Here is a 57,671-nt window from a genome sequence, read left to right as displayed (position 1 = left end):
GACAATGATGTAACAACGATTAATATAATCTGTGGAAATTTAGATGAAGTTAAGAAGGCTTTAGCAAAAGTTGAGAATAACCCGATGTTTCATTTATCAATTGGAGTACATCCCACAAGTGTTCAGGATGTTTCAACGGATGAAATGGAAGAAATGATGACATACCTAAATCATCCCCAAGTTATTGCGGTTGGTGAAGTTGGAATAGATTATTATTGGGATGATAGTACGAAAGAACTTCAACATCAACGATTAATTGAACAAATAAGAATAGCGAATGAAGCAGATTTACCAATCATTGTACATCTTAGAAACAACCCAGATAACAGTGAAGCTGTTGATGATCTTATTCGCATTCTACAGAAACACGAAGTGAATAAACGTGGTGTGATTCATTGTTATACCGATACGGTTGAGAATGCTAAGGTATTTCTAGATATGGGGTACTACTTAGGATTTGGTGGTATCATGACATTTAAGAATGGTGGAAACGTAAGAGATGCTCTTGCTGTAACACCTATTGATAGAATCTTGTCGGAAACTGATTCTCCTTATTTAGCACCAGTTCCCAAACGAGGAAAAACGAATCAACCAGCATATGTAATGTATGTTGGTAAGGCTCTTAATGATGTATTTGGTAAGAATATGATAGATCAACTTCAAGATAATTACTCAAGGTTGTTTAATAAAGTACAAAAATAAGCCCTCAGGGGCTTTTACTTTAAGAATGGTATGTTTATCTTGTGAATTGTACACAAAGTTCACAGATACACTGTATAATAAATGGTAATAAGATAGGAAAGAGGATTGAGAACATGGAAAATCGCTTCATTGAAGATCTTGGTGTTTTCGCTTTCGAGTACGAGGGCTATCTTAGTATTGTAAGGCTTGATAAAAAAATACGCCTTTATACAATAGAATTTAACGTTAGTGATGAAGAAAATGGTTTGTTCTTAGATTATATCGATGATTTAAGAGAAACATATCCTACTTTGGGAGCACAACGAAGATTTAAGAAACACAAATTAATTATTCCAATAAACATAAAAGATATGGATTTAAACGTTGAACTAATTCGTATTATTACGCTCTTATCAGAAGAGTTGGCTGCTCGCTCATACACTCAACGATGTGATCGTTCCGGAAGGACGGATGAATTGGGTGTGTATCGTATAGGTAATCAAGTGGAAATATTAAATAGAGAGATATACTTTGGAATACTAGAAAATAAAATTGAAGAAATTCATCCACGAGGGTCACTTGTTCAAGGTTATTTGGGAGCATTAATAGGAATGGTAATAGGAGTTGCCTTATGGGTTCTTATATCACAGCTCCGGATCCTTGCAGGTATTGTTGGTTACGCGATTGCTTACTTTGGTATTAAAGGCTTTGAAAGAGCCTACCAAACACCAAATCGCAATCAGATAATATCGATTGGATTGATATCAATACCAGTAATTGTATTATCGGAATATCTCGCAAATGCAGTGAAAATATTTATGACCAACCCAAATGTTGTATCGTTTGGTACATTTTTGACTCAGTATTACCCAGAATTAATTCGAAATTTTGGATTGCTTCAACCCATGGCAATTAATGCCTTGATTGGAATAGTCCTCAGTGTCTTGTACATGGTACCGTCACTGAAACAAATGATACGCAATAATTCCAAAGAAAGAATAGCCTATCCAGTGATAGATGCTCAAGAAGTAAAACAAGGTTAAAACGACGACTCGATATTTTATGAAAATTTTGAGATAATACGGAAGTAAGGAGAATGATGATGGAAAGTATTAAAGAACTACGAAGTACTTATTCATATATGAATGATATAGAAACACTCTATGGTAAAGAGAATGAAATATTCTTTACTGTAGCACCTTTAGAGAGAAAAAATATGATTTGCATTAGTCTTTCAGTGAGCGATGCAAGAGACCATATAGATGAATTACAAGCACTAAGAACAACATATGATGCTATACCAATGGGTGGTGTTTATATGGAGGGCTTAGTATTAAATGTAGAATTAAATTTAATCAATCTTGATACAAAAGAACAGTTCAATGAAATTGTGGATGCAGTAACCCTACAGCTCGCTGCTGGTAATGTTCATAATATCAGTAGTATTGATGGAACTTCTGAAGATGTTGGAATCTTCAGAGTGGGTACAAAAGTTCAAATTCTTGATGGGGCAACGTTTGAAGATCAAAAAGAAGCTCAATCAGGGTATAAAAAACGTAAAGATAACCTCACAGTGGCATGGCTAGCTGCTATTGGAGGTATGCTTGCTGGTGTTGGTGTTTGGGTTCTAATTAACCAAATCGGTTTTATAGCGGGTCTTGCAGGTTATTTAATTATCCATTGGGGTATTAAGTTATTCCGTCAATTTGGAGGAACATTAAGCCGACGTGATGTATACATCATGTTTGGTTTAAGTGTTGTGATGATTATCTTTGCAGAGTTGTTATCAACAACGTTCTCCTATTGGAGAGCCTTTAATAATGTGATCTCAATATCTTTCTTTGAAGTGTTTAAAGAGGTATTGAAAGTCATTCCAAAAGAACCAGGAATACTAAAGAATTTCTTAATGAACGTTGCAATCGGATTGGGCTTATCTGTATGGTCAAGCTGGGGCTTGATTCAATCAGCTCTAAACTTTACTTCAGCAGGTGGAGAAAAACGAGTGCGTCGTCGTAATAACAGATTAATGTAGGTGTAGAATGAAAACAAAAGAATTAACAGTACAAGCGTTTATTGCCGGTGTGTATGTGGCATTATCGCTTTTCTTAATGCCATACACATTTGGTCCCATTCAAGTAAGGGTAGCAGAAATGACACTCCTTCTTTTATTCTTTAATAAGCGTTATAGTTTTGGAATAACATTGGGATGCTTAATTACGAATCTATTCAGTCCCTTAGGACTGGTTGATGTAGTATTTGGAACATTTGCGACAGCGGTAAGCTGTTATGCAATGGTTAAGACAAAGAATACATATCTAAAACTAATGTGGCCAGCCGTATTTAATGGCATTATTATTGGATTAGAATTAACGGTATTATTCAAAGAATTCCCATTCATTTTTAACATGTTTTTTGTAGCTGTGGGTGAGGTTATTGCAGTATTTCTTCCAGGAATTGTGATGAAAAAGAAAGTTCTAGAAAACCCTGCTTTGCATGATTTCTTCTCGTAATCACACAAACTCACATAATTGCATATTGACATTAAAACACCACTAAACAGTGGTGTTTTTTGTGTTTCTTTAATCAATTATTTCAAAAAAAACGCACATAATTTGACCGAAAATTGCTGTTGTGCTATATTTTCGAGGTCTTTTTTGAAAGGAGACAAATTTTTATGAAGAAATACAAATTGGCAATTGTTTTACTAGCCATGGTATCAATCATTAGCGGTTGCTCTATAAATGCAGAAGCAGCGCAAGAAATTACTTATCCGACATTAAATGATATTACAAGTAGTGACGAGGAACCTTATCGGTTTGAGATTGAGACCGTAGTAGAGGAACTCGATGAGCCAGAAGTCATCGAAAGATCTGGCAGTGAAGTTGTAAGTGGTGGTGCATCATGGTTATATGCAAAAACACAAGACGGAGCTCGTGGAACTAAGGAAACGAAATACAAAAAGACATTTAACATCTTAGGCGAACTCTTATCACGTGTAGAAATTCCAAATTCGGAAGCTGTAACAGATACAAAACCGACACTTTATGAAAGTGGACAACGCGCACAAAGAGGTGCATACTTTACATCTGAAAAAATTACTCGCTATGGTGCAAACTGTAACGGATGTGGTGTTGGAGCAGATGGAAGAGGATCAACCTCAGCAGGCATTTTAGTTGGCGACAATGAAGTTCGTCAAAGAGATGGTTCATGGAAGACAGGAGTAACATATGAAGGTTACTACATTCTAGCAACATCTTCTTCAATTCCTTTATGTTCAGTAGTAGAAATATCCAACCACAAAATTAGTGGAGCTGGAGTTCAACCTGGTGTTCCGTTTAAAGCGATTGTATTAGATCGTGGTGGAGCAATTCAAGGTTCTAAACTTGACTTATTCGTAGGTCATGAAAACAATCCGCAAATGTCTATTGGAAGCATGAGAGGCGTTAAAGTCGAAATTCTTAGCTTAAACAGTAGAACACGTACTAATGGTACATGGGGATGTGGCATATAAAATCAAACATCAACAGTAATTGTTGATGTTTTTCTATGTCTAAATAGATGATGTATGTCCCTAAGATGCTAAAGATATTGTAGAATAGAAGATAGAATGAATGGAGAAACACTCTATGTCAAAAGTTAAATTGTTTATTGCATGTTCCTTGGATGGGTATATTGCTACAGAAGACGGATCTGTGTCATGGTTAAATGACTTGCCTCAGTTTGAAGAAGATGCAAGCTACGATGAGTTCTATCAATCCGTTGGAGTGCTTGTTATGGGGAGTAAAACCTATCTACAGATAGTAGATGAGCTTTCAGAGACTTGGCCTTATCCTGGCGTAAAAACCTATGTGCTCAGTTCTAAAATAAGTAGAGATGATGATTTGATTACCTCTGTTAATATGCCAGTGGAGACACTCGTTCGAAAACTTAAAGAAGAAAGTACTGAAGACATATGGATCGTAGGGGGAAGTCATATAATTAGCCCTCTTATCAATCATAATCTTATTGATGAGTATATGATTGGGATTGTTCCGATAATATTGGGAAACGGAATCCCTTTATTTCAATCAATTGAGAACCCCAAGCATTAAGACTCATAAATACGTTTCGAAAGAATGATATCGTCTATGTTCATTACGCTCCTAAGGATCGTATTTGAACGTTTTTGTATGAGGAGGTGAGTATCATAGACAACTATGATGAATTCGCATATATGGTGCTTGCAATTGTCTCAGAGATACCAAGGGGAAAAATTCTTACATATGGAACGCTTGCGAAAAAAGCGGGTTATCCTAAGAACTCTCGCTTGGTAGGCAAGGTTTTGTCGAGTGCTTCACTTTATGGAAACTACCCTTGCCACAGGGTTGTGAATGTAACAGGAAGATTAGTACCTTCTTGGCCTGAACAAAGGAAACTATTAGAAGATGAAGGTATTACATTTAAACAATCCGGCCATGTAGATGTGAAGAAACACTTGTGGGATTAGTGTCTCGAATTACGGAATGTGTTGTGAGTGTTTTAATCAGATAAAGAAGCATGGTATAATATTTTTATGAAAAAGCCAATTATTAAAGAAGTTATTGTCGTTGAAGGAAAACATGATGCTGAAAAGCTAGCGAAGTGTGTAGAAGCAGATGTAATAGTAAGCAATGGAACACACGTATCAAAAGAATTCTTAGCTTTGTGTAAAGATCTTAACGAACGCCGTGGAATTATCGTCTTTACAGATCCTGATGGACCTGGAGAGCAGATTCGTCGTAAAATCATTGAAGAAGTAGGAACAACTAAACATGCTTCTTTACACATTCTTCAAACCAAGAAGAAGCAAAAAGTAGGCATTGAACATGCAGACTGTGAAGACATACTAGAAGCCTTAAAGCATAGTGCGACTTATGATATCGTTCGCACTAGTATTGAATGGTCAGATTTTATTGCTCTAGGTTTAAGTGGAAAAAGTGATAGTCAAGAACGCCGTGATGTATTATCAGAAGCATTTCACTATCCGAAATCAAATGCAAAGACAAGTTTTAAATATTTAAATATGATTGGAATAAGCTATGAAGAATGCTTGGAAATCTTGAAAGAGAGCTCATTATGAAAACAATTGCTAATTACTCAGTAAGTATGGAAATTCTTAAACGATACGAACGTCGTGCAAAGAAACACTACGGTCAAAACTTTATTATTGATCCATCAGTCGTTCGTAATATCGCAAATCACAGTGGTGAAGGTGATTTTGTATTAGAAATTGGTCCTGGACTGGGAGCATTAACACAACAACTGGCTCACAACTATAAACACGTTGTGGCTTACGAAATCGATGAGCATATGGTTGAAATACTAAGTGAAACATTAGAAGACTATGATAATATTGAAATCATTCATGAGGACTTCCTCAAAGCTGATTTATCGAAATATCCACAACCTTTAACTGTTTGTGCTAACTTACCGTATTACATTACAACGCCTATCTTATTCAAATTAATGGAATATGATATTGCGAAAATGACAGTAATGGTTCAAAAAGAAATTTCAGACCGTCTCACTGCAAAACCAAACACCAAAGATTACGCTGCTTTAAGTATTCAAATGCAATATTACTTTGATATTAAGACTGTGTTGAAAGTCTCAAAAGAGAGTTTTCATCCACGTCCTAATGTAGAGTCTAGTGTCATTCAATTTATTCCAAAAAATCAGAGTTTACCTTTTAATGAAAAAGACTTTTTTGTATTTGTAAAGAAATGCTTCCAGTTCCGACGCAAGACACTGGTAAATAATCTCAAAACTTTAGAACTTGATTGTAATTACCAAGAAGTCTTAGAGAGTCTTGATATTAATACAAATGTAAGAGCAGAGAGCCTTACATTTAATGATTACGTGAGACTCTATGGAGTCCTATATGCAAACTAAAGCATATGCAAAACTTACCTTGTGTTTGCATGTGAAAGATAGAGTCAATGGATCTTTACATTTTCGTAATGTAACGGTACCCATTGACCTTTTTGATATGGTCTATCTTGAGAAAAGCGAAACAATGCATATTGAGACAGATAAGAAGTATCTTCCCAATGACAAAAGAAATACAGTCTACAAGGCATTAATCTTACTTAAAGAAACATACGCTATTAAAGATAACTTTAAAGTAAGAATCGTTAAGAATATACCTACTCAATCTGGATTGGGAGGCGGGAGTGCTGATGCAGCAGCGGTCATACGAATGATTAATGAAATGTATGCATTAGACCTTAGTCGAGAAGAACTCATCAACATAGCACGAAAGATTGATGAGGATACACCGTTCTGCCTCTTTAATGAAGCAAGCATTGTTGAAGGTATTGGAGATATCTTAACTCCAATAGATATTATAGAACCACTTTATTATATATGTGTTAAACCAAGCTTTGGTGTAAGTACAAAAGGATTCATGAAGAAGTTTGATCATTTCCAAACAGAAGACAAAGTTGTAGCGTGTATCGAAGCATTAGAAGAAAAAAATTATAAAAAATTAAGCGACAACATGCATAATGACTTCCAAAAAAGTGTTGTTCGTCACAATAGTAGAATGAGAAAAATAATGCGTACTCTACGCGAACAAGGTATGGATGGAGTTAGTATGAGCGGTACAGGAACGAGTGTCTTTGGGTTATCACAAGATATCGATGAGGTTCGTGAAGCATACAAACGAATTGCAACAAAATTTTCATTTGTGAAATATGGCGAGATTAAGCCGAAATTATAATGTGAGTTGTGGTAGAATAATAACGACGGAGGTTATTTTATGAAGAATGCAATTATCCTTGCTTCAGGTAAGGGAACACGCATGCAGTCTGAGACCAATAAAGTACTTCATGAGATTCTAAAGAAACCGATGATAGAAATGTTAGTCGATAATTTAGATGCAAATCATGTGGACTCTATTATCACAGTTGTAGGGCACCAAAGAGAACAGATTATGGATTATCTTGGAGATCGTGTTACATATGCGATAGTCAATGATAAGCAGACTGCGATTACGTCTCTAATGAATATTGATTTGGGCACTGAGGACAGCTCAACATTAATTCTATTTGGAGATATCGCATTACTACAAGCAGATACTATAGAATCAATTTATAGTAAACATGAAGGTTATGATCTAACTCTTGTAACTTCAATCGTTGATAACGCAGCAGATTATCGCCGTGTCGTTCGCGATAATCAAGGAGCTATCGATCGAGTTGTAGATCACCGTAGTGCAGACATGAATACAGTCGAATCTCGAGAAATTAGCTTGGGTGTATTCTGTGTAAAAACATCACTATTACATAAATATCTACCAGAATTAGTTGATGAACACTATGAAAACGAAATGAATGTTGTAAGACTAGTTGAAATTATGAAACAAAACGGTCATAGTATACAAGGATTGCGTAATTCAGAAATCAGCCAATTCTTAGGAATCAATGATCGAGTTCAGCTCTATGAAGCAAGTCAATGGCTTCAAGAGAAGATAAATAGAAAATGGATGGAGAATGGTGTTACTATCATTAATCCAGACAATACGTTTATCGGACCGGATGTTATTATAGGTAAAGATGTAACAATCTACCCTAATAACCATATCTATGGAAAGACCGTAATTGGTAAAGGTAGTGAAATTCTTCCAGACTCATGGCTAGAAAATGCGGTGATTGGCGACAATACCCACATTGATAGCTCACGTATTACCGATAGTAGTGTTGGTAACAATGCTTCAGTAGGACCACATTCTCATTTACGATTAAATTGTAAAGTTGGAGATAACACTCGTATTGGTAATTTTGTAGAGTTTAAAACAGTAGAATTTGGTGATTTATCACGAAGTGCGCATTTAACATATCTTGGCAACGCAGTTGTTGGCAAAGATGTGAATATTGGTTGTGGTGTTGTAACGGCTAACTATGATGGCGTTAACAAACACAAGACAGTAATTGGAGATGGCGTGTTTATTGGTAGTCATACAGCTCTTATTGCTCCTGTAAGCATTGGTAACAATGCTCTAACAGCTGCAGGGTCTGTTGTGACAGAAGATGTTGAAGACGGTGCAATGGCGATTGCTCGTTCAAGACAAACTAATAAAGAAGGATATGGATTCAAATTTAAGGATAAAGAAGGAAAAAAACAATGAATAAAGGGAACACAGTAATCTTTGCGTTATCATCAAATGTTGAATTGGCACAAGAGATCTGTCAACATTTGGACACAGACTTAGGTAAGATTGATGTTCGTCACTTTGCGGATGGCGAAATTCTTATCGAACCTTTAGAATCAGTACGTGGTAAGCACGTTTATATTATTCAATCGACATGTCGTCCTGTAAGTGAGACATACATGGAAGTATTAATTGCTATTGATGCATGTCATCGTGCATCAGCTTCAGAGATTACATTGATTATGCCGTACTACGGTTATGCTCGACAAGACCGTAAAGCACGTGCACGTCAACCTATTTCATCGAAGTTAATGGCAAACTTATTAACTACTGCTGGAGCAGATCGTGTTGTTACTATTGATCTTCATGCACCTCAGATTCAAGGTTTCTTTGATATTCCTACAGACGACCTTACAGCTGTAGCGATGATTGGTCAATATTACCGTAATAAAAACTTTACTGATGAAATTGTTGTTGTATCACCAGACCATGGTGGAGCTACTCGTGCTCGTAAACTATCAGATACAATTCCAAATTCAACAATCGCAATCATTGATAAACGTCGTACAAAACCAAATGTAGCAGAAGCTATGAACTTAATTGGGGATGTTGATGGTAAAGTAGCAATTATTATTGATGATATGATTGATACTGCAGGTTCATTAATGGGTGGCGTTGATATGTTATATGAGAAAGGTGCTAAAGCAGTTTATGCAGCATGTACTCATGGAATCTTATCAGGACCAGCATTAGATCGTATTAATGAATCACACATTGAAGAAGTATTGATTACAAATACAATTCCTCTTGTTCCAGAAGCACGAGAAATTAAGAAACTTAAACAAATTTCTGTTGGCTATATGTTAGCGAAATGTATTGAAGCGATTCAAGATCACACACCTGTTAGCTCACTCTTTGAACTATTCAATGACTAAGACTTACAGATCTGTGAATGTTGTGATTGTCTTTCATCCTGATGGGGAAAAGGTACTAATGTGTCATCGTACGAAAAACCCTTATCTTGGCTTGTATAATTTTGTTGGTGGTAAGAAGGAAGCCAATGAAAGTGATGACGAAGCAGCATATCGTGAATTATTTGAAGAAACAGGGATATCATCCCAAGACATTGAATTAACCCATCTTTTTACAACGGATTATCATCTTGATGAAATTTCACTCTTTGTATATTTTGGTTCTTTGGAATCAGAAGTTGAGCTTAGAAGTGAGAAACATCCATTGCATTGGATACCAATCAAAGGAACTGACTTTGCAGATGAATCAAAATTTGCAGGTCAAGGAAATATTAAACATATGATTGAGATTATTCAGGAATCGAAGCAAAGAGAAGGATTATAATAAAAGAACACACCTTGCGAAAGGTGTGTTTTGTCGTTTATATCTGAATATACTCATTAGATTTGAACGAGTAAATGTAGGCGTTAATCTGATGATTAGGAAATTCTTGTTTAAGAATATCAGCATAATGAGAGATTTGACTCTTGTAAGTGTTAATAAGCTCCTCGTGACTGAGGTTATCACTCTTAAAGTCTACAAGAACGAGTTGAGTCTTATTATATGCAAAGAAGTCAATAATACCTTCTCCGTTACTATCGATAAATGGCATCTCATGCTCAATAGTATCAAACGTATAAAGTTCTTGAGTGAATGGATGAGTATTGTAACGGCGTAATGGATCTTGATAACGAGCTTCAAAAGCATCTAAATCATCGGAGGTCCATTTTCTGTTTGGTAGTGATTCAATTGCGTTGTGAAGTGTCGTACCAAAGCTTAAACCTTCTTGAGAATAACGGTTGAAATCTAAATCTCTATTTTGAACACTTGGGATAGCATGAATTTCTTCATCGAAGAGTTGTGTGAAACGTTGTTCTTCAACATGTTCTAGAGTTTCAAGAGCCTCAGTCTCGATATCATTTGCATCAATTCGTTTAAGAATTGTTGATGTAGGACTCGCTGCATACAATAATTCGGCTTTACGTTTATGATTGAACAGTGTTGAGAAAGATAATTCTTCAACTTGAAACTCCCTAACGCTATCCACAATAACGAGATGTTTCTGTGGACGAGTCAAGGCAACATAAAGTAAACGCAGATTCTCTTCCATTTCTTCGTGGTTTTGTTTCGTCTCCATAATATGACGAAGGATGTTCTTGGAAGCAATACGTTTTGGTAAGTCTATTTTATTAAGTGCAAGACCCATTGAGTCATCAACTAAGAGTGTTGCATCATGATCAAATACTTTATGTGCTCCCATTCCCCAAAGAAAGACAATAGGGAACTGTAAACCTTTAGACTGGTGAATGGTCATTGCTGTCACAACATCTGCATCCTGACTTAGTGGAGAGGCTTCAGAGCTAATGTCATTCTCAAAGGTGCGAATGAAGCGTATGAATCCTAGTAAACTTGGAATGGAATTCTGTTGGTACTGTGTAGCTTTTTCAAGTAAGAAGTCTAAATTGGTTTTCTCTTGAAGAGAAATGCGTTGGTAGGTGTCATTGATAAGATAGATTTCTTGCAAGATAGAAACGATATCGATACGTTGCCATGAATAAATAGCGTTTCTCAAGATTGTATAGGTGTTAGGATCAAGGTCTTCTAATGCACGGCGTAAAGAACCAGATTCATGTAAGTATAAATTTCCTAACATATCAGGAGTGTAGTTAAAGAATGTTGAACCTAAGACTTTAATGTAGTAATAATCATGAGGATTAATTACTAGATTAAGTAAATTCAGTATATCCTGAATAATTGGAGATTGATAGAAGCCACTGCGGTCATCAATGTAGTGAGGGATGTTCGCTAACTCTAGAGCTTCTTTCAAAGGAGCTTTAGCTGTATGAGATCGAACAAGCACAACCATGTCTTTAAACTTGTATCCCATTTTATGATATCGAATCATTTCCTGGGAAATATACTGAGCTTGTTGTTGGGCAGAGGTTTCTTTGAACTTATCACTACCACGTTCAATGATATGAAACTCAACAGGATAAGAATCTTCTGCTTGGCTTGATAGACCAACATTCACATTGTCACTTTCACTATAACTAATACCATAGCTTAAGTTCATAAGATTATTGAAAACGATGTTATTGTAGTCGACGATATCTTTCTTCGAACGGTAGTTATATGAGAGAGATAAGTTAGTAATGGATTCATCACGCATTAAGGATTGCATTATCTTAGGTTTAGCGCCTCGGAAACGATAAATGGATTGCTTAATGTCACCAACACGGAAGATGTTCTTACCATTTGAAATTAACCGAATTATTTCGTCTTGAGTCTCATTCGTATCTTGGAATTCATCAACCATTATTTCTTGATAGATATTTCGAACTTGCGCTGCAATGATGCCATTATTAAAACTTAATATCTCAAGAGCTAATGATTCAAAGTCACTGAAATCAAAAGCATTCTTTTCAACTTTTAATTGATTGTAGCTTTCGAGATACATGTCAGTGATTTCTAAGAGTTTATGAATATCGCTTGCTTGATTGTTTAAATCTTCAAATGCTTCTTCAAAAGGAATATAACTACCAAAGAGATTGTTAATCTCTTTTTGAAGATTACCACGTGTTTTGGAGTAGTTATCATCTTTTGAGTCTGGTACGATTTTAAAATCAAACAAACTAGGCAACATACTATAGAAACTATCGTCATGATCTAAGCATTGCTTCTGTATGGAGTTAATACTCTCGATAAGGTCAAGGAAAGCAAGTGTCTGAGTGAAGAATTTCTCTTGCTTCTTGTCGTTAGCGTCATGAATTGCATCGCTAATCGAAATAAGATTCATCATTTCTTTCTTTATGGACTCAAGATTATTGATGTACATTGTAAAGAATAAATCTTGAATGTCTTGAGGAAAATCTTGGAGTGATTGTGCTCGATAGAGATTAAGAACTTCATTCTTAGCTGATTCAGGATCTTTCTTGCTTAAAATCCAAGTAGCGATATTCTGAATCGCTTTTTTTAGTCCATCAAAGTCTATGGGGTTATTGGAGAACGTATCGAGCAAGTGTTGCATTGTATCAGGTTCTTGAACGAGCCAATATCTAAACGTAGTGTCCATGGCTTCGTTTTGAAGAAGCTGTACTTGAGAATCATCTAAAATCGAGTTTGCTCGATCAGGATCAATACCAAGTACATAACCATAGTTCTTAATGATGGTGAGACAGAATGAGTGAATTGTAGAAATTTGTGCAGTTTCAACTAAAGAAATTTGTTGTGCAATGAATGCATCTTCTTTTTCATTGTAAGCATTATTTAATGCTGCAAGAAGTCGTGTTTTCATTTCACTTGCTGCTGCTTCAGTAAAGGTCATTGCGCAAATTGCATCAAGGCGAACATTATCTTCAATAATACGTTTCATAAGACGTGCAATCAGTACTGTTGTCTTACCTGCCCCTGCTGAAGCAGAAACTACAATATTATTACCCAAGCCATTGATTGCTTTGAGTTGTTCATGATTGAATTGTGTCATGTATCGCTACGATCCTTTCTATAGTTTGCTTCTTCGAGAGTCATCTTGATTAGGTTTTTATCTAAGACACCGTTAAGGATATTTTCTTGTATGTCGTTATAGATTATTCTAAGGACTTCCTCAACTTTTTCGATGTCATACATTGCATAGCTTGTCATACCTGCTTTAGTTTCACGTAAGCCACCAAAGTAATCAGTAGAGTTGAACGTTGTCTCAGGAGCTTCGAAAAACCATCCTGAGAACTTTTGATCATTTAACCATAACGTATCAGAGTTGTCATCACTCATCTGTAAGCCTTTTGAAAAGGAATAAGAATAAAGACTGGTGTTTATGTTTCTAAATCTAAATCCATAGTAAAACACACCCAGTACGTCTCGTTCATATTGACGTCTTGCAATTAAAGCATAGCTTAAAAGCTGTAATTGACTACCTGCTGTAACTGATGCAGGTGACAAGGATTGTTTTGAGGACTTGTAATCAATGACGATTAGTTGATTATTATTGGCATCGATACGATCGATAATACCTCGTAAACGAATGTTCTTAAACATATCTGAAACATCAAACCATGATTCTCTTTTCAAGGGGACAAGGTCAGTATCAGCAACTGCATCTTTCAGGTGTTTAACTACATAACGCATCATAATATCATTTCGAGCTTTAATCATTTGGATACGAGGAGAGGATTCAGGGAAGACCTTCATTAAGTCATTCCATGAGGTATCATCCAGTCCAAATAATGAATGTTCGACAATACTATGGTTCAATGTACCAATAATACGAGGGTCGAAAGAGAGCCTTTCGGGTTTACGTGTTTGAAGAGCACGTTCAATAAAGAACTCGTAGGGATCATCGAGGTATTTTTGGAAAGCTGAAATTGATCCAACAATCTTACCTTCTTTTAAATAGAGTTCATTTGCAAGTATTCTTGAAAGGGATGGAGAGTTCTTTTTGGTATTAATTATTTGGTCTACTTTCCAAGCTTCTAATGGAACATTGTGTGCAGCACAGAAGGACTCTATTGGGTAAGAAACTTCAATTCCTTTTCCTTCGTATGTTGATGAGGAATAACTAAGCGTAAGCTTTTTGCTCATTTTAAAGAATCGCTTTTGATCTTGTAATTGATACTCTGTTCTTTCCTCCAAGCTCGGATAGCCTTGAATACTGCTTAAATACTGTTCATCGATAATACCTGTTCGCTTTGAAATACTTGGATATGCTGATGCCCCAAGATTCAGTACATAGAGATTCTCACAGGTAAAATGTGGTAATTCATTAATATCGACTACTCTTATATTTTCAGAGTTCTTTTCGCTTAGAGATAGTGAATCGAGATGATTCATGAAAAAATTATAGGTCTCTTCTGAATAGAGAGGATGGTTTGTCTCGATAAAGTTAAGCAACGGTTTAAGATTGATAAACGAGTTGTTTTGAATTATGTTATAAGAGAAGTGTAGTGCTCCCTTAAAGTCACACGCAAAAAGCTCTCTCAGGGCAGCCTGCAGTTTAACACTATCTTCTTGGATTCGTTGTTGAAGATACATCATATCTTTGTCGCTCGTGGTTTCATCAACATAATCAAAGGATTCCAAGACATCTTGGATTGTGAGTTCAAAATGACTTATGTAATATACAAGATCATCAGAAGTTTTTAGATTAAGAGGATTGGCTTCGAGAAACTCAATTAAAGCCTTAAGTGATTGTGTATGATTTAAGTTCATTGTTGCAATGAATTGCTTCTTAGCGTAATCAAAAGAACGATTTGATAAACTTAAATTCAATCCATAACGCTTAAAACTAGATTCCACAAGGGGAATATGATTGTTCAAGTTAGGTATTGCAATTACGACATCTTTTAAATCTAAAGTAAGAATTTCTTGGATTACTGCTTCAATTTCATGGCGAATATTAAGGGCGACTTTAAATGAAAGTGACTCTGGATTCTGTGTTGGTGATGCTTCAAACTGAGATCCATGTGATTTTAAGTAGTAAGTCTCAGCGTGTGAGAGGCCTTGAGGATAAACAGTGTATTGTACATTATCTACCATAGAAAAATCATGGTATAAGGGCTGGATACTCCTCAAAGCTTGGTAAATATCCTTGTGTAAATCAGTCTCTTTTGGTAAATCTGATAATCTAATGCCATAACATTGAAGTTCTTTAAGAAGTGACAACAATGATTGAATAGTTTTTGGAAAGAGTATGATGTTTTGAATTGTCTTAAAAGTTTGTGTCTTTAATGTTTCGTAACAAGCAATCTCTATAGCCTTCTTATCAAGATTCTTTTCGTTAACAGCAAAATCAAAAGGACGTACATTGACGCCAAATAAGAAATCTTTGGATTGTAGTAAATAATTTTCGTATTCTTTTATTGCATGATTGGCTAAAATTAGTGTATGTCTCATAGATTCCTCCATATCTCTTATTATAGACTATCTATCGATTGAAAAGTGTGAGACTTTGAATAAATCTGAAACTGTGGCACACTATAAGAAGTGTAAGAGTGGAGGGCATTATGGAATTAGTATCATGGAATGTTAACGGCTTAAGAGCTGTAATGAATAAAGGCTTTGATGATATCGTAAAAGAGTTAAATGCAGACGTAATCTGTCTTCAAGAAATTAAGATGCAAGAAGGACAACTGGATTATGTGCCAGAAGGATATCATGGGTATTTTAATTATGCAGTGAAAAAAGGATATTCAGGAACGGCTATCTTTACGAAGCAAGAACCTTTGAGTGTTCATTATGGTATCGGAATGGAAGAGCATGACCAAGAAGGTCGTGTAATTACTTGTGAGTATGATGATTTTTATCTTGTATGTGTTTATACTCCGAATGCACAACAAGAATTGAAACGTCTTGATTATAGAATGTTATGGGAAGATGCATTTAGAGATTTCCTAGTAACTTTAGATTTAGAGAAACCTGTAGTAGTCTGTGGAGATATGAACGTAGCACATAAAGAGATTGACCTTAAGAATCCAAAGACTAATAGATTCAACCCAGGTTTTAGTGATGAGGAACGTCAACAGTTTACAAACTTACTTGATGCAGGATTTATTGATTCCTTTAGATATATTCATGGTGACGTAGAAGAACGTTACTCATGGTGGAGTTACCGTGCAGCCGCAAGAACGAGAAATGTGGGCTGGCGTATCGATTACTTTGTGGTATCAGATAAATTAAAAGATAAAATCCAAGGTGCAGATATCTATGACAGCATCTTAGGTAGTGATCACTGCCCTGTCTATTTGCAATTAAACGTATAATAACTAGCAACACTGTCGTATTTGACAGTGTTTTTGCTGTCCTGAAGCGCATACATCGATTGAATGAAAAAAAACTAAGTCAATTAGAATGATAATACTAGTTTTATACCTAAAGTGTATGCTATACTTTAACCCGTGTGTACTAGAAAAGAAGCAGGAAAAAGAATGACATTTAAAGAATTAGGACTTTCTTCGGAAATTGTTAAGGCTGTCAATGAAAAAGGATACGAGAATCCAACAGACATCCAAGAACAAGCAATCCCAAGAATTTTAGAGGGCCATGACGTGTTGGCTCAATCACAAACAGGTACGGGAAAAACAGCTGCATTTGGTTTACCACTTATTAGCTTAATTGATCGTGTTGATAGAAAATATACACAAGGCTTAGTGCTTTGTCCTACACGTGAATTATGTATTCAAGTGGCTGATGAAATGCGTAGTTTTGCAAAGTATAAGGATGATTTAAGAATCATAAGTGTTTATGGTGGCGAGTCAATCGAAAGACAAATTCGTGATATCAAACGTGGAGCAGACATCGTTGTCGCAACTCCAGGACGTTTAATGGACCACATTCGTCGTAAAACACTTCGTTTCAATCACTGTAATCATATTGTATTGGATGAAGCAGACGAAATGTTAAACATGGGATTTGTCGATGATATTCGTGAGATATTTACATATCTTCCAGAACAACGTCAAATGGTTTTCTTTTCTGCTACAATGCCTAAGGAAATTGTGAAACTTAGTGATGACTTCTTAAACGAACCAGAACATATTCGTTTATCAAATAATAATTTAACAGTTTCACGTATTAAACAAGTTTACTATACTGTTGATCACGCTAAGAAAATAAACTTAGTAACCCAACTACTACAAATTCATGATGCTAAAGGTACAATGATCTTCTGTAATACTAAGAAAATGGTTGATGAATTAGCAACAGAATTAAATAAAGCAGGATTCCCTGCATTAGGTCTTCATGGTGACATGAAACAAGAAATGCGTTCTATGGTTATGGGTCGATTCAAACGTGGCCTTGTACAAGTTCTTATCGCTACTGACGTTGCTGCTCGTGGTATTGACGTTGATAGTATGGACGTAGTTATTAACTATGATGTTCCTCAAGAACTTGAATACTATATTCACCGTATTGGACGTACAGGACGTGCTGGTAAAGAAGGATTGGCTATTACATTAGTTAACCGTCGCCAACGTTATGCTATTAAGCAAATCGAACGTCTTGCAAACTCAACCATTGAAGAGTTACCGTTACCAACTAAAGAACAACTAAACGAAGTTCTTATCAAAATGTTGGCAGATGATATCCGTAAATGGTCAAATGTAGAACCAGGTAAATTATTTAATATAGCATACGAAGGTTTAAGAAACGAAGAATTCACTCAAGAAGACTTCATTTTAGCATTCATTAATAAGGCTATTGCAGAAAATAATCTCGAAGCAATGGAAACAGATGCACCAGAACGTAAAACAAAGAATCCAAACGTATTTGCACGTTTATCAATTTCTTTAGGTTCACGTCAAGGTATTAAAGCAGCACATATTGTAAGTGCAGTTGCAAAAGCATCAGGAATTCGTGGAAAAGAAATTGGAAAAATTGAAGTTGGCGATATTATGACTTTAGTTGATGTTCCTCAAGAACATGCACAAACAGCACTTAAAGCAGTAGGCAAGACTACAATTAAGGGACAAGCTGTAAATGTAGAGATTGTGGAAGAGAATATTGTTCAACAACCACGTAAACGTTCTGACCGAAACAAAGACTCGCGAAACGACCGTCCACGTCGTGATCGTGATAACCGTCGTGGTGGCGAACGAGGTGATCGTTCCCGTCGTGATCGTAGAGGAAGTGAACGCGTAAGTCGTGATCAAGAAGCTCGTAGAAGCTCAAGAAAAAGACAAGCAAAATAGAGTTAAGTTAATATAAGCATAACACTCGTAAAAAAAGTTCGGAATTTCACAAACAACTGTGAGATTCCGTTTTTGTTTGTGAAAAATGCACAAGCACTTCTTTAATAGTTGTGAAATAGATTGACCTGGTATCACAAAACGAAGTAAAATGAAAGAGCATAATGAGGAGGAAAAGTTATGAAGAAAATTCTAGCAGTACTTTTAGTTGGTCTTCTTGTTTTAACAGGCTGTGGCTCAAAAGACAAAGATAAAGAACCAGCAGCAACAACAGGTCAAGATGTGAAGATCGGATCTGCAGTAATCTCTACTGGAAAAACAGCAGAAGCAGGAGAAAAGGATGGTTCATTTGAAACAAACATCTACTATGCTACTGTAGTTATGAAGGATGACAAATTTGTAAATGTACAAATTGATGTTAACCAAAACAAACAAACATTCAAGGCTGATGGAACAATCAATGCAGCTGATATTAAAGGCTCAAAGAAAGTTCTTGGCAAAGATTACGGAATGGTTAAAAATAGCCAAATCAAAAAAGAATGGTTTGAACAAATTGCAGCTTTAGAAGAATGGATGGTAGGCAAAACATTAGCAGAAGTTAAAGGAATCAAAACAGAAGCTAAAGATGATGCTCACCCAGCAGTTCCAACAGAAGCAAACTTAACTTCATCAGTAACAATCTCAGTTGAGAAATACATCGAAGTTGTAGAAAAAGCTGTAGGAAACTTAGTTGAAGTTAAAAATGTTGCTAAAGTAGGTAACTCATCAACAGCAGTTACTGGTAAAGAAGGATTAGAATTAACAACAAACGTTACAGCTGTAGCATTAGATACAGAAGGTAAAGTTGTTTATTCATTCACAGATGCAGCACAAAGCAAAGGTAAAATTGAAGCAGGTAAAGCTGAATTCACAACAAAACCACTTACAAAACTTGAATTAAAAGAAGAGTATGGAATGAAAGAATTCGGTAAAGCTACATTAGAATGGTACGAACAAGCTAAAGCATTTGACGAGTGGGCAATTGGTAAAAAACCAGCTGACTTAAAAGATGCAGACGTAGTTTCATCAGTAACAATTACTCCAACAGGATTAGTTAATGGTGTTAAAGCTGCTGCTGAACGTGCTGTAGGAATCTAATTTAACCTACATTCGACAAAAAATAGGACCTCAGTCCTATTTTTTTTGTGCTTTTAAAGCTCTTAAGTTATTGGAACGGCGATATTTCTTTAATGCTTCATCGTTACTTGCATATGTTTTTTCAGCAGAGTTCATATTTTGTGGAACATAATAGACATCGTTTCGAATCTCATCAGGCAAGTACTGAATTTTATGCCATAAGTCACTGCGACTGTAGTCATACATATCTTCATCATCTACCCCAACAGCATTAAGTCGTAAGTATTTTGGTACTTGGTGAGCTGTATTCTTAACAACTTGCAAAGCAGCATCAATGCCTGCTTCAGCACTTTTAGACTTTGGAGAGAGTGCACATTCAATCACAACCGCACTCAGCGGTATGCGTGCTTCTGGGAAGCCTATCTTACGAGCGCCTTCTATTGCACTGACAACACGAGCACATAGAGCTGGATTAGCAAGGCCAATGTCTTCATAAGCAATTGTAATCAGACGTCGTTCAATTGAATCAAAGTCACCGACTTGTACAAGTTTAGCAAGGTAGTATAATGCCGCATTCACATCACTTCCCCGAATCGATTTCTGGAAAGCACTTAATGCATCGTAGTAATTATCACCATCTTTATCCATTGTTATGTTCATAGATAAAGAAAGTCGGCTAAGATGGTTCATATTAAGTTGATTGTCTTGTGTTGATTTAGCGAGGATATCAAGGGCATTCAACGCATAACGAGCGTCTCCGTTAGCTGATAAGGCGAGAGAACGGATGACTTCATCCTCAACTGTCTTTGGCTTAATTGACTCGCTAGCACGGTGTAGAATGTCAATAAGGTCATCCTGAGTTAGCGGTAAGAACTCAAACAAATGAACTCGTGATCGAATTGCGGGATTAATTGAGAAGTAAGGGTTAGCAGTAGTTGCTCCTATCATTGTGATTAAACCACTTTCGATATGAGGTAGTAAGATATCTTGTTTATCTTTATTAAGACGGTGTACCTCATCAACGATTACGACAAGACCACGACTCATTTCAGCTTCAACAAAAAGTTGGTCAAGTTTTTTCTTATTATCAGTTACAGCATTAAATAGTCTATAAGGTCTTCCAAGAGCTTCAGCTATCGCGATAGCAGTCGTTGTTTTTCCAGTTCCAGGAGGACCGAAAAAAATCATTGAAGGAATGGTTTCATTAGCAATTAAGCTAGAAAGAACACTATCTTCTCCAAGAAGATGGTGTTGACCGACAATGTTCTTTAAATCATGAGGACGCACCTTGTGTGCTAGTGGTTTTTCCATAATATCACCTCTATTTATTGTACCATGAATCGTGTAGAATATATTACAGAGGTGAAGGAAATGCGTATCGTAATTCAGAAGGTATTAAATGCGAAAGTAGTTGTAGAAGAAAAGACAGTTGGTGCGATTAATAATGGTTATATGCTCCTTGTTGGTTTAGAAGAAGGAGACACACTAAAAGATTGTGAACGTGCAGCAAGTAAGATCGCTAATATTCGTTTGTTTGAGGATGAAGACGGTAAGATCAATCGTAGTATTCATGATGTTAATGGTGAGATACTTGCGATTTCACAGTTTACCCTAGCTGCAGACTCACGAAAAGGAAATAGGCCAAGCTTTAGTAAGGCCTTATCAGCTGATGTAGCACGAGACATGTTTTCATCGTTTGTAGGGATGATGCGTGATGAGGGACTTCATGTAGAGACGGGTGTGTTTCAAGCTCATATGAACGTTATATTAGACAATGATGGCCCTGTGACGATAATCCTTGATATCAAAGATGGTAAGGTAGTCTAAGCTGTGGTATTATTTTGAAAGGTGGAGGCGATAGTATGGGAACACTTTTAAATGGATTTGAATTAGCGAAGAAACGACGTACTGAACTTAAAGATAAAGTTGATGAGCAATTAAACAAAGGTAATAGAGCGCCTTCATTAACAGTTGTGTTGGTGGGCGACAATCCAGCATCACAGTCTTATGTAAAATCTAAGAAAAAACAAGCAGAGGAAGTAGGTTTTACATCAGAAATACTAATTCTTGATAAAGATGCTTCGGAACTAGAAGTGTTAGATACAGTTACACGTCTAAATAATGATAAAAACGTTGATGGAATCTTGGTACAGTTGCCACTTCCAAAACATATTAATGAAGATACTATTATTCTAGCAATCAGTCCTGAAAAGGATGTGGATGGTTTACATCCATTGAATGTGGGGCTTGTGACATTAAATAAAGGTGGGACAAAACCTTGTACGCCAAAAGGAATCATGACAATCCTTAATGAATATGATATTGAACTTGAAGGAAAGAATGCATTAGTCATTGGTAGAAGCCGTCTAGTTGGACAACCTATCGCTTCATTACTACTGCATAAAAACGCTACAGTAACAATTGCACACTCACGTACAAAGAATTTAGAGCAACTTATTGCAGAACATGATATTATTGTAGTTGCTGTTGGAATTCCAGACTTTGTGAAAGCTTCTTCAATTCTTCCACATCATGTATTAATTGATGTCGGGATTAATCGAGTTGATGGTAAAATTGTAGGAGATGCAGAACACGAAAGTTACGAAAAAGCAGCATATGCAACACCAGTTCCAAAAGGTGTTGGTCCTATGACTGTTGTATCCTTATTAGAGAATACCTTTGAAACGTACTTGAGGAGGATAGAACGTGAAGAAATTTGAGTATGATTTGGGTGACATCGTACAAATGAAAAAAGATCACCCATGTAAGAAGTCTAAGTATTTTAAGATTGTTCGTATGGGAGCAGATATTAAGATTAAATGTGAAGGCTGTGGTGCAGTAATTATGATGCCACGTCATGACTTTGAACGAAAACTTAAAAAGATTATTGAAAGAAATGAGGCATAAGAAATGGCATTAACAGCTGGAATCGTTGGCTTACCAAACGTTGGTAAATCAACATTATTTAACGCAATTACAAAATCGCAAGTAGAGGCAGCAAACTATCCTTTTGCGACAATTGAACCAAACGTGGGCGTAGTAAAGGTCAATGACCCAAGACTTGATGAGATTCGCTCAAAAATAGAATCTCAAAAGATTATCCCAACTACTTTTGAATTTACGGATATTGCAGGACTTGTAAAAGGAGCTTCTAAAGGTGAAGGTCTCGGTAACCAATTCCTAGCAAATATTAGAGAAGTGGATGCAATTGCGCACGTTGTGCGTTGTTTTGCGAATCCTGATATCGTGCATGAGCATGGTATTGTAGGGGATCCTATATCAGATATCGAAATTATTGAAATTGAATTGATGCTTGCGGATTTACAATCTGTCGAAAACCGTTTGAATCGTGTTGGTAGAAAAGCAAAATCAAATGATAAAGAAGCGCTTGGAGAACTTAATGTTTTAACGAAGTGTAAAGCTCTACTAGATAACAATAGACCTTTATCAGAGTTGAAACTAACAGATGAAGAGTACAAATTAATTCGTACATTCCACTTCTTAACAATCAAACCAGTTATCTACGTAGCAAACGTTGATGAAGACAGTCTTCTTGATGTTGAGAACAATGACATGTATCAAAAAGTTAAAGCGTATGCTGATGAACGCGGAAGCCGTGTTGTTACAGTATGTGCAAAAGTTGAAGAAGATTTATCAAGCTTAGAAGATGAAGAGCGTGATGCTTTCCTACAAGAGCTTGGCGTTGAAGAAAGTGGTTTGGATGTATTAGTTCGTAATGCTTATGATATTTTAAGCCTAAGAACATTCTTTACAGCAGGTCCTAAAGAAATTCATGCTTGGACATTTACAGAAGGAATGAAAGCACCACAATGTGCTGGAGTCATCCATACTGACTTTGAAAAAGGATTTATCCGTGCAGAAGTTTATAATGTTGATGATCTTATGGAATATGGATCAGAAAATGCAGTAAAGGATGCAGGTAAACTTCGTTCAGAAGGTAAAGAATACGTTATGAAAGATGGAGACATTGTCCACTTTAGATTTAACAATTAGTCATATTTTTCCTTAACAATTTACAATGTAAAATTGTAGTATTAATTACAAACACATCTCTACGGATGTGTTATAATGGGTATATATAAGGAGGCCTACTTATGAAACTTATATTAGCGATTGTATCAAATGATGACAGCTCATCCGTTTCATCAGCATTAAACAAAGAAAACTTCCAAGTGACACGTTTAGCTACAACAGGTGGATTTTTACGTGCAGGTAATACAACTCTTATTATTGGTTGTGAGGAAGAATTAGTTGAAAAATGCTTAGAAATCATTGGTCGTGAAGGTAAAAAACGTACAGAAGTTGTTCCTTCAACAGCATCCTATGATATCGGACGTTATGCGTCATTCCCAGTTGAAGTTCAAGTGGGTGGTGCTACAGTCTTTGTAATTGACGTTGAACAATTCCATAAACTGTAATAACAAAGAAGTAGAATCAATATCTATATTGAACTCATAGAAACCATTGCCAAAGATGACAATGGTTTTTCTTTCCTTTATACTATGAATGTATGAAAGGACTATAAAAAGAGGGTAAACGTTTATGAGACAAAACAAAACTAAAAATTTAACACTCAACGCATTCTTTATCGCATTAACGATTGTAATGCTCTTTACACCACTTGGAACCTTACGCTTACCTTTTGTGAGTGTGACGATTGCTCACATACCAATGTTAGTGGCTACATTAACTTTAGGACTTCGTTCAGGACTCGTTATTTCCTTAACGTTCGGGCTCGTGTCTCTATTCATAGCTTTAACAGCTCCGAATACGGTGCTCGATCCATTCTTCGTTAATCCATTAATATCGATATTACCTCGACTACTAATACCAATCACGACCTACTACGTCGCAAAATTTTTCGATAAAGACAGTAAAGTTCGTATTGTTGTTGCAAGTCTAGTTGGAAACTTAACGAATACATTTGGTGTATATTCAATGTTGTACTTAATTTATGCTCAAGATATATTGGAGAAGACAGGTGTTTCTGCACTTACCTATATTATTTCGGCAATGTCAGTGTCAACGGTCATTAAAAGTGTCATTGTGGTGTTGATTGTAACACCTACAGTCTATGCACTTCGAAAAGTAATTTCAGAATAAAAAAGAGCTGATTCCTAAATGTTTATCATTTAAGAATCAGCTCTTCTATTTGTTATAAATTCTTTCGTTGTGTTTTACCTCAGTGAGATAGAACACAGATGTTTCTTTCGATGTATCCAAAATTTGGTGACCGCCATCTTCAATAAGTTTCATATTAAACATGCGTTCATACTCTGGAATACTAATTTGTTTACGGTCATTCATCATCGCTTCGTGGCTTGTGACAAGAGCGTCTTTATAACCTTCGACAAGATTACCTGTAAAGAATTCTCCAACTGCTCCTGAACCATAACTGAAAAGACCCAGTTTACTTCCAGCTTCTAAGTTTCCTTTTTCTAATAAAGAAATTAGACTTAAATACAGTGAACCGGTATAAATGTTTCCTACACGTTTATTGTAGTAAGTACTGTCTTCAAAGTTTTTAAAGAGTAATGGATGTTGTTCTTCATTTGTAACACTCATGAGTGCTTTCTTACCCATTTTTGAGTAAGGAATATGGAAGTTAAGAGCCGCAAAGTCTTCAAGACTCGCATCATTAATTTCTAAATAACGTTTTAATGTTTCGTTAAAGAAGCGTTGATATTGTTCGTTTGAGTATTTTCCATCAACAAATGCTACATCACTGTATGAGGGTCTCCAGAAATCAAGAACATCATCTGTAAAGTAAACCTCATCATTATTAAGAGTCATAATCTTAGGGTCTTTTGATACTAAGATTGCGACAGCTCCTGCTCCTTGAGTTGGTTCGCCACCAGTATTTAATCCATAACGAGAAATATCACTTGCAATAACAAGTGCTTTACTGTCAGGGTGTAAGGCAATATGACCTTTAGCAAGTTGGATTCCTGCTGTTGCCGAATAACATGCTTGTTTCATTTCAATGGATCGTGCATAAGGATTAATGTCTAACATAGTGTGTACAGACGTTGCGATTGATTTAGAGAAATCAGTGCCACTCTCAGTAGCAACAATAACTAAATCGATATTTTTTTTGTCGTTTTCATCTAAAATAATAGCTGCTGCATTGGCCGCCATACTTGTGGTATCTTGTGTGATTGGAGGTATTGCCATTCTCTCCAGACCTAAACCAATGATATACTTGTTTGGTTCAGTATACCGTGCCTTTGCCAGTTCACTCATTTCAATATAATATTGTGGTGAGTAAAACCCAATTTTATCAATTCCGATATTCATATGAATCTCCTTATATTGGTACCAACATTATAAGGCTTCTCATGTGAAATGGAAAGTAATACAAATTGTTTTGTTTTTCTGAGCAAGTAAAGGTATAATATATGAGCTAAACATTGAAGGAGTGATCAATTTGCGTGAAGTAGTTATCGTGGGAGCAGCACGAACAGCCATCGGAAAGTATGGCGGGAGTTTTCTCCACACATCAGCAGTAACTTTAGGGGCTACTGTAATTCGTGAAGCATTAACACGTGCTCGCATTAAAGCTGAAGATGTTGATTACGTTATTATGGGTAATGTATTGCAAGCGGGATTGGGACAAAATGCCGCACGCCAAGCTTCTGTAGAAGCAGGTATTGGATACGAGACCCCAGCAATGACAATTAATGAAATGTGCGGATCAGGTATGAAATCAATTCACCTTGGAATGCAATCCATTCAGCTGGGTGAAAGTGATATCTGTGTAGTTGGTGGGTTTGAGAACTTATCTCAAGCACCTCATTTAATAAAGAATGCACGCTTTGGTGTCAAATCAGGAAACGTTGAAACTTTGGATTCAATGACTCATGATGGATTTATGGACGCCTTTACCAATGAACTAATGGGAGTTACTGCTGATCGAGTAGCAGAACAATTCAACATTAGTCGTGAAGATCAAGATGCTTTCGCACTTGAATCTCAACGACGTGCTTCAAAGGCTCAACAAGAAGGAATATTCGATGATGAAATTGTTGGAGTCGATGCAGGAAAACTTGGAATTGTAGATAAAGATGAATTTATTCGCCATAATTCTAGTATGGAAGCACTGCAAAAACTTAAACCAAGTTTCACAAAAAATGGAACAGTTACTGCAGGAAATGCTTCTGGAGTTAATGACGGAGCAGCAGCGCTTGTGATTATGTCACGTGAAAAGGCTGAAGAAATGAACCTAGAAATCTTAGGTACTATTACTGGCTTTGCTGAGATTGGTATGGATCCAGGAATCATGGGTTATGCACCCTATCTTGCTGTAAGTAAACTTGTTGATAAGACTGGTATTGATATTCAATCCGTTGATCGCTTTGAGTTAAATGAAGCATTTGCTTCGCAATCTCTTGCAGTTATTCGTGATTTGAAGATTAATCCAGAAATCGTAAATGTTAATGGTGGAGCTATTTCAATTGGGCATCCAATTGGAGCATCAGGAGCTCGTATTATGGTTACACTATTATATGAGATGAAACATTCTGATTCAAAACGCGGTATTGCTTCCTTATGTATAGGTGGCGGTATGGGCGTTGCGATGTTGGTAGATAGAAAATAAATGAGACAGGCAAGCATTGTGTGAAAAAGCACAATGCTTTTTTTATCCACTATTATTGCATGAAAATGAACTTGTATATTCTATGTATTAATATGTTTTGTGATATAATATGTTAGATGTTTGTATAAGAGAGGTATTAAACATGAAAAGAGTAAGAGTTAGATATGCACCAAGTCCTACAGGCTTCTTACATATTGGTAATGCTCGAACAGCATTGTTCGATTATTTAATTGCGAAACATTATGGAGGAGACTTCGTATTACGTATCGAAGATACAGATATTGAGCGTAATGTTGAGGGTGGTGAAGAATCACAAACTTACTTCCTACATTGGTTAGGAATTACACCTGATGAATCTCCTGCAAATCCAAATCCTAAATATGCTCCATACCGTCAAATGGAACGTTTGGATATCTATACAGAATATGCTAATAAACTGATTGAAGAAGGTCATGCATATCGTTGCTACTGTACTTCTGAAGAACTTGAAGAAGACTACCAACGTCAAAAAGCTGCAGGCTATGCTTCAACTCGTTATAATGAGAAATGCTATCACTTAGATGAAGCAATAAAGAAACAATACCAAGAAGAAGGTCGTCCGTTTTCAGTACGTCTACACGTGCCTGAAGGAAAGACTTATACATTTGATGATATGGTTCGTGGAGAAATCACATTTGAATCTAAAGATATCGGAGATTGGGTAATTGTTAAGTCGAATGGAATTCCAACGTATAACTTTGCGGTTGTTATTGACGATCATTTAATGGAAATTAGCCATGTTTTCCGAGGTGAGGAACATATTTCTAATACACCAAAACAAATGATGTTATTTGAAATGTTTGGCTGGGAAATTCCACGCTTTGGTCATATGACATTAATTGTTAATGAAACAGGTAAGAAATTATCCAAACGAGATAATTCAATCATGCAATATATCAGTCAGTATAAAGACCAAGGTTACTTGCCAGAAGCGATGTTTAACTTTATGGCATTACTTGGTTGGTCACCAAAAGGTGAAAAAGAACTCTTCACACATGATGAACTTATTGCTGAGTTTAGTGAAGAACGTTTATCAAAAGCACCATCAATGTTTGATGTTACGAAGTTAACGTGGATGAACCACCAATACCTAAAAGCACTTGATGATGCGAAATGGTTAGAATTCATTAAAGAATTTGTTGATGGAAAATTTGGTCTTAATGATCGTGAAGAAGCATGGGTAGATACACTCTTACTTCTTTATAAAGAACAATGTCAATATGGAATGGAAATCAATGAACTTATCTCACAATTCTTTGTGGATCCAGTTCTTGGCGACAATGAGAAAGATGTTCTTTCTTGGGAAACAACACAAGCGGTTGCATCATCATTCCTAAAACATTTACCACAAGATTGGACAGTTGAAAATCTTAAGGAAGCATTTAATACAGTTAAAACTGAAACTGGATTAAAAGGAAAACCATTATTCATGGGGCTTCGTGTAAGTGCAACTCACCAATCCCATGGACCAGACTTGATGAGTACTCTATACTTATCAGGACATGATGTAGTCAAAAAGCGTTTAGAGGATTATGTACTCTAAATTTAAACAATGTAATGAAACTAAAGTTATGCGTGATCCAGTTCACGGCTATATCCATGTAAACTACCAAATCATTTGGGATCTGATTAACGCACCAGAATTCCAAAGATTGCGTCGTATCCATCAATTAGGTGGAACCTATATGGTGTATCATACAGCTGAACATTCACGATTCTCGCATTCTTTAGGTGTGTATGAAATCGCACGAAAAATGATAGATACGATTAATGGGCTTAGCGAAATACTTGATGAGTATGAAAAAGTAGCTTTATTATGCGCTGCTTTACTTCATGATCTCGGTCATGGGCCGTTTTCTCATACGTTTGAACAGGTTACGGATATTAATCATGAACTGTTCACTGAGAGAATTATCTGTGAGGATTCAGAAATCAATCGTATTCTAAAATCATATGGCGAGAGTTTACCACGTACAATCAGTGATATTATTGCTCACAGACATCCACGTCATTTACTCACACAAATTATCTCCAGCCAACTGGATGCGGATCGTATGGATTATCTCTTACGAGATTCCTATTTTACTGGAGTTAGTTATGGAGAGTTTGATTTAGGTCGTATCTTAAGAACCTTAATTGTTAAAGATGATCGACTTGTTGTGAAAGAAAGTGGTATCCATGCTGTTGAAGATTACATCATGGCACGATATCAAATGTATTGGCAAGTATACCTTCATCCAACGTCTCGAAGCTTCGAATCAATTCTACAATCAATCTTTAAGAGAATGCGAGATTTGATTCATGAAGAAAGCGATGCAGTTGATGTGGTTAGTTACTTTAAACCGTTTGTTAGTGAAGGGGAAGTATCACTGCGTGATTTTCTCATGTTAGATGAATCAACATGCCTTCATGGGTTCGTGCTTCTAACAGAGAGCGAAGATGCGATATTAAAAGACCTTGCGTTACGTCTTTTAAATAGAGTTCTTTTCAAATATGAAGATTTGAAGAGCTCACGACAACTTGATGAAATTAAATTAGCGTTAGAAAATAATGGATACAATCCCGACTATTATTTAGTCGAAGATTTTATGACACAATCTCTCTATCAAGCCCCTTATCAAAAAGGTGGCGAAGATGGAATCTATGTACTGATTGACAATGAACTGGTAGAATTGTCAGAAGCGTCGCAGTTAGTATCGGGATTTGTCAAAGGGGAGGATAAAGAAGACCGTAAGGTGTTTTATCCAAAGGAGATTAATGTATGAAAAAAGAAGTATATGAAACAATTCGTAATAATGTAATGAATGTGTTGCCTAAAAATAGTGTGACATTCTTGTTTAGCGGAGCTTTAGTTCGTAAATCATCGGATACAACATACCCATTCTTTGCAAACCGTAATTTCTATTACGTAACAGGTATTGAAGAAGAGGAAGCTGTTGTAGTATTTGATACAACAAATGATAAAGTAACTCTATTCTTACGTGAAATTGATCCTAACATGGAAAAATGGGTGGGTCACTACATGACAAATGTTGAAGCTGAAGTGATTTCAGGAATAGAAGATGTTCGCTATTTTGGTGAATTCGATGCATTTGTGAATGAAGTGATGGCTCGTGATGTAGTGATTGGTGTAGATTTGGACCATAATACAGAATCAGAGCTTATTCATGGTTCAGGAATTGCCTTTGCAGATTTTGTTGGGGAAGACAAAATTGTGGATGTGTTTGAAATCTTAGTAAGACAACGTATGGTAAAATTGCCAGAAGAAGTTGAAGAAATTAAACATGCAATTGATGTAACTAATCGTGCAATCTTAGCATCACTTGAAGAAATGAAACCAGGAAATAACGAAAACGATGTTGCTGCTCGTTTCCAATATGAAGGAATGCGTGAAAATGGTGATTTAATGTTTGATACTATCTTAGCTGGTGGTGCAAACGCAACAGTTCTTCACTACATTTCAAACAACAACATCTTAAATGATGGTGAATTATTACTATTTGACTTAGGTATTCGTGTTAATGGATATGGTGCCGATATTTCTCGTACATTCCCAATTAACGGTAAGTTTACTGAACGACAAAAAGAAGTGTATCAAGTAGTCCTTGATACATTCCATGCAGTTAACGAAGCAATTCGTCCAGGAATCTCCATCGCAACTCTAAATGAATTAGCGAAAGAACATTTAGCAGAAGGTTGTATTCGCCTTGGATTGATTGAAGATCCAAGTGAAGTAAGCCGTTATTACTACCACGGAATTGGTCACTCATTAGGTCTTGATACTCATGATGTTTGGACTAATCGCGATGAGCCACTTGTAAAAGGGAACGTTATTACAAACGAACCAGGTCTTTACATTGCTGAAGAAGGCATCGGTGTTCGTATTGAAACAGATGTTCTTGTAACAGAAGAAAGCAACGAAGACTTAGGACCTCAAATTATTCGTGAAGTTGAAGATGTAGAAGCATACCTCGCTACATTGTGATAAAAGTATGAAAGTACATGTATTTACATGTACTTTTCTTTTTTTTTATTAAAATGTCTTGACATTATTCTGTTTTTGCATATAATGCAGTGGTAAAAGTAAGGGAGATATATTTAATTTGATAATTACTATAACTCAAAAGAACAGTGATGATACAACAACATTGACAGACTCTCACGGCAGCATCCTCAATGTTGATCCTAGTTATTTACGAATATTGTATACAGAACCCGAAGGTGCCTCTGTTGTACTTGATGTTTATGAAGATGAAGTATCGATGAAGCGACACGATACATGGCTAACCCAGTCAGTATTTCATAAATCTGAAAGAACTGAGTTAATTGTTTCCAATGAACATGGTATTGTTAAATTTGATGTAGACGTAGTTTCAATGAGGCGTGAAGAGAACTTGCTTTACATAAAGTACCATTTAAGCCAAAATAATCAACACGTTGATGAACTTGAGTTTGAATGTATATGGGAGCCGGAGGAATAGTACTATGGTATCAAAATCATTGAGTGACTTAGCTTATGACAAGTTAAAGAAAAAGAAAAAAGAAGTAGTATTTCAAAAACTTTGGAGTGAAGTAGCTGATGAAGTTAATCTTTCAGAAGAAATTGCACGACGCAAAGTAGCATCTTTCTATAATGCATTAATGATGGATTCCCGATTTATTTCGTTAGAGAATAATAAATGGGATCTACGTGAACGTCACACATTAGACAGTTTACAAATTGACCCTGATTTACTTGAGGGCTATGACGATTATTCAGAAGAAGATGAACAAGAAGATAACGAGGAATACGGATTAGATATTCCAAATGATGATGAATAATATTATAATGCCTTGCTGATGCAAGGCTTTTTTATTCTACTTTTAGACCCAGCGTAGCAAGAATTAAGGGAGACTGATCGTATCGAATCTTTAATCCTTTAATGAGTCGTGGTGTAAATCGAATTGAATCAAAGTCACAGCTTGTAAAATCAAGCTTATTTAAGTCTGTTTCAGAGAAATCAATGGAATCCATTATTATAGATTTGAAGCTAAGATTTTTATGATGAATGCTTTGAAAGGACGAATTCTTGAGATTGCTATCAGAGAATTCAACATCTGTTAACGAAGCGATAGAGAAGCTACTAGAGTCTAAGAGACAGTTTGAGTATGCACAGTCGCTAATTTGAGCTTTATAGAATGATGAACCCATGAACTTACAATTGTTGAAATTTACACGGTAAAAACGCGAATCATCGAATTCTAAGTTAGAAAAATCACAGTGTTCAAAGATACAGTCAGAAAAAGTACTGTTTCTCAAGTCAAGTAAATCAAAACTACATCTTTTGAACGAACATTCATTAAAACGATGGGAGTCAGTATCGCTAATAAACTTACATTGACGATATTCTGTACCTTCAATAAGACTGGAAGTAAAGACTTGTTTGTCCTCTAGTGTATCGATTAATAGTAACATTGGTTTCTTCATAAAAATCTCCTTTCTACTGTTATCTCACAGCTTATACTATAATGCAAGAGAATGATAAAGCGTGAATGTAAAGATGTTTTGACAGACAAAAGAAAGTTAAACAGTTATTATGTGTAAGTCTGGAGAGTGATTGAATGAAATTTAACGAGAGAATAAAAAACAGAAGGAAAGAACTTGGAATAACACAAGAAGATTTCGCAAAACAACTGTATGTCTCGCGACAAACATTATCAAGTTGGGAAAATGGTAGAACTCTTCCAGATATAGATAGCCTTGTTCTTTTAAGTGAAGCACTTGAAGTAAATATCGATGTTCTTATTAAGGGAGATGGAGGTCTAAAAGATAATATTGTGATTCGGAGCAATATAGAGAAGAAAATTGAAGAAATCCTTGAATACGTAGCATATGCTCTACTATTTGGTGCAATAGTCTTATTTAAATCAAATGTGTATGCTTATATATTGGCAATGTTATTGATTTTTTTCAGTGAGGATATAGCAAGAAAGATATGTGAATACTTTATTAAATAAGTATAAATAATTTGTAATATATAAGTTAAAATGCACAAACAATAGAGGGACTATTTTGTATTATAGAAGGATAATGTGAACTTTTTATGTTTAGACTATTTTTGGTTGAAGTCAAAGTTCAAGTTTGCTAGAATAAGAAAGGGCAGTAAGCTTCCAGCGATGGAAGCTTTATTTTTTTGGTCAAAGTAGAGAAGGAGATTAACCAATGGCAACAAAATATATATTCGTCACAGGCGGCGTTGTTTCTGGTATCGGTAAGGGAATTATCGCTGCATCAACAGGCCGTTTACTTAAAAACCGTGGATTAAAAGTCTTTATGCAGAAGTTTGATCCATATATCAACGTCGATCCTGGGACTATGTCACCATATCAACATGGTGAAGTTTTCGTAACAAAAGATGGGGCAGAAACAGATTTAGACTTAGGTCACTATGAGCGATTCATAGACGTCGAATTGTCTAAAAATGCTAACATCACGACTGGTCGTGTCTACCAAAGTGTTATTAATAAAGAGCGTCGTGGTGATTATAATGGAGCAACAGTTCAAGTTATCCCACATATTACGGATGAGATTAAGAACAAGATTTATGCTGCGGCAAATGAATCTGGAGCGGATGTAGTTATTACTGAAATTGGAGGAACGGTTGGAGATATCGAATCGTTACCATTTTTAGAGGCTGTGCGTCAGGTTCATGCAGAAAATCCTACAGAAGATGTTGTATTTATCCACACTACTTTAATACCAAAAGTACCTGCAAGTAATGAATATAAAACAAAACCGACACAACATAGCTTTAAAGAGCTTATGTCACATGGAATCAAAGCAAATATCATTGTTACACGTTGTGATGAACCCCTCACAAGTGACATGAAGAAAAAGATTGCACTATTCTGTGATGTTCGTGAGAATGCAATTATTGAATCAAGAAACGTAGAAAATCTCTATGAGCTACCATTATCATTCCAAAGACAACATTTGGATGATTATGTGCTTCATAAACTTGGCATTGATTTACCTGCGGCAGATATGACAGAGTGGGAAGATATGATTGCTCGTGCATCACATCTTGAAGATACTGTTGAGATTGCTTTAGTAGGAAAATATGTTGAGTTACATGATGCTTATTTATCAGTAGCAGAATCCCTTCAACATGCTGGTTATGAATTAAGCAGCAAGATAAATATTGCTTGGATTGATTCAACAACGATTACTGAAGAGAACATGTGCCAAAAATTAAGCAAATACGACGGAATATTAGTTCCAGGTGGATTTGGTGAACGTGGAGTTGAAGGTAAAATCAACGCTGCACGATTTGCACGTGAAAATAATGTACCATACTTTGGAATTTGCCTAGGTATGCAAATTGCTATGATTGAGTATGGAAGAAACGTATTGGGATATAAAGATGCACATACTACAGAAATCAATGCAAATAGTAGTGCACCAATCATTGATCTAATGGAAGATCAAATTCATAACACGAACTTAGGTGGAACTCTACGTTTAGGTGATTATCCATGTCAACTTGTTGATAATTCAAAATCAAAAGAGCTTTACAAGGATGATGTGATCTTTGAACGTCATCGTCATCGTTATGAATTCAACAATAAATACCGCGATGAATTTGAGAAAAGCGGAGTATTATTCAGTGGTTTAAGTCCAGATGGACAACTTGTTGAAATTGTGGAATTACCAGAGCATGACTACTTTGTAGCATGTCAATTCCACCCAGAATTTAAGTCAAGACCAAACCGTTCACATCCACTATTTTTTGGTTTTGTGAATGCGTCTTTGCAAAATCAGAAAAAAAGGGTAAAATAGAAGTAGTCATTTAGGAGGATATAAAATTATGGCATTAGTATCAGCAAAAGGTATTTTAGAAAACGCTCGTGATGGACATTATGCAGTTCCTGCAATTAACATCAATAACTTAGAGTGGACAAAGGCTGTTCTTTCAACAGCTCAAGAAATGAACTCACCAATTCTTGTTGCAGTATCAGAAGGTGCAGTTAAATATATGACAGGTTTCCATACTGTTACTGAAATGGTTAAAGCTATGATTGAAGACTTGAACATTACTGTTCCAGTTGCATTACACTTAGACCACGGTAGCTTCGAAGGAGCAAAAGCTGCTTTAGCTGCAGGATTTACATCAGTAATGTATGATGGATCACACTTACCAATCGACCAAAACTTAGCAGAAACACGCGAAATCGTTGCATTAGCTCATTCAATGGGTGCATCAGTTGAAGCAGAAGTTGGATCAATCGGTGGAGAAGAAGACGGAATCATCGGTTCTGGTGAATTAGCAGACCCAGCAGAATGTAAAATCATGGCTGACACAGGAATTGACTTCCTTGCGGCAGGTATTGGTAACATTCACGGAAAATACCCAGAAAACTGGGCAGGTCTAAGCTTTGAAACATTAGATGCAATTAAAAAAGCAACAGGTAACATTCCATTAGTATTACATGGTGGTTCAGGTATCCCTGTAGAACAAGTTAAAAAAGCTATCGACTTAGGTGTTTCAAAAATTAACGTAAACACTGAATTACAATTATCAAACGCAGCAGCAATCCGCGAATTCATTACTTCAGGTAAAGACTTAGAAGGTAAAAACTACGACCCACGTAAACTTTACGCTCCAGGTTACGAAGCAATGAAAGCTACAGTAAAAGGCAAAATCGAAGACTTCGGTTCAGCAAACAAAGCTTAATTAATTTATTAATAAAGTTCAAAAGCTCGGTCACACAGGTGATCGAGCTTTTTTAATTAGTCATTATGAAGTAGTTGAAGTGCTTCGATGAACTCTTTAGGTAAGCTAGGGTACGAAGAAACGATGATATTGCCTTCGTGATAGATATGACAGTCATTTCTATCAAATGAATTCTCATAGTTACAAGGTTGGGGATTGCTCGCCCAGGAAGCTAAAACATTGGAACCATAGTCAATAAGAGGTCTGAAGATTGAAGAGTGAACACGATAATAAGTGATACTCTTATCATTGTAGTAAAAAATGATTTGGTCAAGAATGAATGAAGAACTCTTGTCGACGAGCTGAACCTCTTGTGATTCAAACTGTGTCGTATCAAGTTCTAATCCTAGAGTAGAAATAGGAACAGTCTTCTCGTTAATATTTTGACTTCCCGGGTCATCAGTTGTAATTGCCATTGCAAATAGGAAGAGGCACATAAACGATAGAACTGTAAATAGCGTTATCTTAGAACTTTGAACAGTATCCATTTTATTTAAGAAACGGTAAGCGAGTATCAAGAAGGCAATGATACCAAAAATCACAAGAAGATTTGAAGGTTTAACTAAATTAACTGAATCAATCTCGAATAAAGTACCAATTAGTAGAATCCAAGTAACAATAGAAGTGACACTAATCCAATCAGTGTTGGGCGACTTGAATTTACTCTTTCTGTAAATATCATAACCTTTTCGATATTTCATTATACGATAGAAGTAAAAGATATCAGATAATAATTTAATTAATATTACGGTAATAATAAATGGGAAAAAGGGATTTAGAAGTACAGAAATAATTGATGTTCTAAGACTGTATAAGAGAAACATCGTATAAATTAAGTCAATAAATGGATTGCTGATAAAATTTCGGGAATATAGTTTTCTTAGCTCTAAGGACGTTTGTGGATCTGTTAATGATTCAGAAGTAGAGCTGTCACTCATGTAGATATCGAAGTATTGGTAGCTAAATACTTTTTCAATACTAAACTCCTGGTAGAGTTCAATTTTTTTTTGTACAAGACTGTCATCATTAAAAAGATGCTTACGTGTTTCGTACTCTACGTAATAGTGGCGATTTAGTTCAGGCATGTATTCAAACTTAATATAGAAGAGTGTACATTTCACTGGATGCCATCCTTGAGATGCCATTCTATTAAGATAATCTTCAAAAGGAACTTGTTCTATCGGTTTGAGAGATAAGATTTTATAGTGTGTCTTCATAATAATCCTCCTAGAATTGCTAAATTACTAGTAAACTTTAGTAAGGCTATAAAGATAATGAGTAACAAAAGTATGCTGTGTTAAATTATCAGAGTTGAACGAACAATTATGATTGCTAGGGCTAGAACCAATAAGAAGAATAGTCCTTTTAGCCGACTTTCTACATTCGACTTATTAATAAAATAGAACAGAATGTTATAGAAAATAGCCATTATTATGTAAATAAGAGAAAGCTTAAGTAAACTTGTTTCTTTGGTTCCGGTGAAGAGCGCAAAGAAGAGAAGGGTTTGATACACGAGAGTTCGAAGAACGGTCTCCAAATCAGTGTGGAGTGAATTCCATTTAATTTTCGAAAACACGGATATTCTAGGTTTGATGTAGAGTGTTAGTACTTTAATCAATGTGAATGCTAAAGAAACTGACGCAAGAATAAACAACTCTAAACCAAATCGTTGTGTTCTTAGATTCGTTAAGGTCAAGCCCTTTATGAAAACTAGGTATACGTACCACAATAGAAGTCCAAGAGCATTGGTGGTTTGTATTTTTCGTTGTTCATTGAAGAGTTCATTTTCAAGATGTGGATCAGTATAAAGTTTTGCACTAAGCAGCTTCTGGTAATCAAACTCTTCGTAGAGTTCACTTTGATCGAGAGTTAGATCGTCGTCATCAAAGATTAGATTTCGATGGTCATAGACTGCGAAGTATTTCAATTTAATTTGAGGCATGTAGTCAAATTTCAGATAAAAGTATGATGCACCTGAAAGATGCCATCCTTTTTCTGCCATATTATTCACCAAAAATTCTAGATTCTGACGATCAGTAGGGTCAAGACGAATAAACTTATACCTCGTTTTCATCATAAGCCTCCTTTTACGGTATTAGCGTTATCTAGCACACGTTGCAATCTTTCAAGTTCAGCTTCAAATGTTTTTATACCAACGCCGGTAATCCTGTAGGTTCTCTTTCGTCCCTCTACAGCAATTTCTTGGATTAGACTGTTTTCTTCGAAACGTCCGAGTATGGTATAAAGTGTACCGGGTCCAAGATTAACAGCACCTTCAGTAATGTCAGAAATAAATTCTACGATTTCTTTTCCAAAACTAGGCTGATTGTATAAGGCCATCAAAACATAGAACATCGGTTCTGTTAAGGGTAACAGTGAATCACTCATTCAATCGCCTCCAATATCGAGCATTGATATCATCTATTGATATTGTATCATATTTCTATGTATTGGCAAGATATTTTATCTTGAAATAGTTATGACGCTAGGTTAAACTTGATTAATATAAGAGGAGAAATATCAATGCTAAAAAATATAAAGACACGGGTGATAATAGAACTTGTAAATGAAGTTGTTTATCAAGAAGGACAAGTTGTAAGTAAGACACTTTCGCAAAATGATGCAATGTCTCTCACTCTGTTTGCATTTGATAAAGGTGAAGGTCTTTCAAAGCATACAGCTCTAGGAGATGCGATGGTAACGATTCTAGATGGATCCGCCAAAATAACAATAGGTAATGATGAGTTCTTTCCAAAAGCGGGCGAGACATTAGTTATGCCTGCAAACATTCCTCACTCACTTGATGCAATAGAACCTTTTAAAATGCAACTGTTAGTTGTATTTAAGTAATTACATAAACTAAATATTTCACAAAGAGAAGCATATTTCTTCTCTTTTTTTATGCATTATGAAAAATGACGGAATGAATAGTACATGGTGGACATAAAAATATTGATTCTCAAGTCTATAAGCATTAAGATAATAATTGGACTTGGAGGAGAGTATGCATTCTTTAGACGAAACATTATTGATAACTGCCGAACTTGGCGAGAAAAAAGTTAAGAAAACATTATTAGCGAAATGGATTTTAGGTTTTATTGGAGGAGCAATGATTGCGATTGGTTATATGGCTTTCGTAATTCTTTCTTCAAACATTCCAGGCGGAATGGGACAATTATTAGGAGCGAGTGTGTTTCCTATCGGATTGATAGTAATCTTATTTGCAGGTGGTGAACTCATCACAGGGAATATGATGGTAGTAGCAACATCATTCTTTAGTGGTAAAGTAACACTTAAAGAATTAGCGAATAACTGGTTAGTTATTACATTAGCTAATATAGTTGGAGCAATGTTTGTATCCTATGTATTTGGGATCTATTTAGGAATCTTAACACCTCATCAGGAGACTCTTGTTAAATTGGCACAGGGGAAAGTACATTACGATCCATTAAGAACGCTTGTATCAGGCATTGGCTGTAACTGGTTTGTTGGTTTAGCATGTTGGTTATCCTATGCAGGAAAAGATGGCTTCGGTAAATTCATAGGAGTATGGTTTCCAATCATGGTTTTTGTACTACTTGGATTTCAACACAGTGTTGCAAATACATTCTTGTTATCAGCAGGAAACTATTTTGGAGCAGTAAGTATTTCAGAGTTTGCACTGAATTTTATTTTCTCATATATAGGTAATATTATAGGAGGGGCAGTATTTGTAGGTTTATTCTACAAACTGTGTCAATCTCCAAAGCCTCATAATCAATAGATTGTGAGGCTTTTTTGAAACAATGTTAATAAGTATGATTACGAGACAAAATAAGATATAATAGTGTTGCAAAAGGAGTTGTATCAATGAAAGAAGTCATAAAAATCGAAGGTGGACATCGTTTAAATGGTAAAGTAACCATTGGTGGTGCTAAAAATGCTACTGTTGCACTCATTCCTGCAGCGATACTTGCAGATCAAAGTGTTGTAGATATTTTTGGTGTACCCGATATCTCAGATGTTGAATCACTAGTCGAATTATTAGAAGCATTAAACGTTAAAGTAACTAAAAATGGCGAAGATCACTTTGTGTTCGATACCACAAACATGGAAAACAGAGATTTAGATATTGATGCGGTTACGCGTCTTCGTGCATCCTATTATTTTATGGGTGCTTTATTAGGTAAATACGGATATGTAAAAATGGTTATGCCTGGTGGTTGTTATTTAGGACCACGTCCCTTTGATTTACACTTAAAAGGTTTTGAAGCATTGGGTGCAACATATGTGTATGACCAGGGGTATTACACAATTAAAGCAGATAAACTGGTTGGGGCTAAAATCTTCTTAGACTTTGCTTCCGTAGGAGCAACAATTAATATTATGTTGGCAGCTGTATTGGCAGAAGGAAGAACTGTTATTGAGAATGCTGCGAAAGAACCAGAAATTATTGATGTTGCGAACTTCCTAACAAAGATGGGTGCAAACATTCGTGGAGCAGGTACAAACGTTATTACAATTGAAGGTGTTGAACGTCTCGAGGGAAAACCTCATGATATCATTCCTGACCGTATTGAGGCAGGGACATATATTATAATGGCAGCTGCTATGGCCGATGATGTTACGATTGAAAATATTATTCCCCATCACTTAGAATCACTAACTTCAAAACTCATTGAGATGGGTGTTAATATGGAAATTGGTATTGATTCAATTCGAGTGTTACGTTCGGATGATTTAAAATCTGTCGATATAACAACGCAAGTCTATCCAGGCTTTGCTACTGATTTACAACAACCAATGACTACACTTCTTACAAAAGCAGAAGGATTCTCTAGTGTAAGAGAAACAATTTATACTGAACGATTCAAACACTGTATTGAATTACAACGTATGGGAGCTAAAATTAATGTTGCTACTGCTCAAGCAGTAATTCAAGGTAATGGTCCACTCTTTGGTAATAAAGTTGTTGCAACTGATTTACGTTGTGGTGCTGCATTGGTAGTTGCAGGTTTAATGGCTGATGGAGAAACAGAAATTCAAGATGTTTATCACATCGACCGCGGATACGATGATATTGACAATAAGCTCATAGCTTTAGGTGCTAAGATTCGTAGAGAATTTGTTGAATAGAAATACGACACAAGGATAAATCCTTGTGTTTTTTCTTGATGAGACAAAATTTATAGATAAGTATATGATACAATTTGGGAAAGACGCTTATGGAGAAATTCATTGGAGGCATAGTGATGAAAAAGAAACGAAGTCTTGTTAACGATATCCTAATACTAGCTGTAATAGCTGTAGTTCTCTTCGGCGTACTCCAAATCAAAAAAATAGTGGAACCTGTAGATTATTCAAAGACCTTAAAGATTGTAGACGAGAAGCCTAGCTTTATAGCATTTGATCGCTTTCAAATAGTTAAGAATCAAGCAACGGACTTAAACGGTCATGGTTATGTGTTGCCGTACCAGAGCCAAGATAATATATTATTTGGGATGGAAGAATCATTCGATACTTTTGATAATGATGGTGAAGAAGTTATTAGAGACTATAAGAAGTCGACGATAAGAATAAATATGGATACTCAAGAGACTGTTGAGCTCTTTAGTTTAGGACAAGACACTCTACAGAATTTCATTCATGAGATTGATGGTGAAATATATTATTCATTATCAGAATTTGAAACAGTAGCAATAGACCCCGACGAACCTCTATCAGAGCATTTCAATTATCGATTATTAGTAGAATCCAATCTCTATAAAATCAATAAATCAGGAATTTCAGAAAAAATCGATTTCAATATTCCTCAAGGGTATGACATTACACTAGAAAATGTAATATATGCTGGAAATACTGATTCATCATTATACCTATTAAATTATTCAAATTATAGACCAAACAGACAAGATCGCTTCTTTCAAATATTAGCTCTGAAAGAAAATGACTTACGTGTTGTCCATGAGACTAGGTGTACTATTACAGATGAGGAAGATAACTTCGTGAGTTTGAGCGAATGCGCTGGAGATTCTAGTATAGAGGTTAGCAATCTAATTTTCATGGATGACGAACACATCATGACGGAAATTACTCAAGCAGGATCAAAGGTCAACTTCTATAAAGAAGATGTATTGACGAATACTATTAATTTGGAAAGAAAGATAAGAGACTTACACTACGACAAAGAAACAGAGTCCTTTATATATAGTTCAAATGGAACGTTTCAACAAAAAGATAAGATATATCGTTATGATATTAAACAAAACAAAGAATTTGAGCTACAAGATATCCCGTACTCTGATGAAGTTCAAAGCAGATATATTGGTGGAAAAATCTATTATTATGAGATGAATGGTGACTACATAAGTATTTACGATATCAAGAAGAACACGTATTATACTAAAGCAATAGAGCTTGGCGATAACTATACACCTACAATATCTGTCCATGATAAAAACATATATGTCGCATACTTGAAAAATGACTTTGTTGAATACCGCGTCTACACTATTAATAATTAAAGATAAAGGATGAAATCATAGACTTCATCCTTTTCATATATTCAAAATATTATTTAAATACAATTAAACAATTACGTTAATAAACCATTATGATACAATTTAAGAAATAAAGGAGACAGGTATTATGAAAAGAGCATATCAAAGGTATGGTATCTACCTCCTTGAACTTGCGATAATAAGTGAAATTATTCTGCCTTTTGTACTAGCTTTTATGTATCCAGAGTTTGATCACATAACGATGTTGATTAGTGAATTTGGAAATGCAAATGAACAAACGAAACTTATCTTTAGAGCATGGATGTTTATTAATGGAGGACTTTTCATTGCTTCTTCTTATGCGGTATATAGACGATTCTATCTAAGTAATTCTTTCTATTCTTTAATATTAAGCCTTTCGATTGCAGTTTTTGGAGTGGGTGATTGTATTCTTACATCTCTTTTTGAAACTTCTGCAACAGGTAATGCACATACCCTAAGTGAGAAAATCCATGATATGGGATCTGCAGTAGGCTTTGCAGCTCTACTAATCGGAGTTGTAGTTCTAATCAAACTCTATCACATCGAGAAGCAAAAACTTTTAGTCTCAATAATCGGAGTATGTCTCTTTTTCTCGCTATTTTTTATGCTTTTGTACTCCATGAAACGAATACCGATACTAAAAGCTTATGATTTACCGTATCGAGGATTGTGGCAACGGCTCAACCTAATCTTTATGTATTTACCTTATTTGATTATGGTGTTTGAATCAAATCTTAATAGAATGAAAAGAGGAAATTGTAATGAATAAAATAAAGAAACTCATCAAACCGCTGTTTTTTATTACAATATTAGCAATCACTGTAAATAAACTTATTGGTGAACTAAGTACAATTGATTTCCAAAAAGTCTATAGTACAATGCAGAACCAGTCTTTTATTAGTATTATTGTGTTGGTACTTGTAGGTTTAGTTGGTGTTTCAATACTATCATTATATGACTTGGTTCTCGTTAAGTCCTTAAAACTTGATGTAAGTAAGAAGGCAATGATTAAGGTATCGTGGATAAGTAACTCACTAAACAACGTTATTGGCTTTGGTGGTGTAATAGGAGCAACAATTCGATATAACTACCTTGAAAAGTTCAGTGATGAGAAACAAAAGAGTAATCTGAAAAAGAGCATTTCCTTTATGCTATTTTCAATGTTGTCAGGAATTGCTGTTTTATCATTCTTAGTCATGATTAAAGTGTTTGATCCTTCTCAACTTATTGATAGTTATCCTCTTATTCAAATAGGGCTTGTGATTCTCAGCTTGGCATTACCAATATTCCTAATCTACACATGGGTCTATCCACCAATAAAAGAAGATAGATTCCTAGTGATAAAGTATACACTGGTATCAGTTCTTGATTATCTTTTTGTAAGTCTAATAATGTATCTTTCGTTACGTTTTGTGGGTGCAGAGTTCGACATGTGGAAAATGGTCAGTATTTTTGTAGTTTCTTCTATTGCTGGAATCATTAGTATGACCCCAGGTGGTTTGGGAGCGTTTGATGTTGTCTTCTTGTTAGGTGCTACAAGTCAGTTCAATTTATCAGAAGAAGTCGTTTTATTAGCAATAATATTCTATCGATTAAGCTATAATATTCTACCGTTCTTTATTGGTATTATTGTCTCTCTATCGGAATTACAGAATGTATTAAGTAGTAAACTGAGTGATCAAAAAATTGTCTTATTTACTAAAGAATTTGGTTCGATCATGATATCAATAACTCAAAAGAGAATCCAATCTTTAAGTAGGCTCCTCGCAATGGTGCTCTTTACTGTCATAACACTTCTCTTAATTCAAGACTCGTCGCTAGCCTTGCTCTATAATCTCGATAATCGCTATGACTTAATAATTATTACTGCTTCATCAATATATTTGATGATTACGATTCTTCTGATTCCTACGATTAGTCAAATATATAAGGGTTCCTTAGAAACGTATCATGTGTTGCGTGTACAGCTAGGTATTATGTTGATTGCGCAAGTCATTCTCTTTACTCAAGATGGATACTATTTTGACTTAATACTCTCCTCGATTATGTTCTTAGGATTGTATATTTATAGAAAAACTACAGTATCAAAAGTTAATACAGAATCAATCAAAGAGTATATTGTATGGCTACTTACGATTGTGCTGTTATTTATTCAAGCAGAGATCGTTTGGATGTTCCCAGAAGTCCTTACAAATGAAACTGCAGAATGTCTCTATTGGTTTGTGATGATATTCTCATTAGTTTGGACAATTGGTGTTGTGGTCTATCGTACCTATCTACGTAGAAAGTATACTTTTGATACAGTATTCAACGGTACATGGAACAATCATAAAGATGACTTGCAATCAATACTTTCAGAATATGAAGGTACCAACTTAGCTCACTTAGCATACCTATCGAAAAATAATATTGCAGTCCACTCAGAGTATGAAATGGGAGTAATCTATCAAGAAAATAGACATTTTGTATTTGTATTGGGAGATCCTTTTGGTAATCAAGAAAATTCCTTTGTGTTTCTACAAGCATTGGACGATACCTGCCGAAAGATAGGTAAGCGTATTGTTTTCTATCAAGTAGCACCAAAAAACATTCACATTTATAATGAGTTAAATTATCTGCTGTTTAATCTTGGAGAAGAGGGAAGTATTAATCTTGAAACGTTCAAGATTACAGGAAACTCTGGAAAACCATACCGTCAAATATTAAACAAACAGACAAGTGAAAACATTAGTTTTGGAATTGAAACTTGGACGGAGGATCTAGGGGAAGAGTTGAAACATGTTTCTGATGAATGGTTGAATGGAAATAAAGAAATGACTTTCTCAGTAGGAAGTCTTGATCAAACATACATTAAGGCAGCAGAAATTGCAACATTAAGAAATGATGAAAATAAATTACTGGCATTCACAACTATGATGCCTACCTATCAGGAAGGATCATTGTCCGTCGATTTAATTCGTTGGTTGCATGAAGAGCATATACCTTTTATGGATATTCTCTACTTAAATGTAATACAATGGGCTCAAGAGCAGGGATACCAGGAATTTAATATAGGAATGGCACCTTTATCAAGTTCCTATGAGAAAACAAATTCTCGACTTTATTCCCTAACAAGCAGTGTCTACCAACACTCTGTAAATTTCTACTCTTTTAAAGGAATTAGAAACTATAAGAATAAATTCAAACCTCATTGGGAACCTCGTTATTTAGTCTATCCTAAAACAGTATCGCTACTACGTGTATTGCTAGAGAGCTACCGTATTATTCATCCGAATGATACAAAAGATAGTTAAGTAATTAATGCAATTTAGTAGAGTAAGTAATGTCCTAACTACTGAGGATTACCAAATTGCAAATGGAGAAGAGTTATGGAAAAGAAGCGTAGCTTGTTGAGTGATCTTTTAATACTAAGTGTCATTATTTTAGTTGTGCTCGGAGTATTGGAAATTAAGAAACACTTTGAACCTGTAGACTACGCAGAGACTTTTTCGGTGGTAGGTGAGCAAGGTAAAAAACTAGAACATGAAAAATTGGGTGGATACTCTATGGGTGATAGATCTGATGATTCAAATCTAGAGACGTTCATCCACATCGGTGATATAAGAAATAATAATGTATCCTTCTATAAGTCAGTTCTTGATAAAGATGATAATACGGGTTTGAATATGAAAAAATTATCAATGTATTCTTATAATATGGATGATGATAGCCACGAGAAAATAATAGATATCGAGAGAGAAGCTATGATGTTTATTAAGCAACTCGATGATGGAAGCCGTTTTTTGTATAAGTATGATTTTATTATTAACAAAAACGAAGATATTGAAGACGATGAAACTTTTAAGCAAATAGACTTCAAAGAGAGAGTAAGTTTTTATATTCAATTGCCAGGAAAAGAGATTGAAAAATTAGAGATTAAGACAGAAGATGACAGTTCTTTGGTAATTAACTACTTAGATTTGCTTACTGATGGTAGAAGCATTTATTACTACAGTAGAGAACAAACAAGCAAAGACACTTTCAAACTGAGTCTTGTTAAGCTTGTAGGTGATATGCTTACAAGTTTATCAAGTAAGACGTGTACTGTCATTGATGACAAGGATGCTTTTCACATTCAAATAGAGTGCGATAATGGATATATTACAAACAGTAACTCTTTGTATCTAAGCGACAAATTTATAATCGACTTAGAGACAAGTGATAAAATATCTAAAATACATTTCTATAATCATGATGATTCGAAACTATCAAATACAATTACAATTGATCGTAAAATTGAACGAGTATATTATGATCCAAAGACAGAATCCTTATTGTATATTTCAAATAATAATGGATTTGATATGAATCGATTCTATCGTTATGACATTAAAACCAAAGAAGAATTTCAACTTGATAAGATGCCTAATTTAAATGCTGATGAGATAGTATCTTCTTATAGTGATGGTGTCTTGTACTTCATAAAAAACTACAGTAACACCTTATATGCTTACGATTTCAAAGAGAACACTTTATATAGACAAGAGACATATATCAAAGAAGATACGTCTGTTTATCTGTCTACATATCAAGATAATGTCTACCTAGTTTCTCAAGAATATAATGAAATAGTATATAATATCTTTAACGTTAAGAATTAAATGGATATCTATTTTGTGTAATACACCATGAGGAAGGGTCGTTAATAATGAAAAAGAAATCAATGTTACGGGATATACTAATACTATTAGTGATTGGCTTGATCTTCTTAGGGATTGTGATGATACGAAAATTGGACTTTAGCGACACTCCGAAAGAATTAATAATATTAGATAAAACAGATAAAAGTTACTTAAGCGATTTAGTAGAAAAGACAGCAACAATTCCACTAAATGAGGAAGAATATTTCAGTGTGTCAAGTTTTAATAAGAATGGCGCAGTCATTGAGATTAGGAAAAATGAAAAGAATGAGAATGGTCAAGGACCGTCAAAAGTAATTCGCTTTGGGGTGGCAAACCAAACTGATCCTAGCTTTAGAGAAATTTCAATCCCAAGTGAATCAGATGAAGTATTTATACACTACCTTGTTTCAGAAGATGAGTATGTTTTAAGAGAGTTTATAGATGATGATTCTGCACCGGGATCTTACGCATTAAACTATGTTTATGTAAAAATGGTCAGCGATATGTATTAAATGATGAATCAACTGTACCAATAAGTATCTCTCCGTTTTTTGAATTTGATGGAAGATTATACTTTTTCTATAAATTTGTTGAAGGGAATGACAGTAAGTTAGGGATCTATACAATAGAAGATAATAGTTTAAAGAAGCTAAAAGACATTGATACTAGAGACTTGGTATTACCTTTCAATAATCATGAATCCGAAACACGCCTTCATGGTAAACACCTCGTTTATGTATTAAAAACAGAAGATGGTACAAATATTAAGAATCAGATTGTACTTTATGACATTGAATCTGGTAGGGATAAGATTTTTGATGTCGAGGGTGATGTGGATGAAGTTCTGTACCATGAGGACACAGATATAATTCTTTATTCTGTGTTGGGGTGGAATGAAAGCAATGGAAGACAGTATAACAAGACCTACCGCTTTGATCCATCGAAGAATGAATCGCAACATATCGAGCCAATCAGAAATCTTGCCAATGCAAGGATTCATAACAACAAAGTAATCTTCTTTAATAGTGTTGAAGGCGATATTGCAGTGTATGATTTGAAAAAAAACACATTGAAATTCGAAGAGTTTAATACACGGGTTAATAGATACCTGGGATTTGTGGTAGGAGATGATTCGATTTCATTTCTTCAACATTTTAATGATTCGGAGTTAAGATTTATTACATACACGATAAGGGATTGAGAGGAAAATTAATATGTTTAAGAAAAGGAAGTCGCTTTATGATGTGCTGCTAATTATGTTTATTTTGCTTATTGGTTTCGGAATCTACTCACTCTTTTCAAGATCATCAGAAGAGAACTATACAGAGACCTTGAAGCACAATAATCTACATGGGAAGATAACTCTAATACAAAGCAACAAGAAATTTATCGATAATTTAGAAAATATGAATCGTGAGTTTCGTACCTATCCACATACACTTTCAAAAGATAAGTATTATTTTTTTCAAAGTACACATCAACGTTGGAGTGATTCTACTAGTGATGATGAATATATACTAAAATCATTAGATATAAATACAAAAGAAGTAAAGGATATCGTTAATTTTTCTGGAAATCAAGGAATTACGTTTGTTGATGAAATAGATGGAGATGTAATATATAGTGTGGCTGATTTTGGGAACTACTCTATTGGAGGAGAAGAAGATAGGGTATATAACACGAATACATTTTATAGAATTTTAGGAGAAGGAGGGATAATGGAGTACAGTTATCCCAATTCGAAGCTTACTGATCAATATGTACTATCGACAAAAACTAATGATTCTACAGTATATAGAATGCAAATTTCATTCTATGAAAACGATCTAGAGGGTGAAATACCTGTACTGGAATTTGTTGAGGTAACAAAGGATAAAATTGAAGTTGTGAGAACAGAAAAAATAGGAAATTATTCAGAAAGTTGGAATATGAATGAAGCATTTCCATATAATAACTTTGTTTATGACAAAGGACTTATCAAGGTCGAAAAGGATGGAGCTACTAGTACAGTGAGTTTGTATAACAAGCAATACGAAATATTAGAAACGATAAATCTATTATATTCTGCAAGCAATATTATCTATGATGACAACACTCAATCGCTATTGTATAGCTTAAGTAGTCCTAATTCGAGCAAAGTTGAAATTCATCGCTATGACATAAACAATCACAAGGACTATCAACTTGACATAGATAAAGATATTAGTTTAAGTGCTTGCTCAGAAGGTCAATGTTTCTTCCGAAATGCTGAAGGAAATGGTATATGGATGTATGATTTTGAGAAAAATATTGTAAGCGAAATAGATACTGATTTTTCTTCAAAAGAAATTAGTGCGATGAGTATTTATGACAACAAACTGATAATTGTTTTGGATAATACTACAGACTTTACGGTATTCTCGTTTGATATTAAGAAATAGAAAATATCGTGATGTCTGTAAATAATTTATTGAAAAGCAAGTTGATAAAAAACATTTTGACACAGCACTATTGATTAATGTATTCACGTAACTAAAATTGATATTGATAATTGTAAAGTTACCCATCACAAGCTTGATATTAGGGAGAAGGTCATGAAGAGAAAGACTTTAAGGAATGATTTGCTTAAATTGTTAATACTTGCGCTAATTGTATTAGGTGGGTATTTTGTTATGACCACAGATTTTAATACAAAAAAACAAAAAGAAATAACATATCTATTGAGAGATGATAAAAGTTTCCTAGGTGATGGTGAAGAAAAAACCGGAGATGTTCCTGAAATTGATAATGAAGTAGCTAGGATTTTTGAAGTCAGGGAAAATTCCATCGAGATGATGTATCTACAGTACTCCAAAAAAGAGGAAGCAGTTCAAATGATGGGAAGAACTAAAGCTACTCGTATTGGTTTATATGATACGAAAGAAATGGTGTTTAATGAAGTTTTAGTTGTGGATGACAGTTTTAATATCGAACGGTTTAAAATAGGAAAAGATGACTGTGTTCTACTTGAGAAACAAGAAAAAGACGATAACTCGGCAGAATACAATATCATATATGTAGAAAATGGAATTAAGCACGTTCTAAATAAAGAATCAATAAGTTCGCCAAATAATGTGTCGGACTTTGTGGAGTATAATGGCTCGTTCTATTTTATTTATTCAGAGAACGTTAATGGAAACTTAAACGTTAGTTTATATACGATAGAAGGCAAAGAATTAATAGTACTTCATCAAATAGATGTTTCAAACATGCGGTTTGATGGAGATTTAAGCAAGTCGTTTCTTAGAGTAAATGGAGACACTCTAGTGTTTGTCTTGCAAAATGATGATTTTAGTGACACTGATTCAACAATCGTAGTATATGAGATTAACACAAATAAAATGAACACCTACATTATTAATAAAGCAATCACAAGTATGGTCTATGACGAGAAGCTTGACATGCTATTGTACACATGCGAAGAGATAAATGCTGAACAATACACTCGTAATTTGAAAACCTATCGCTACGATAAAGGATCAAAAGAGTCAATTCAAATTGAGTCAATTAGGTCATTAGGAGATGTACAGATTGCTGATAGTAAAATTGTATTCTTCAATGATGATAGAGGTCAACTTGTAAGTTATGATTTAAAAGAAAATAATTTGAAATTTGAGAACTTGAATTATCCTACGGGGCAGGGTACTAGATTATATTTTGATGGGAAAGTAATGAAAATGGTTATTCCTCTTGGAATAAGGTTTGAAAGAGTAGAAAAACTATCAATTTATACATCTCCTGTTGAGTAAAAAGTAATTAATAACAAATGAAAAGTAGAAGCACCTTCGCTTCTACTTTTGACATTTCATATGTATTGATGTAATTAAGCATTATCCTTTGCTTTAACGTTTTGTAAGTATCGATAAACAGTAGGTTCTGAAATCTTTAATATACGAGCAATTTCAGGAACTGCACCCTTAAGTAAGAAGAAACCACTGTCATAAAGTGCATGAATAGTATCTAGCTTATCCTCTTGTTTGAATTTATCAACAGGAACTCCTTTAGAGATTGAAACATCAAGTACAGTGTTCTCTGCCATTTCCTCAATAGATCTTGAGAATGTTTCAGGTATGATTGATTGTTCGTCTGATTCTTGTTTACGATATGTTCTAAGTAGAAGTTCGATATTATCAATGCTTCGAGACAACTCGTTAAAAACACTCTCGTCAGTATTGACACAAATCATTCCAACTACTTCACCTTCTTTACGTAGGTAATATGAAGCTGAGTGAAGCTGTTTATGGTCTCTATTTGATATCTCACGATAACCTACATTAAAATCGAGATTTTCGTTAATACCAGTTTTAAGTGTTCTGAGTACATAATCAGTAGCGGGAGCGCCAATGTCACGCTTGGTAATGTAGTTGTTACGAATTGCGATGATAGATGAATCAAGGTTTGTTAAATCATGTAAGACTATCTCTGAGTTTTTACCTAAAAGTTCAGCTAAAAAGTCAATTAAGGGAATGTGGCTTTTTAAAAATTCTTGAGTAGTTTGTGCCATACGTATTCCTCCGTTTCCTAGTAGCTTAATTATACACAAATTGTATACTGTGAAGCAACGATGAACCGTATCTAGCAGCGCAACACACTTGTGAACAACATAACAATTAAATTGCAAAATGTACGATTACAGCCCTATACGAAGCGGTTTCAAGCTTGTTTATACCAAACTTTGTGAAAGAAGATACAAATTTAGCAAACGCTCGTAAAAAAAGCAATGAAATGAAGCGAAATTATCAGAAAAACAAAAATGATAAAAAAAAGTTGCGACTCGTTGTAAGACACTAAAAAAGCATGGTAGAATAGAGTTGTAAAATAAATACAAAGGAGATGTGAAGAAATGACAAACGCATGGAATGGTTTTAAAACCGGAAAATGGCAAGATGAAATCAATGTTCGCGACTTTATCCAACAAAACGTTACACCTTACGAAGGTGATGACAAATTCTTAGCACCAATTAGCGATAATACAGATCGTCTTTGGAAAAAAAGCTTAGAGCTTTTAAAAGAAGAAGTTAAAGTTCGTGTTCTTGACATCGAAATGAATGAAATGTCAGGTATTGATAATTTTGGACCTGGCTACATCATCAAAGAAGATGAAGAAATTGTAGGACTTCAAACAGATGCTCCTCTAAAACGTATTATCAACCCTTATGGTGGTATTCGTTTAGTTGACAACATCTTAGACATCTATGGACGTAAATTAGATGATAAAACAAGTCACTTCTGGCATACTTATACAAAAACACATAATGCAGGGGTATTTGATGCTTATACACCAGAAATCCGTAAATACCGTACAACAGGTCTATTAACAGGACTTCCAGATGCTTACGGACGTGGACGTATTATCGGTGATTACCGTCGTATCGCTCTTTATGGTACAGACTACCTAGTAGAAGAAAAGAAAAAAGATCTTAATAAGATTACTACAATCAATGCAGAAACAATTCAACTTCGTGAAGAAGTAAACGAACAAATTCGTGCATTAGGTGCTATTAAATCAATGGCAGCTAAATACGGTTGTGACATTAGTGTTCCAGCTACAAACGCAAAAGAAGCTATCCAATGGACATACCTAGGATACTTAGCAGCTATCAAAGAAAATAACGGTGCAGCGATGTCATTAGGTCGTACATCAACATTCTTAGATATCTATATCGAACGTGATCTTGAAGCAGGTGTTATTACAGAAAAAGAAGCACAAATGTACATTGACCAATTCATCATGAAATTACGTTTAGCACGTCACTTACGTACACCAGAATACGATGATTTATTTGCTGGAGACCCAACATGGGTTACAGAATCAATCGGTGGTATGGGTAAAGATGGCCGTACATTAGTAACAAAGAACTCATTCCGTTACTTACACACACTAACAAACTTAGGACCAGCACCAGAACCAAACATGACAGTTCTATGGTCAGATGAATTACCAATCGGTTTCAAACGTTACTGTGCTAAGATGTCAATCGAAACAGGAGCAATCCAATACGAAAACGACGACATCATGCGTCCACAATTTGGTGATGACTACGGTATCGCATGTTGTGTATCAGCAATGGAAATCGGTAAACAAATGCAATACTTCGGAGCACGTACAAACTTAGCTAAAGCTCTTCTTTACGCAATCAACGGTGGTGTTGACGAAGTTAAGGGAATTAAAGTTATTGACAATGTTCCAGTAATGGATGATGAAGTATTAGATTACGAAAAAGTTGTTAAAGTATATGATGAAGTAATTCGTGAAGTTGCACGTGTATATGTTGATACAATGAACATTATCCACTACATGCACGATAAATATGCTTACGAAAAGAGCCAAATGGCATTACACGATACAAACGTACAACGTTTAATGGCATTCGGTATTGCAGGTCTATCTGTTGCAGCTGACTCATTATCAGCAATTAAATATGCAAAAGTTAAACCTATCCGTAACGAACAAGGAATCGCAATTGATTTCGAAATCGAAGGCGACTATCCAAAATATGGTAATGATGATGACCGTGTTGACAGCATTGCTGTTGAGTTAGTAGAACGCTTCTCAGGTTACCTCAAAGAACATCCAATTATTCGTGATGCAAAACACACACTTTCAATTCTTACAATTACATCAAACGTTGTTTATGGTAAGAAAACAGGATCAACACCTGACGGACGTCATGCTGGAGAACCATTCGCACCAGGTGCTAACCCAATGCACGGTCGCGATAGCTCAGGAGCTCTTGCATCATTAAACTCAGTTGCTAAGATTCCTTACAACGAAGTATGTGAAGATGGTGTTTCAAACACATTCTCAATCGTTCCTCAAGTACTTGGTAAGAGTGAAGATGAACGAATCAACAACCTTGTTGGTGTAATGAATGGTTACTTTAACCAAAAAGCTCACCACTTGAATGTTAACGTACTTAACCGTGAATTATTACAAGATGCTATGAAAAATCCAGAGAAATACCCACAACTTACAATCCGTGTTTCAGGTTATGCTGTAAACTTCAACCGTCTATCGACAGAGCAACAAGAAGAAGTTATCAGCCGTACCTTCCATGAAACAATCTAAAGTAGGTTATATTCGTAAATTTGAAACAATGGGAATGGTGGACGGTCCAGGGATAAGAACAATTGCGTTCTTATCGGGCTGTCCCCTTCGTTGTCTTTTCTGTCACAACCCAGATATGTGGCGAACAGACCCAGGAGATGCTATTACAGTTGATGAGTTAGTCGATAAACTTAAACGTTACAAACCTTACTACGGTGAAGAGGGTGGTGTAACCTTCTGTGGTGGTGAACCATTAAACCAACCAGAGTTTCTTTACGAAGCGATGAAAGCATGTAAGGCTGAAGGTATTACTACTTGTCTTGATACATCAGGATTTGGTAGAGTCGATACTTTCGATGACATCTTAAGTGTAACAGACACTATTTTGTATGATATTAAAGGTTTAGAAGAAAAGAAATACCGTGAAATGACAGGTGCTCCTATGCGAGTAACGCAACAATTCTTAGAAAAAGCTCAAGAACATAATGTTCCTATTTGGATACGAGTTGTTATTGTTCCAGGATTCCATGATACCTATAAGTATATGGATGAACTTGCAGACTATATTGCACCACTAAATAACATTGACCGTATTGAATTGCTTCCATACCATACAATGGGTGTAAATAAGTATGAAACAATCGGCAAAGAATATCCTCTTGAAGGCGTTCCTGCTATGAACAAAGATACAGCTATGGAGTTACAACAATATCTTATTGATAAAGTTGAAACACTTAGAAATCAAAATCAATGATAAGATGCATGACACAAGTTGTGCATCTTTTTTAGTTGCGAAAAGCACGTTGGGGGTTCTAGGAAGAGCTTGAAACATTTATTATAATAGAAATAGGAGGTAACACGATGAAAACAAGTGAAAAAATAATTAAAGCAAGACAAGAGGGAAAATTAACTCAGGATCAGTTAGCGAAAAAATTGGGCGTGTCACGCCAAACAATATCAAAATGGGAACTTGATATTAGCATTCCAGAATCAGCAAGACTGAATGATCTCTCGAAGGCACTGAAGGTGAGTGTTGATTATCTTCTAGACGACAAACTTGATAGTGATACTCTAACTATTCTTATGAAGAAGAAAAGCGGATCAATACAACCAGATTGGTCAAAACTATATCCAGTCATTGCAGAGTACAAAGAAGTTGTAGATGTTGAGAAGTATGCGACTCAAATGGAGAACATTTTCCAAGACTTGATGAATACCTACTCATATTCAAGAGAAGACGCTATGTTGGTAGCAAAGGAAATACTAGCATCTACGTATTTTAAGAAATAGACTAAAGTTAAGAAACAGTAAAGGGTCGAGATTTGACCCTTTTTAAGTACTCAAGAATAAAAAAGACAACTTCTCTAAATAAACTAAACAATCAGGGAACATAAAATGAGTTGATTACTTAATTTGGGCGATTCAATACAAAGACTAATTATGCCGATAATTACATGTACAATAACTGTAATGCTTCAATCTGAATAAATAAGGCAAACATAGTATTAGTAAAGGAGATTATGAAGTGATTGTGGAACCGCTTATGATGTTAATAGGATCTAATGCAAATCATGGCAGACTTGAATTGATAAACAATGACATATTGAGATATGTAAAGTTTAAAAATCAAGAATATCGTAAGGATGACTTCATAACGACTCCATTGAGTAATATGGTTAGCCTGTTTAAAAAAGAAAAAGTAATGTTTGAAATTGAAGTATCGTCTATATTAAAGCTTGAGCTTATTAATGGAAAGTCATTATTAAAGTATGGGAAGGTTGTCATTTCAACCGATACTAATAGGTATACCGTCCATTTCGAGAAGAAAGTAAGAAACAAAATCAACAAACTATACAATAATATTGTATGTTTACTAGAAAAAACCGAATAATATACGCCTCCTTTTAAACACTGTATTTGCTGACAGTGTTTTTTTTGAGTGTTGATGTAATGAATGAGGTAAATTAGTGTGGTAACTAAGGTGCAATATTCAACTAATGCTAAATAATATTGAAAATAGCTACATAACGTTAACAATAAGGTCTATGTGTTGATATTGGTAACAAATATTTGAACTTAGATGACGAAAACAAATAATTATAATATAATTGGTATAAGATTATAATCAGAGTACAAGAACATTAATAAGGAGGGGCAAATGAATCCAATTTTATTTGTAGAAGACGATCTCGATTATAGCAAGACATTAACCAAAGTATTAGAAGAAGATGGATTTGAAATAGTCGCTGTTCATGACACTTCTTCAGCAATATCATTATTATCTCAGAAAAAATTTTCTTTAGTTATATCTGATTTATATATAGATAATTTGGATGGGGTTCAATTGGCGGGAGTAGCGAAAAGCATTCAGCCACAAGTTAACTTTATCATCTTAACTGGATTACCTACAGTTCAGAACGAATATAGAGCATTATCAGAGAATGTTGACTTGTTTTTAGAGAAAAAGAAATCAGCACGTATTATAAGTGAATACATCAAGAAACTATCAACAACTAGAATAGTAGACGCACCTTTTGAAGCAAAGAATATAATTGTAACTAAAAGAGAAAATATCATTATGGACCTCTCAAATAATGAAGTAAAGAAGAATGATACACTAGTTGGTTTAACACAAACAGAGTTTACTATACTGAGAATACTGTTAGAAAATAGAAATCAATTGGTAACACGTGCGCAGATCATTGAAACCATCTGGGGTGATGAGAAAATTAATGAGAGAACAATAGACGTTCACATTAAAAACATTAGAGAAAAACTTAAGACATTTTCGATCGTATCCGTTCATGGAAAAGGATATCGTTGGAGCGAATAAGAACACTTAAATCAGTAGAAATAACTACTGATTTTTTTGTGGAATAAAATACAAGCTCTCATATATTAACAAAACTTAACAATTGGAACAAATTCCGTCACTTATCGGGACTGATTACATATTTAAGGGTATTAATGTCAAATAATGAAAGATTTTTCATAAAAACTGTACTATTAGTATGTAGAGTAAACTGAATTTCACTTCAGGCTCGAAAAATAAAAAGGAGGAAATTATGAAACTTAATCTAAAAAGTAAGTTTTATAAAGTTTTATTATCCTTCGCTTTATTGTTAACTACAGCTCAAGCTGTGTTTGCAACAAGTGAAGATAATAAACTCGGTAATGAAAATATTAGCGTAATTACTGAGAAGATTTATGATGAAGAAACTAACACAGTCGACATCAAACTAACACTTGAAGCAAAAAATACAAATGTTAGTTTAGAAGGTGTTACTTTCCCAGATGAATCAAAGAAAATACCTACAGAGTATGTAAAGGAATCTGAAGAAAAATCAGAAGATA

Annotated in this window: 56 protein-coding genes (2 of these 56 running past the window's edge); 47 read left to right on the top strand and 9 right to left on the bottom strand. The window is 35.1% G+C overall.

Going from position 1 to position 57,671, the window contains the following annotated elements:
* The 13 genes from G7059_RS01220 to G7059_RS01160 form a co-directional block, all read left to right on the top strand.
* Positions 1–702 carry the 3' portion of a TatD family hydrolase gene (locus G7059_RS01220; protein ID WP_166080267.1) on the top strand. Its footprint begins 87 nt before the window's first position, so the window shows 702 of its 789 coding nt (coding positions 88–789); its start codon lies beyond the left edge, outside the window; the stop codon is at positions 700–702.
* Positions 703–815: 113 nt separating this feature from the next.
* Entirely contained in the window at positions 816–1,724 is a 909-nt protein-coding gene (locus tag G7059_RS01215) for a hypothetical protein (protein ID WP_166080266.1), read from the top strand.
* Between the two features lie 59 nt (positions 1,725–1,783).
* Positions 1,784–2,713, top strand: coding sequence for a hypothetical protein (locus G7059_RS01210; RefSeq protein WP_166080265.1), 930 nt, complete (start codon positions 1,784–1,786; stop codon positions 2,711–2,713).
* 7 nt (positions 2,714–2,720) lie between these two features.
* Positions 2,721–3,191 carry a QueT transporter family protein gene (locus G7059_RS01205; protein WP_166080264.1) on the top strand — a complete coding sequence of 157 codons (471 nt, stop codon included), beginning with the start codon at positions 2,721–2,723 and terminating at the stop codon, positions 3,189–3,191.
* Between the two features lie 164 nt (positions 3,192–3,355).
* Positions 3,356–4,192: a 3D domain-containing protein gene (locus tag G7059_RS01200; RefSeq protein ID WP_166080263.1), complete on the top strand. Its 837-nt coding sequence runs from the start codon at positions 3,356–3,358 to the stop codon at positions 4,190–4,192.
* 115 nt (positions 4,193–4,307) lie between these two features.
* Positions 4,308–4,772 (top strand): dihydrofolate reductase family protein, encoded by a 465-nt coding sequence (locus tag G7059_RS01195; RefSeq protein ID WP_166080262.1) that lies wholly within the window; start codon positions 4,308–4,310, stop codon positions 4,770–4,772.
* Positions 4,773–4,858: 86 nt separating this feature from the next.
* Entirely contained in the window at positions 4,859–5,167 is a 309-nt protein-coding gene (locus G7059_RS01190) for an MGMT family protein (protein WP_240920513.1), read from the top strand.
* 66 nt (positions 5,168–5,233) lie between these two features.
* Complete coding sequence (rnmV, locus tag G7059_RS01185; RefSeq protein WP_166080261.1) at positions 5,234–5,779, top strand: ribonuclease M5; 546 nt, start codon at positions 5,234–5,236, stop codon at positions 5,777–5,779.
* Positions 5,776–6,591, top strand: coding sequence for a 16S rRNA (adenine(1518)-N(6)/adenine(1519)-N(6))-dimethyltransferase RsmA (gene rsmA, locus G7059_RS01180; RefSeq protein WP_166080260.1), 816 nt, complete (start codon positions 5,776–5,778; stop codon positions 6,589–6,591). Before rnmV ends, rsmA begins: the two co-directional genes overlap by 4 nt.
* Positions 6,581–7,420: a 4-(cytidine 5'-diphospho)-2-C-methyl-D-erythritol kinase gene (gene ispE, locus G7059_RS01175; RefSeq protein ID WP_166080259.1), complete on the top strand. Its 840-nt coding sequence runs from the start codon at positions 6,581–6,583 to the stop codon at positions 7,418–7,420. The genes rsmA and ispE overlap by 11 nt, the downstream gene beginning before the upstream one ends.
* Before the next feature lie 39 nt (positions 7,421–7,459).
* Positions 7,460–8,827 (top strand): bifunctional UDP-N-acetylglucosamine diphosphorylase/glucosamine-1-phosphate N-acetyltransferase GlmU, encoded by a 1,368-nt coding sequence (gene glmU, locus G7059_RS01170; RefSeq protein WP_166080258.1) that lies wholly within the window; start codon positions 7,460–7,462, stop codon positions 8,825–8,827.
* Entirely contained in the window at positions 8,824–9,786 is a 963-nt protein-coding gene (locus G7059_RS01165; RefSeq protein WP_166080257.1) for a ribose-phosphate pyrophosphokinase, read from the top strand. Before glmU ends, G7059_RS01165 begins: the two co-directional genes overlap by 4 nt.
* On the top strand, positions 9,779–10,207 hold the full coding sequence (locus G7059_RS01160; protein ID WP_166080256.1) for an NUDIX hydrolase: 429 nt from the start codon (positions 9,779–9,781) through the stop codon (positions 10,205–10,207). The genes G7059_RS01165 and G7059_RS01160 overlap by 8 nt, the downstream gene beginning before the upstream one ends.
* A gap of 37 nt (positions 10,208–10,244) precedes the next feature.
* Here G7059_RS01160 and G7059_RS01155 read toward each other — a convergent pair whose 3' ends face one another.
* Together G7059_RS01155 and G7059_RS01150 are read right to left on the bottom strand one after the other, a co-directional pair.
* Positions 10,245–13,346 (bottom strand): exodeoxyribonuclease V subunit beta, encoded by a 3,102-nt coding sequence (locus tag G7059_RS01155; RefSeq protein ID WP_166080255.1) that lies wholly within the window; start codon positions 13,344–13,346, stop codon positions 10,245–10,247.
* Positions 13,343–15,751 (bottom strand): PD-(D/E)XK nuclease family protein, encoded by a 2,409-nt coding sequence (locus G7059_RS01150; RefSeq protein ID WP_166080254.1) that lies wholly within the window; start codon positions 15,749–15,751, stop codon positions 13,343–13,345. Before G7059_RS01150 ends, G7059_RS01155 begins: the two co-directional genes overlap by 4 nt.
* Positions 15,752–15,861: 110 nt before the next feature.
* On the opposite strand from G7059_RS01150, the gene G7059_RS01145 reads away from it, so the two are divergent.
* The 3 genes from G7059_RS01145 to G7059_RS01135 all read left to right on the top strand — a co-directional run bounded on the left by G7059_RS01145 (position 15,862) and on the right by G7059_RS01135 (position 19,680).
* Positions 15,862–16,617 (top strand): exodeoxyribonuclease III, encoded by a 756-nt coding sequence (locus G7059_RS01145; protein ID WP_166080253.1) that lies wholly within the window; start codon positions 15,862–15,864, stop codon positions 16,615–16,617.
* Between the two features lie 165 nt (positions 16,618–16,782).
* Positions 16,783–18,546, top strand: coding sequence for a DEAD/DEAH box helicase (locus G7059_RS01140; RefSeq protein ID WP_166080252.1), 1,764 nt, complete (start codon positions 16,783–16,785; stop codon positions 18,544–18,546).
* Positions 18,547–18,723: 177 nt separating this feature from the next.
* Positions 18,724–19,680 (top strand): hypothetical protein, encoded by a 957-nt coding sequence (locus G7059_RS01135; protein ID WP_166080251.1) that lies wholly within the window; start codon positions 18,724–18,726, stop codon positions 19,678–19,680.
* 36 nt (positions 19,681–19,716) lie between these two features.
* On the opposite strand, the gene G7059_RS01130 is transcribed toward G7059_RS01135, so the two are convergent.
* Positions 19,717–20,970 (bottom strand): replication-associated recombination protein A, encoded by a 1,254-nt coding sequence (locus G7059_RS01130; RefSeq protein WP_166080250.1) that lies wholly within the window; start codon positions 20,968–20,970, stop codon positions 19,717–19,719.
* A 60-nt stretch (positions 20,971–21,030) separates the two neighbouring features.
* Between G7059_RS01130 and dtd the strand changes: the two genes are divergently transcribed.
* The 6 genes from dtd to G7059_RS01100 all read left to right on the top strand — a co-directional run bounded on the left by dtd (position 21,031) and on the right by G7059_RS01100 (position 24,783).
* Entirely contained in the window at positions 21,031–21,486 is a 456-nt protein-coding gene (dtd, locus tag G7059_RS01125; protein ID WP_166080248.1) for a D-aminoacyl-tRNA deacylase, read from the top strand.
* Positions 21,487–21,521: 35 nt separating this feature from the next.
* Positions 21,522–22,379: a bifunctional 5,10-methylenetetrahydrofolate dehydrogenase/5,10-methenyltetrahydrofolate cyclohydrolase gene (locus tag G7059_RS01120; protein WP_166080247.1), complete on the top strand. Its 858-nt coding sequence runs from the start codon at positions 21,522–21,524 to the stop codon at positions 22,377–22,379.
* The gene (locus tag G7059_RS01115; RefSeq protein ID WP_166080246.1) at positions 22,366–22,566 is read left to right on the top strand and encodes a DUF951 domain-containing protein; all 201 of its coding nucleotides are present in this window, start codon (positions 22,366–22,368) and stop codon (positions 22,564–22,566) included. Before G7059_RS01120 ends, G7059_RS01115 begins: the two co-directional genes overlap by 14 nt.
* Positions 22,567–22,569: 3 nt before the next feature.
* A complete protein-coding gene (gene ychF / locus G7059_RS01110; RefSeq protein WP_166080245.1) occupies positions 22,570–23,673 on the top strand; it encodes a redox-regulated ATPase YchF in 1,104 nt (367 codons plus the stop codon).
* A 101-nt stretch (positions 23,674–23,774) separates the two neighbouring features.
* A complete protein-coding gene (locus G7059_RS01105) occupies positions 23,775–24,098 on the top strand; it encodes a cyclic-di-AMP receptor (RefSeq protein WP_166080244.1) in 324 nt (107 codons plus the stop codon).
* Between the two features lie 124 nt (positions 24,099–24,222).
* A complete protein-coding gene (locus G7059_RS01100) occupies positions 24,223–24,783 on the top strand; it encodes an ECF transporter S component (RefSeq protein ID WP_166080243.1) in 561 nt (186 codons plus the stop codon).
* A 45-nt stretch (positions 24,784–24,828) separates the two neighbouring features.
* On the opposite strand, the gene G7059_RS01095 is transcribed toward G7059_RS01100, so the two are convergent.
* Positions 24,829–25,977 carry a hydroxymethylglutaryl-CoA synthase gene (locus tag G7059_RS01095; RefSeq protein ID WP_166080242.1) on the bottom strand — a complete coding sequence of 383 codons (1,149 nt, stop codon included), beginning with the start codon at positions 25,975–25,977 and terminating at the stop codon, positions 24,829–24,831.
* Positions 25,978–26,098: 121 nt separating this feature from the next.
* On the opposite strand from G7059_RS01095, the gene G7059_RS01090 reads away from it, so the two are divergent.
* From G7059_RS01090 to rpoE, 6 genes are all read left to right on the top strand, one after another.
* Complete coding sequence (locus tag G7059_RS01090; protein ID WP_240920512.1) at positions 26,099–27,277, top strand: acetyl-CoA C-acetyltransferase; 1,179 nt, start codon at positions 26,099–26,101, stop codon at positions 27,275–27,277.
* A gap of 142 nt (positions 27,278–27,419) precedes the next feature.
* Positions 27,420–28,859, top strand: coding sequence for a glutamate--tRNA ligase (gene gltX / locus G7059_RS01085; RefSeq protein ID WP_166080240.1), 1,440 nt, complete (start codon positions 27,420–27,422; stop codon positions 28,857–28,859).
* A complete protein-coding gene (locus G7059_RS01080; RefSeq protein ID WP_166080239.1) occupies positions 28,849–30,081 on the top strand; it encodes an HD domain-containing protein in 1,233 nt (410 codons plus the stop codon). The genes gltX and G7059_RS01080 overlap by 11 nt, the downstream gene beginning before the upstream one ends.
* Positions 30,078–31,301, top strand: coding sequence for an aminopeptidase P family protein (locus G7059_RS01075; RefSeq protein WP_166080238.1), 1,224 nt, complete (start codon positions 30,078–30,080; stop codon positions 31,299–31,301). The genes G7059_RS01080 and G7059_RS01075 overlap by 4 nt, the downstream gene beginning before the upstream one ends.
* A gap of 118 nt (positions 31,302–31,419) precedes the next feature.
* Entirely contained in the window at positions 31,420–31,797 is a 378-nt protein-coding gene (locus tag G7059_RS01070; protein ID WP_240920511.1) for a DUF1934 family protein, read from the top strand.
* 4 nt (positions 31,798–31,801) lie between these two features.
* Positions 31,802–32,137 carry a DNA-directed RNA polymerase subunit delta gene (gene rpoE / locus G7059_RS01065; RefSeq protein WP_166080237.1) on the top strand — a complete coding sequence of 112 codons (336 nt, stop codon included), beginning with the start codon at positions 31,802–31,804 and terminating at the stop codon, positions 32,135–32,137.
* A 31-nt stretch (positions 32,138–32,168) separates the two neighbouring features.
* Here rpoE and G7059_RS01060 read toward each other — a convergent pair whose 3' ends face one another.
* Positions 32,169–32,783 (bottom strand): pentapeptide repeat-containing protein, encoded by a 615-nt coding sequence (locus tag G7059_RS01060; RefSeq protein WP_166080236.1) that lies wholly within the window; start codon positions 32,781–32,783, stop codon positions 32,169–32,171.
* Positions 32,784–32,917: 134 nt separating this feature from the next.
* Here G7059_RS01060 and G7059_RS01055 point away from each other — a divergent pair, with 134 nt between their 5' ends.
* The 3 genes from G7059_RS01055 to fba all read left to right on the top strand — a co-directional run bounded on the left by G7059_RS01055 (position 32,918) and on the right by fba (position 36,030).
* A complete protein-coding gene (locus tag G7059_RS01055; RefSeq protein ID WP_166080235.1) occupies positions 32,918–33,313 on the top strand; it encodes a helix-turn-helix domain-containing protein in 396 nt (131 codons plus the stop codon).
* 205 nt (positions 33,314–33,518) lie between these two features.
* On the top strand, positions 33,519–35,135 hold the full coding sequence (locus G7059_RS01050; RefSeq protein WP_166080234.1) for a CTP synthase: 1,617 nt from the start codon (positions 33,519–33,521) through the stop codon (positions 35,133–35,135).
* A gap of 28 nt (positions 35,136–35,163) precedes the next feature.
* The gene (gene fba, locus G7059_RS01045; RefSeq protein WP_166080233.1) at positions 35,164–36,030 is read left to right on the top strand and encodes a class II fructose-1,6-bisphosphate aldolase; all 867 of its coding nucleotides are present in this window, start codon (positions 35,164–35,166) and stop codon (positions 36,028–36,030) included.
* A 56-nt stretch (positions 36,031–36,086) separates the two neighbouring features.
* On the opposite strand, the gene G7059_RS01040 is transcribed toward fba, so the two are convergent.
* From G7059_RS01040 to G7059_RS01030, 3 genes are all read right to left on the bottom strand, one after another.
* Positions 36,087–37,286, bottom strand: coding sequence for a DUF2812 domain-containing protein (locus tag G7059_RS01040; RefSeq protein ID WP_166080232.1), 1,200 nt, complete (start codon positions 37,284–37,286; stop codon positions 36,087–36,089).
* An 80-nt stretch (positions 37,287–37,366) separates the two neighbouring features.
* On the bottom strand, positions 37,367–38,143 hold the full coding sequence (locus G7059_RS01035; RefSeq protein WP_166080231.1) for a hypothetical protein: 777 nt from the start codon (positions 38,141–38,143) through the stop codon (positions 37,367–37,369).
* Complete coding sequence (locus G7059_RS01030) at positions 38,143–38,457, bottom strand: PadR family transcriptional regulator (protein ID WP_166080230.1); 315 nt, start codon at positions 38,455–38,457, stop codon at positions 38,143–38,145. Before G7059_RS01030 ends, G7059_RS01035 begins: the two co-directional genes overlap by 1 nt.
* A 135-nt stretch (positions 38,458–38,592) precedes the next feature.
* On the opposite strand from G7059_RS01030, the gene G7059_RS01025 reads away from it, so the two are divergent.
* The 11 genes from G7059_RS01025 to G7059_RS00975 all read left to right on the top strand — a co-directional run bounded on the left by G7059_RS01025 (position 38,593) and on the right by G7059_RS00975 (position 51,018).
* A complete protein-coding gene (locus tag G7059_RS01025) occupies positions 38,593–38,919 on the top strand; it encodes a cupin domain-containing protein (protein WP_166080229.1) in 327 nt (108 codons plus the stop codon).
* Positions 38,920–39,073: 154 nt separating this feature from the next.
* Complete coding sequence (locus G7059_RS01020; protein WP_166080228.1) at positions 39,074–39,832, top strand: formate/nitrite transporter family protein; 759 nt, start codon at positions 39,074–39,076, stop codon at positions 39,830–39,832.
* A gap of 86 nt (positions 39,833–39,918) precedes the next feature.
* Complete coding sequence (locus tag G7059_RS01015; RefSeq protein ID WP_166080227.1) at positions 39,919–41,184, top strand: UDP-N-acetylglucosamine 1-carboxyvinyltransferase; 1,266 nt, start codon at positions 39,919–39,921, stop codon at positions 41,182–41,184.
* A 116-nt stretch (positions 41,185–41,300) separates the two neighbouring features.
* Complete coding sequence (locus G7059_RS01010; protein WP_166080226.1) at positions 41,301–42,572, top strand: hypothetical protein; 1,272 nt, start codon at positions 41,301–41,303, stop codon at positions 42,570–42,572.
* A gap of 124 nt (positions 42,573–42,696) precedes the next feature.
* Positions 42,697–43,359 carry a DUF998 domain-containing protein gene (locus tag G7059_RS01005; protein WP_166080225.1) on the top strand — a complete coding sequence of 221 codons (663 nt, stop codon included), beginning with the start codon at positions 42,697–42,699 and terminating at the stop codon, positions 43,357–43,359.
* The gene (locus G7059_RS01000; protein WP_166080223.1) at positions 43,352–45,883 is read left to right on the top strand and encodes a phosphatidylglycerol lysyltransferase domain-containing protein; all 2,532 of its coding nucleotides are present in this window, start codon (positions 43,352–43,354) and stop codon (positions 45,881–45,883) included. Before G7059_RS01005 ends, G7059_RS01000 begins: the two co-directional genes overlap by 8 nt.
* Positions 45,884–45,958: 75 nt before the next feature.
* On the top strand, positions 45,959–47,230 hold the full coding sequence (locus G7059_RS00995; RefSeq protein WP_166080222.1) for a hypothetical protein: 1,272 nt from the start codon (positions 45,959–45,961) through the stop codon (positions 47,228–47,230).
* Between the two features lie 47 nt (positions 47,231–47,277).
* Positions 47,278–47,763, top strand: coding sequence for a hypothetical protein (locus tag G7059_RS00990; protein WP_166080221.1), 486 nt, complete (start codon positions 47,278–47,280; stop codon positions 47,761–47,763).
* 161 nt (positions 47,764–47,924) lie between these two features.
* The gene (locus tag G7059_RS00985) at positions 47,925–48,452 is read left to right on the top strand and encodes a hypothetical protein (RefSeq protein WP_166080220.1); all 528 of its coding nucleotides are present in this window, start codon (positions 47,925–47,927) and stop codon (positions 48,450–48,452) included.
* Positions 48,453–48,465: 13 nt separating this feature from the next.
* Positions 48,466–49,671 (top strand): hypothetical protein, encoded by a 1,206-nt coding sequence (locus G7059_RS00980; RefSeq protein WP_166080219.1) that lies wholly within the window; start codon positions 48,466–48,468, stop codon positions 49,669–49,671.
* Between the two features lie 153 nt (positions 49,672–49,824).
* The gene (locus G7059_RS00975; protein ID WP_166080218.1) at positions 49,825–51,018 is read left to right on the top strand and encodes a hypothetical protein; all 1,194 of its coding nucleotides are present in this window, start codon (positions 49,825–49,827) and stop codon (positions 51,016–51,018) included.
* 74 nt (positions 51,019–51,092) lie between these two features.
* Here the strand turns inward: G7059_RS00975 and G7059_RS00970 are convergent, their stop codons facing one another.
* On the bottom strand, positions 51,093–51,773 hold the full coding sequence (locus tag G7059_RS00970) for a transcriptional regulator (protein WP_166080217.1): 681 nt from the start codon (positions 51,771–51,773) through the stop codon (positions 51,093–51,095).
* Positions 51,774–52,112: 339 nt separating this feature from the next.
* On the opposite strand from G7059_RS00970, the gene pflB reads away from it, so the two are divergent.
* From pflB to G7059_RS00945, 5 genes are all read left to right on the top strand, one after another.
* Positions 52,113–54,338, top strand: a complete 2,226-nt coding sequence (pflB, locus tag G7059_RS00965) for a formate C-acetyltransferase (protein ID WP_166080216.1) — start codon at positions 52,113–52,115, stop codon at positions 54,336–54,338.
* Complete coding sequence (gene pflA / locus G7059_RS00960) at positions 54,325–55,071, top strand: pyruvate formate-lyase-activating protein (RefSeq protein WP_166080215.1); 747 nt, start codon at positions 54,325–54,327, stop codon at positions 55,069–55,071. Before pflB ends, pflA begins: the two co-directional genes overlap by 14 nt.
* 107 nt (positions 55,072–55,178) lie before the next feature.
* Positions 55,179–55,607 carry a helix-turn-helix domain-containing protein gene (locus tag G7059_RS00955; protein WP_166080214.1) on the top strand — a complete coding sequence of 143 codons (429 nt, stop codon included), beginning with the start codon at positions 55,179–55,181 and terminating at the stop codon, positions 55,605–55,607.
* Positions 55,608–56,475: 868 nt separating this feature from the next.
* Positions 56,476–57,150: a response regulator transcription factor gene (locus G7059_RS00950; protein WP_166080213.1), complete on the top strand. Its 675-nt coding sequence runs from the start codon at positions 56,476–56,478 to the stop codon at positions 57,148–57,150.
* Between the two features lie 232 nt (positions 57,151–57,382).
* Positions 57,383–57,671, top strand: the start of a protein-coding gene (locus G7059_RS00945) for a LapB repeat-containing protein (protein WP_166080212.1). Its footprint extends 6,299 nt past the window's final position; only the first 289 of its 6,588 coding nucleotides appear in the window; the start codon lies at positions 57,383–57,385; its stop codon lies beyond the right edge, outside the window.

Origin of the sequence: Erysipelothrix sp. HDW6A, from assembly GCF_011400295.1 — a bacterium.
In the GTDB taxonomy this organism is placed as follows: Bacteria; Bacillota_I; Bacilli_A; order Erysipelotrichales; family Erysipelotrichaceae; genus Erysipelothrix.
This window is presented reverse-complemented; position numbering and strand designations above follow the sequence as displayed.

Excerpts from the sequence above, each read along its gene's own strand:
- G7059_RS01040 (WP_166080232.1), bottom strand. The coding sequence starts at position 37,286 with ATGAAGACACACTATAAAATCTTATCTCTCAAACCGATAGAACAAGTT.
- G7059_RS01160 (WP_166080256.1), top strand. The coding sequence starts at position 9,779 with ATGACTAAGACTTACAGATCTGTGAATGTTGTGATTGTCTTTCATCCT.
- G7059_RS01215 (WP_166080266.1), top strand. The coding sequence starts at position 816 with ATGGAAAATCGCTTCATTGAAGATCTTGGTGTTTTCGCTTTCGAGTAC.
- G7059_RS01095 (WP_166080242.1), bottom strand. The coding sequence starts at position 25,977 with ATGAATATCGGAATTGATAAAATTGGGTTTTACTCACCACAATATTAT.
- G7059_RS01005 (WP_166080225.1), top strand. The coding sequence starts at position 42,697 with ATGAAAAGAGCATATCAAAGGTATGGTATCTACCTCCTTGAACTTGCG.
- G7059_RS01205 (WP_166080264.1), top strand. The coding sequence starts at position 2,721 with ATGAAAACAAAAGAATTAACAGTACAAGCGTTTATTGCCGGTGTGTAT.
- G7059_RS01145 (WP_166080253.1), top strand. The coding sequence starts at position 15,862 with ATGGAATTAGTATCATGGAATGTTAACGGCTTAAGAGCTGTAATGAAT.
- G7059_RS01135 (WP_166080251.1), top strand. The coding sequence starts at position 18,724 with ATGAAGAAAATTCTAGCAGTACTTTTAGTTGGTCTTCTTGTTTTAACA.
- G7059_RS01000 (WP_166080223.1), top strand. The coding sequence starts at position 43,352 with ATGAATAAAATAAAGAAACTCATCAAACCGCTGTTTTTTATTACAATA.
- G7059_RS01210 (WP_166080265.1), top strand. The coding sequence starts at position 1,784 with ATGGAAAGTATTAAAGAACTACGAAGTACTTATTCATATATGAATGAT.
- G7059_RS01080 (WP_166080239.1), top strand. The coding sequence starts at position 28,849 with ATGTACTCTAAATTTAAACAATGTAATGAAACTAAAGTTATGCGTGAT.
- G7059_RS00980 (WP_166080219.1), top strand. The coding sequence starts at position 48,466 with ATGTTTAAGAAAAGGAAGTCGCTTTATGATGTGCTGCTAATTATGTTT.
- G7059_RS01075 (WP_166080238.1), top strand. The coding sequence starts at position 30,078 with ATGAAAAAAGAAGTATATGAAACAATTCGTAATAATGTAATGAATGTG.
- G7059_RS00995 (WP_166080222.1), top strand. The coding sequence starts at position 45,959 with ATGGAAAAGAAGCGTAGCTTGTTGAGTGATCTTTTAATACTAAGTGTC.
- rsmA (WP_166080260.1), top strand. The coding sequence starts at position 5,776 with ATGAAAACAATTGCTAATTACTCAGTAAGTATGGAAATTCTTAAACGA.
- G7059_RS01100 (WP_166080243.1), top strand. The coding sequence starts at position 24,223 with ATGAGACAAAACAAAACTAAAAATTTAACACTCAACGCATTCTTTATC.
- G7059_RS01010 (WP_166080226.1), top strand. The coding sequence starts at position 41,301 with ATGAAAAAGAAACGAAGTCTTGTTAACGATATCCTAATACTAGCTGTA.
- G7059_RS01050 (WP_166080234.1), top strand. The coding sequence starts at position 33,519 with ATGGCAACAAAATATATATTCGTCACAGGCGGCGTTGTTTCTGGTATC.
- G7059_RS01195 (WP_166080262.1), top strand. The coding sequence starts at position 4,308 with ATGTCAAAAGTTAAATTGTTTATTGCATGTTCCTTGGATGGGTATATT.
- G7059_RS01155 (WP_166080255.1), bottom strand. The coding sequence starts at position 13,346 with ATGACACAATTCAATCATGAACAACTCAAAGCAATCAATGGCTTGGGT.
- G7059_RS01150 (WP_166080254.1), bottom strand. The coding sequence starts at position 15,751 with ATGAGACATACACTAATTTTAGCCAATCATGCAATAAAAGAATACGAA.
- G7059_RS01130 (WP_166080250.1), bottom strand. The coding sequence starts at position 20,970 with ATGGAAAAACCACTAGCACACAAGGTGCGTCCTCATGATTTAAAGAAC.
- G7059_RS01025 (WP_166080229.1), top strand. The coding sequence starts at position 38,593 with ATGCTAAAAAATATAAAGACACGGGTGATAATAGAACTTGTAAATGAA.
- fba (WP_166080233.1), top strand. The coding sequence starts at position 35,164 with ATGGCATTAGTATCAGCAAAAGGTATTTTAGAAAACGCTCGTGATGGA.
- G7059_RS01030 (WP_166080230.1), bottom strand. The coding sequence starts at position 38,457 with ATGAGTGATTCACTGTTACCCTTAACAGAACCGATGTTCTATGTTTTG.
- G7059_RS01200 (WP_166080263.1), top strand. The coding sequence starts at position 3,356 with ATGAAGAAATACAAATTGGCAATTGTTTTACTAGCCATGGTATCAATC.
- G7059_RS00970 (WP_166080217.1), bottom strand. The coding sequence starts at position 51,773 with ATGGCACAAACTACTCAAGAATTTTTAAAAAGCCACATTCCCTTAATT.
- G7059_RS00990 (WP_166080221.1), top strand. The coding sequence starts at position 47,278 with ATGAAAAAGAAATCAATGTTACGGGATATACTAATACTATTAGTGATT.
- G7059_RS00950 (WP_166080213.1), top strand. The coding sequence starts at position 56,476 with ATGAATCCAATTTTATTTGTAGAAGACGATCTCGATTATAGCAAGACA.
- pflA (WP_166080215.1), top strand. The coding sequence starts at position 54,325 with ATGAAACAATCTAAAGTAGGTTATATTCGTAAATTTGAAACAATGGGA.
- G7059_RS01120 (WP_166080247.1), top strand. The coding sequence starts at position 21,522 with ATGGGAACACTTTTAAATGGATTTGAATTAGCGAAGAAACGACGTACT.
- gltX (WP_166080240.1), top strand. The coding sequence starts at position 27,420 with ATGAAAAGAGTAAGAGTTAGATATGCACCAAGTCCTACAGGCTTCTTA.
- G7059_RS01060 (WP_166080236.1), bottom strand. The coding sequence starts at position 32,783 with ATGAAGAAACCAATGTTACTATTAATCGATACACTAGAGGACAAACAA.
- rnmV (WP_166080261.1), top strand. The coding sequence starts at position 5,234 with ATGAAAAAGCCAATTATTAAAGAAGTTATTGTCGTTGAAGGAAAACAT.
- dtd (WP_166080248.1), top strand. The coding sequence starts at position 21,031 with ATGCGTATCGTAATTCAGAAGGTATTAAATGCGAAAGTAGTTGTAGAA.
- G7059_RS01055 (WP_166080235.1), top strand. The coding sequence starts at position 32,918 with ATGAAATTTAACGAGAGAATAAAAAACAGAAGGAAAGAACTTGGAATA.
- glmU (WP_166080258.1), top strand. The coding sequence starts at position 7,460 with ATGAAGAATGCAATTATCCTTGCTTCAGGTAAGGGAACACGCATGCAG.
- ispE (WP_166080259.1), top strand. The coding sequence starts at position 6,581 with ATGCAAACTAAAGCATATGCAAAACTTACCTTGTGTTTGCATGTGAAA.
- pflB (WP_166080216.1), top strand. The coding sequence starts at position 52,113 with ATGACAAACGCATGGAATGGTTTTAAAACCGGAAAATGGCAAGATGAA.
- G7059_RS01020 (WP_166080228.1), top strand. The coding sequence starts at position 39,074 with ATGCATTCTTTAGACGAAACATTATTGATAACTGCCGAACTTGGCGAG.
- rpoE (WP_166080237.1), top strand. The coding sequence starts at position 31,802 with ATGGTATCAAAATCATTGAGTGACTTAGCTTATGACAAGTTAAAGAAA.
- G7059_RS00975 (WP_166080218.1), top strand. The coding sequence starts at position 49,825 with ATGAAGAGAAAGACTTTAAGGAATGATTTGCTTAAATTGTTAATACTT.
- G7059_RS01165 (WP_166080257.1), top strand. The coding sequence starts at position 8,824 with ATGAATAAAGGGAACACAGTAATCTTTGCGTTATCATCAAATGTTGAA.
- ychF (WP_166080245.1), top strand. The coding sequence starts at position 22,570 with ATGGCATTAACAGCTGGAATCGTTGGCTTACCAAACGTTGGTAAATCA.
- G7059_RS00955 (WP_166080214.1), top strand. The coding sequence starts at position 55,179 with ATGAAAACAAGTGAAAAAATAATTAAAGCAAGACAAGAGGGAAAATTA.
- G7059_RS01035 (WP_166080231.1), bottom strand. The coding sequence starts at position 38,143 with ATGAAAACGAGGTATAAGTTTATTCGTCTTGACCCTACTGATCGTCAG.
- G7059_RS01015 (WP_166080227.1), top strand. The coding sequence starts at position 39,919 with ATGAAAGAAGTCATAAAAATCGAAGGTGGACATCGTTTAAATGGTAAA.
- G7059_RS01105 (WP_166080244.1), top strand. The coding sequence starts at position 23,775 with ATGAAACTTATATTAGCGATTGTATCAAATGATGACAGCTCATCCGTT.
- G7059_RS01140 (WP_166080252.1), top strand. The coding sequence starts at position 16,783 with ATGACATTTAAAGAATTAGGACTTTCTTCGGAAATTGTTAAGGCTGTC.